We start from the raw sequence: 56,076 nt of genomic DNA on the forward strand, positions 1-56,076 counted from the left end.
GGCTGCCGTGGATGTGACCGTTGTGGGTCCGCTGTGTTCTCGGAGTGTCTGCCCTGAAGGGGTCCTTGGGGGAATCTGGTGCCGTGAAGGGGTCCTTGGGGGCATCGGCGTCGCGATGTCGCGTGTCGTGAGGGGTGGGATTGTGGCGTGAGATTGCCTGAAGGTGTCCTTGGGGGTATGGGCTGGGATTTCGCTGCTTGTGTTTCTTGCCTGTGTCCGCGTTGGTGTCCCGAAAGGGGCCTTTACGGGCGTGGCTGCCGTGGATGTGACCGTTGTGGGTCCGCTGTGTTCTCGGAGTGTCTGCCCTGAAGGGGTCCTTGGGGGAATCTGGTGCCGTGAAGGGGTCCTTGAGGGCATCAGCAGCACCATGCCGCGTGTCGTGAGGGGCGGGATTGTGGCGGCAGATTCCCCCAAAGGCCCCTTCAGGGAATGAGCACCGGAGCAGAGAAGGCTCATGAGGACCGAATCCGCGGCGCCCACGGCCCCGAAGGTCACCTTCGGGGCATGTGAGCGACCCCGTCCCGGCCGATATGTCGCTTGTGGACAGTTCGGCAGCGTACCCGGCGAATTCGGCTGGAGCCGGGCCGGATCTCCGCCATTCGTCGGCAGGGGAAGGCTCCCGGCATCACGCGGCCACCGGGCAATCTGTCCATTGTGGTCACTTGCTCGGCGCGCGCGAACGAGTCGTGCCGGGACCTGTTGATCCACTGTGGATGATCCGTCCGGCGGGGCGAACCGGATCCTCACCGCGCTTCCTGGCGGCTCTGGAGTTCGGCATGGCCGATCCCCGTTCCGGTGAACATCCGACCACCCCAGCGGCGAGATGGCGCGCGGAGTCCGACCGGTGCCGGAGGCCTGACACCGATGTGAAGGCCGACACGCGGGTGACCGTCTGCCAGGGGTGCGGCCCCCGAACCGGACGACACGCTCCAGCAGGCACGGGGTACGTGCCCGGCATGTGCCAGTCTTGACCCGTGAAGCGACAACCGCTGCGCCTGGCGATCATGGAGGCGACCAGGATTCTCGACGACGCAGGCGTGTCCTCCCCGCGCACCGACGCGGAGCTCATCGCCGCGCACGTCCTCGGGGTCGAACGCGGGCGCCTGCCGCTCGTGCCGCTGGTGGACTCGCCCGTCGTCGACGCGATCGGCCAGCTCGTCGCGCAGCGCGCCAAGCGGGTGCCGCTGCAGCACCTCACCGGATGGGCGGCGATGGGCGGCATCACGCTCGACGTCGGCCCCGGCGTCTTCGTGCCGCGCCCGGAGACGGAACTGCTCCTCGAATGGGGCCTCAAGCTGCTGCGCGGTCGCGAGTACCCGGTCGTCGTCGACCTGTGCACCGGTTCGGGCGCCCTCGCGCTCGCGGTGGCGCACGCGAAGGCGGACGCCGTGGTGTACGCCGTGGACATCGACAGCCAGGCGCTCGCCTGGGCGCGGCACAACGCCGACGCCCGCGTCGCGGCGGGGGACACCCCGATCCGGCTCTACTCCGGCGACATCGGCGATCCCACGATCTTCGCCGAGCTGGACGGCCTGGTCGACCTGGTGCTGTGCAACCCGCCGTACGTCCCGCCCGGCACCGCGGTGCCGCCGGAGGTGTCCCAGCACGACCCCGCGCACGCGGTCTTCGCCCAGGAAGGCGGGCTCGCGGTGATCCGGCACGCGATCGCGCTGTCCGCGCGGCTGCTGCGGCCGGGCGGCGGGCTCGCGATCGAGCACGACGACACGCACGGCACCGCGGTGCCGACGCTGCTGTCCGCTCGCCGGGTGCTTTCCTCGGTGGAGGCGCACCAGGACCTCGCCGGCCGTCCCCGATTCGTCACCGCCCGCAGGGGCTGACGGCGCGCGGGACTAGAGTTCCGCGCTATGAGTGCGGTGTACGACTGCGGACGACACGACAGCAGGGCGGACGGGCTCGCGGCGGCGGCGGGCGCGGTCCGGTCGAGCAGGCTGGTGGTGCTGCCGACCGACACCGTCTACGGCATCGGCGCGGACGCCTTCGACGCGGGCGCGGTGCAGTCGCTCCTGCGCGCCAAGAACCGCGGCCCCGACCTCCCGGTCGGCGTGCTGGTCGGCTCGTGGTCCACAGTGGACGGTCTGGTGCTCGGCGTGCCGCCGCAGGCGCGCGCGCTCGTCGAGGCGTTCTGGCCCGGTGACCTCTCCATCGTGGTGCCGCACGCGCCGAGCCTGAACTGGGACCTCGGCAGCACGCGCGGCACGGTGATGCTGCGGATGCCGCTGCACCCGGTGGCGCTCGAACTGCTGCGCGACGTCGGCCCGATGGCCGTCTCCAGCGCGAACGTCTCCGGCCGCCCGCCGGCGTCGAACGTCGAGGAAGCGCGCGAGCAGCTCGGCGACTCCGTCGCGGTGTACCTCGACGGCGGCCCGTCTGGCGAGCCCGTCCCGTCCTCGATCGTCGACCTCACCGGCACCGAACCGCTGCTGCTGCGCGAGGGCGCGGTGTCACGCGAACAAGTGTCCGAAGTGCTCGGTGTGCCGATCGCGGACCCGGCGTGAGGTACCACCGAAACCTCACGACGGGCGCGGTAGCGTGACGCCGCCCGTGCAACGGAACCCGGAGGACTGACGCGGCCGTGCCCACCCTGAACGCCGGTCTCCCGATCCGGGAGTACGTCCTCGTCGCCCTCATCTCGGCGACACTGACCTTCCTGCTGACCGGACTGGTCCGCCGCTTCGCCACCAGGGTCGGCGCGATCGCCAACCCGCGTGCGCGCGACGTGCACGTCATCCCGATCCCCCGCATGGGCGGGCTCGCGATGTACTTCGGCGTGTGCGGCGGCATGGCGCTCGCGCACCAGCTCCCGGTGCTGCGCCGCGCCTTCGAGTACTCGCTCGACCCCGTCGGCGTGCTGCTCGGCGGCGGCGTCATCGTGCTCATCGGCGCGCTCGACGACCGGTTCGAGCTCGACGCCTGGACCAAGCTCGCGGGCCAGGTGATGTGCGCCGGCATCCTGGTCATCTTCGGCGTGCAGTGGAACAGCTTCTGGGTCCCGTGGGGCGGCGACGGCGACATCCTCGGCTCGGTGCTCGTGCTCGACCGCAACCAGGGCGGGCTGCTCGCCGTGCTGCTGGTGGTCGTGATGGTCAACGCGATGAACTTCGTCGACGGCCTCGACGGGCTCGCGAGCGGGCTCGGCTTCATCGCGGCGGCCGCCACCTGCGCGTTCTCGCTCGGCATCCTGGCCTCGTCCGGCGGCGACGTCGGCAGCTACCCGCCGGCGCTGATCGCGTCGACGCTCGCGGGGGCCTGTCTCGGGTTCCTGCCGCACAACTTCCAGCCCGCGAAGATCTTCATGGGCGACTCCGGCTCGATGATGATCGGGCTGATGCTCGCCGCGGCCAGCACCTCGGCGTCCGGCAAGATCAACTACACCCAGTTCGGGCCGTCGGACACCCTGGCGCTGCTCTCGCCGCTGTTCGTGGTGGCCGCGGTGCTCTTCCTGCCCCTGCTCGACCTGCTGATGGCGGTCGTCCGGCGCACCCGGCGCGGGGAGAGCCCGTTCGCCGCGGACAAGATGCACCTGCACCACCGGCTGCTCGAGATCGCGCACTCCCAGCGCCGTGCCGTGCTGCTGGCTTACCTGTTCGCGGCGCTGCTGGCCTTCGGCGCCGTGTCGGTGACCCTGTTCGACACCGCGCTGGTGTTCTGGCTCGTGATCGCCGGGCTGCTGCTGGCCGTGCTGGTGACCGTCATCCCGCGCATGAGGTCGCGGAACAGGGCACCGTAGGGGACGGCCGAAGCCGAGGTCTAGACTGGGGCCTTCGCGACCAGGGAGCAGTGCAGTGAGTGACGCCCAGACCGAGCAGGCTCAGACCGGCGAGCCGGAGAACCCGCACGCCGCGTCCGTGCTGAAGCTGCAGGCCGCGATGAAGAAGGCGACCCTGATCGCGCTGCCGATCGTGACCGTCGTCGCGGTGGTGATCGCGACGATCGTGAAGGGCACCAACGGCCTGGTCGGCGCCGTGCTCGGCGGGGTGCTGGCACTCGGGTCGTCGCTGCTGACGCTGACCATCATGCGGTACAGCGCGAACCAGTCGCCCCAGTTCGCGATGGCGGCCGTCATGGGCGGCTACGCGCTCAAGCTGATCGTCCTCTTCGGTCTGATGTTCGCGCTCAAGGGCGTCACGGTGATCGACCGCTACAGCCTCGGGCTGACCTTCGCCGCCTGCGTCGTGGTGGCCGCGACGGTGGAGGGCAGGGCGTTCATGACCACGAAGACCCCCACCGTCATCCCCAACAGCTCGCTTTAGGAGTACGCCTGTACGGCGTCCTCCGCCCGGCTGATATGGTCCGTTTCGCGGGGGCGGCCATGGTCGCACTCCCAGTTGACGAACTCCGGGTAGCAGCGTGGCGATCAGCCATATCGTCGTTCCCGCTTCCGGGCCACGTTACTGGAGGGGCAGCCGCCTCCGAGTACCCGAAACGTATCGGGTACGTTAAGTCCAGATCGTGACGATTCCCCCGGCGGAGTGAACGCCGGCCGGGAGAACCGGAAGGAGCCCCGTTGGGCGCGCTGGTATCAGCCTCGGGCGGCGAGTTCATCCCCCCAGGCCCCCAGGACCTCGACCTGCCAGAGATCTTCGGCCCGGTGACCAAGCCGATGCTGCTGGTCGTCCTGGCGATGATCATCATTGCGGCTTACTTCCTGCTGGCTTCGCGGAACCTCAAGGTCGTGCCGTCGAAGTCGCAGTTCCTGGCCGAGTCGGCATACGACTTCGGGCGCAACAGCATCGCGCGCCAGCAGATCGGCTCCGAGAACTTCCGGCCGTACATTCCGCTGATCCTGACCATCTTCACCTTCGTGCTGGTGAACAACCTGTTCGGGATGATCCCGTTCATCCAGTACCCCACGATGGCGCACATCGGCTTCCCGATCGCCCTCTCGGTGCTCGTGGTCTACCCGGTCTACCACATCGCGGGTATTCGCAGGCACGGTTTCTTCGGCTACATCAAGCACCAGCTCGTGCTGCCGAACATCCCGACCTGGGTACTGCCGCTGCTGATCATCATCGAGTTCTTCCAGAAGTTCGTGCTGAACCCGCTGACGCTGGCCATCCGAGTGTTCGCCGCGATGCTGGCCGGTCACCTGATCATCGCGGTCTTCACCATCGGCGGCCACTTCCTGCTGGAGCAGGCCAACTGGGGCCTGAAGGGCACCTCGGTCCTCGCGTTCGTGATCGCGATCGCGATGTCGCTGCTGGAAGTGTTCATCCAGATTCTGCAGGCCTACATCTTCGCCCTCCTCGCCGCCGGATTCATCGGCGCCGCGGTGGCGAGCGAGCACTAACCGAAAATAGCGGCAGGACCTCTCCCGCCGGGAGACACGGATAAACCAAAGCCCCCGATCCGCGTAGTTGCGGACCGAGTTGGAAGGAAACGCAAGTGAGCAGCATTGTTTTGGCCCAGGAAGCCGCGAAGACCGTCAGCGACAGCGGTCTCGCCGCCATCGGCTACGGCCTCGCCGCGATCGGCCCCGGTATCGGTGTGGGTCTCGTCTTCGCCGCCGTCATCAACGGCACCGCCCGCCAGCCCGAGGCGCAGGGCAAGCTGACCAACCTCGGCTTCTCGACCTTCATCTTCACCGAGGTGCTCGCGCTGCTGGGCTTCGTGCTCTACTTCATCGCGTCCTGAGCTGACGCCTCACCTAGGGAGACGTCATGGTGAACGCCTCAGTGAACCTGGCCGCGGAAGCGAAGAACCCGGTCCTTCCGGATGTCCCGGAACTCATCATCGGGCTCATCTCGTTCCTCGTGCTGCTGTTCATCATCTGGAAGTTCGTGGCACCGCGCTTCGAGAAGATGTACGCGGAGCGGGCCGAGAAGATCGAAGGCGGCATCGAGCGGGCCGAGAAGGCTCAGGCCGAGGCCGAAGAAGCGCTCGAGAAGTACAAGGCGCAACTGGCCGAAGCCCGGTCCGAGGCCGCCAAGATCCGTGACGACGCCCGGCTCGAAGCCGAGCAGATCAAGGAAGAGCTGCGCGCCGAGGCTCAGGAAGAGTCGAAGCGCATCGTGGCGCAGGGCGAGGCCCAGCTGCAGGCTCAGCGGGCGCAGATCGTCGCCGAGCTGAGGTCGGAGATCGGCCGCAACTCGGTGGAGCTGGCCAGCCGCATCGTCGGCGAGTCGCTCCAGGACGAAGCCCGCAAGCGCGGCACGGTCGACCGGTTCCTCGCCGAGCTCGGTTCCAACGGGTCGGGTAAGTAAGGCCGCCGGAGATGATCACGCGTTCGACGACCGCGGGTTGGAGATAGGACTGAAATGACGCTGCATGCTGCGAGCCGTGAAGCGCTCGGCCTCGCCGAGAACACGCTCGGCGAGGTTCTCGGCGACGCGGGCACCGACCCGGCGACCGTCGGCGAGGAGCTGCTGTCGGTCGTCGACCTGCTGACCGGCGAGATCGGCTTCCGCCGCGCGGTCGCCGACCCCTCGTCGGCGCCGGAATCGCGGAAGAACCTGGTCAGGGCGCTGCTGGAGAGCAAGCTCTCCGCGCCGTCGCTGAAGGTGCTCGAAACCGCGGTGTCCAGCCGGTGGTCCAGCCCCCGCGAACTGCTCGACGGGATCGAGTCGCTCGGCCGCTCCGCGCTGCTGACCAGTGCGGAGAAGACCGGCAACCTCGACACCGTCGAGGACGAGCTGTTCCGGGTCGCCAGGATCGTGGCCGGCGAGCCCGCGCTCGAACGGGCGCTGTCCGAGCAGACGGCACCCGCCGAAGCCAAGCGCGCGCTGGTGCGGAACCTGTTCTCCGACAAGGTGGACGTGGTCACCGAGAAGCTCGCCGAACAGGCGATCCTCCGCAACCGCGGGCGCAGCGTCGCGAACGGCCTCGACCAGCTCGTGCAGCTGGCGGCCCAGCGGCGGGAGCGCGCGGTCGCGTATGTGACCACGGCCAGCGAGCTGTCCGGCGAGCAGCAGGCGCAGCTCGCCGAGAAGCTGGCCGCGATCTACGGCAAGCAGATCTCGTTGCGCATCGAGGTCGACCCCAAGCTCGGCGGTGGGCTCATCGTCAGGGTCGGCGACGAGGTCATGGACGGCAGCGCGGCAGGCCGGATCGAAGCGCTGCGCAGGCAACTGGCCTGAACACCCCGAAACTTTTGACACTGGCAAGAACGAAGCGAGAGCGGGAACGAAATGGCGGAGCTGACGATCTCCTCGGATGAGATCCGGAGCGCGATCGAGAACTACGTCTCCAGTTATGCCCCGGACGTGAGCCGGGAAGAGGTCGGCACGGTGGTGGACACCAGTGACGGCGTCGCCCACGTCGAGGGCCTGCCCTCGACCATGGCGAACGAGCTGCTGGAGTTCCCCGGCGGGGTGCTGGGCGTGGCCCAGAACCTGGAGCCCCGCCAGATGGGTGTGGTCATCCTCGGTAACTTCGAGAAGATCGCGGAGGGTCAGGAGGTCAAGCGGACCGGCCAGATCCTTTCGATCCCGGTCGGCGAGAACTTCCTCGGCCGCACCATCGACCCGCTCGGCAAGGCGATCGACGGACTCGGCGACATCGAGTCCACCGAGCGCCGCGCGCTCGAGCTGCAGGCGGCCTCGGTCGTCCAGCGCCAGCCGGTGTCGGAGCCGCTGCAGACCGGCATCACCTCGATCGACGCGCAGACCCCGATCGGCCGCGGCCAGCGCCAGCTGATCATCGGCGACCGCAAGACCGGTAAGACCACGGTCTGCGTCGACACGATCATCAACCAGAAGCGCAACTGGGAGACCGGCGACCCGAAGCAGCAGGTGCGCTGCATCTACGTCGCGATCGGCCAGAAGGGCTCGACGATCGCGAACGTCCGCAAGACCCTCGAGGACGCGGGCGCGCTGGAGTACACCACCATCGTCGCGGCCCCCGCCTCGGACTCCGCGGGCTTCAAGTGGCTGGCGCCGTTCACCGGTGCCGCGCTCGGCCAGCACTGGATGTACGAGGGCAAGCACGTCCTCATCGTGTTCGACGACCTCACCAAGCAGGCCGAGGCCTACCGCGCGATCTCGCTGCTGCTGCGCCGCCCGCCGGGCCGCGAGGCGTTCCCCGGCGACGTCTTCTACTTGCACTCGCGCCTCCTCGAGCGGTGCGCCAAGCTGAACGACGAGCTGGGCGCGGGCTCGATGACCGGGCTGCCGATCATCGAGACGAAGGCCAACGACATCTCGGCCTACATCCCGACGAACGTCATCTCGATCACCGACGGCCAGTGCTTCTTCCAGTCGGACCTGTTCAACTCGGGTCAGCGCCCCGCGGTCGACGTCACCACCTCGGTCTCCCGAGTCGGCGGTGACGCGCAGATCAAGGCGATGAAGACGGTTTCCGGTTCGCTGCGGATCGACCTGTCGCAGTACGAGGAGCTCAAGTCGTTCGCGGCGTTCGCGTCCGACCTCGACGCGGCCTCGAAGGCGCAGCTCGACCGCGGTGCCCGCCTGTACGAGCTGCTCAAGCAGCCGCAGAACTCGCCGATCCCGGTCGAGCAGCAGGTCGTCACCGTGTTCCTCGGGACGAAGGGCCACTTCGACGACGTGCCGATCGAGGACGTCGCCCGGTTCAACCACGAGCTGATCGACAACATCCGGCACAAGCACGACGAGATCCTCGCCAAGATCCGCGACGAGAAGAAGTGGACCGACGAGCTCGCCGAGCAGGCCGTGGCCGCCACCACCGAGTTCAAGAAGGGCTTCACCACCTCCGAGGGCAAGACCCTCGGCGGCGTGGACGCCGACGCGATGGACGCCGACAAGGTCGGGCAGGAGACCGTGAAGGTCAACAAGCCCGCACCGAAGAAGTAACCGGGTACCAGGGATGGCACAACTTCGAGAGCTACGCGAACGGGTCAGGGCGACCAAGTCGATCGGCAAGATCACCAAGGCCTATGAGCTCATCGCGACCTCGCGCATCGGCAAGGCGCAGGCCCGCATGGAGGCTTCGAGGCCGTACGCCGAAGAGATCACCAAGGTGCTCTCGGCGTTGGCCGACGCGGCGTCCAGCCTCGATCACCCGCTGCTCACCGAGCGGGAGAACCCGAAGCGCGCCGCGGTGCTGGTCGTGACGAGCGACAAGGGCCTCTGCGGTGGCTACAACGCGAACGTGCTGCGTGCCACCGAGGAGCTGCTTTCGCTGCTGCGCGAGCAGGGCAAGGAGCCGCTGGTCTACGTGATCGGCGACAAGGGCGTGAACTACTACCAGTTCCGCGGCCGTGACACCGCGGACCGCTGGACCGGGTTCTCCCAGGGCCCGCGCTACGACGACGCGGCGAAGGTGGGCGAGACGCTGGTCGGCTCGTTCCTCTCCGGCGTGGACGACGAGGACGGCAACGGCCCCGGCGCCGACGGCGTGCTCGGGGTGGACGAACTGCACATCGTCTACACCGAGTTCAAGTCGATGCTGACGCAGGTCCCGATCGCGAAGCGGATCGCTCCGCTCGAGGTCGAGTACGCGGAAGAGGGCGACGACAAGCCCGCCGGTATCGCGCCGTCGTACGAGTTCGAGCCGAGCGCGGACCGCCTGCTGGCCGCGTTGCTGCCGAAGTACATCAACACGCGGATCTTCGCGGCGTTGCTGGAATCGGCGGCGTCCGAGCTGGCCGCGCGCCGTACGGCCATGAAGGCGGCTTCGGACAACGCGAACGATCTGGTCAACGAGTTGACCAGGCTCGCGAACCAGGCGCGTCAGGCGCAGGTGACCCAGGAGATCAGCGAAATCGTCGGTGGGGCGGATGCGCTCGCCGCTGCGGGTGGAAACGACTAGGTCGTTTTCAAATACAGGAGAGATGACTGAGCGATGACTGCCACACAAGAAACCCCCACCGCCCTCAAGGGCCGGATCGTCTCGGTGACCGGTCCGGTCGTCGACGTCGAGTTCCCCCGTGGCGCCGTCCCCCCGCTGTTCAACGCGCTCAAGGTCGAGATCGACTTCGCGGAGCTGCGCAAGACGGTGACCCTCGAGGTCGCCCAGCACCTCGGTGACAACCTGGTCAGGACCGTTTCGCTGGCCCCGCAGGACGGTCTCGTCCGCGGCGCCGAGGTCACCGACACCGGCGGCCCGATCTCGGTCCCGGTCGGCGACAAGGTCAAGGGCCACGTCTACAACGCGCTCGGCGACTGCCTCGACGAGCCGGGCTACGGCGCGGACCTCGAGCGCTGGGGCATCCACCGCAAGCCCCCGGCGTTCGACCAGCTCGAAGGCCGCACCACGATGCTGGAGACCGGCCTCAAGGTGATCGACCTGCTCACCCCGTACGTGCAGGGTGGCAAGATCGGCCTGTTCGGCGGTGCCGGTGTCGGCAAGACGGTGCTCATCAAGGAGATGATCACCCGTGTCGCCAAGAACTTCGGTGGCACCTCGGTGTTCGCCGGCGTCGGCGAGCGCACCCGTGAGGGCACCGACCTGTTCCTGGAGATGAGCGAGGACGGCGTCATCAACGACACCGCGCTCGTCTTCGGTCAGATGGACGAGCCGCCCGGCACCCGTATGCGGGTCGCGCTGTCCGCGCTGACTATGGCGGAGTACTTCCGCGACGTCCAGAACCAGGACGTGCTGCTGTTCATCGACAACATCTTCCGGTTCACCCAGGCCGGTTCCGAGGTGTCGACCCTGCTGGGCCGCATGCCTTCGGCCGTGGGCTACCAGCCGACGCTGGCCGACGAGATGGGTGAGCTGCAGGAGCGGATCACCTCGACCAAGGGCCGTTCGATCACCTCGATGCAGGCGATCTACGTGCCGGCGGACGACTACACCGACCCGGCGCCCGCGACCACGTTCGCGCACCTGGACGCCACCACCGAGCTTTCCCGGTCGGTGTTCCAGAAGGGCATCTTCCCGGCGGTGGACCCGCTGGCCTCCACCTCGACGATCCTCGACCCCGCGATCGTCGGCGAGGACCACTACCGGGTCGCCTCCGAGGTCATCCGGATCCTGCAGAAGTACAAGGAGCTGCAGGACATCATCGCGATCCTCGGTATGGACGAGCTCTCGGAAGAGGACAAGCTCACCGTGCAGCGTGCGCGCCGCATCGAGCGCTTCCTCTCCCAGAACATGCTGGTCGCGGAGACGTTCACCCAGATCCCCGGCTCGACCGTGCCGATGGCCGAGACCATCGAGTCGTTCGACCGGATCACCAAGGGCGACTTCGACCACTACCCCGAGCAGGCGTTCCTCGGTATCGGTGGCCTCGAAGACCTCGAGAAGAAGTACAAGGACATCACCGGCAAGTGACCGGGGTTTCGGCAGCGGGATCAGTGTCCACTGTGGATTCTGATCCCGCTGTCGTAACCGGGGGCCGATGGCCGGATCTGTCGGTCTCCCCCTACTTGAACGATTAGCTATTACACTCGGGATGAGCGACCCGAGGTGAAGGAGAGCTACGTGGCTGAGATGTCGGTGGAGCTTGTCGCCGTCGAGCGGCGCCTCTGGTCGGGCAAGGCCACGTTCGTGGTGGCCCAGACCACTGAGGGCGAGATCGGGATCATGGCCGGTCACGAACCGGTGCTCGGTCAGCTTGTCGAGGGTGGCGTGGTCAAGGTGGACACCACGGACGGTGACACGTTCACGGCCGCCGTGCACGGTGGCTTCCTGTCCGTCACCGGTACCGGCGTGAGCATCCTCGCCGAGTCGGCGGAGCTGGCCGACGAGATCGACGTCGAGCAGGCTCGTTCCGAGCTTTCCGCGGCCGGCGACGAGGCCGATCGGGCCAGAGCAAGCGCACGCCTCCGCGCCGCCGGGCAGTCGGCCTAGTACGGCGACGAGCGGGAGCCGGCCGTGGAGATCACCGTGGTTGTCCTGGGGCTCCTGGTCGTGCTCGTCGTCGTGGCGGTGTGGTACTCGCTGCGCTGGGTGCGGATGCGGAAGAACGGCGGCGTCAGCGTCGCGTTGCGCTGGCGCCCCGACAGCGCCCGCGCCGGCTGGCACCTCGGGATCGGCCGCTACGAGGGTGACGCGTTCGCCTGGTACCGCGTGTGGAGCCTGCGCTCCGGCCCGGACCGGGTCTTCGAACGCCACGCACTGGAAATCGCGGACCGCCGGGACCCCATCGGCACCGAGTCCTACGCCGTCCCGTCCGGCTCGACCGTGCTGCGCTGCGAGTCGGACAGTCAGGAAGCCATCGAGATCGCCATGGGTCCCGGTGCGCTCACCGGCTTCCTGTCCTGGCTCGAATCCGCCCCGCCGGGCCGCCGTCTTCCGCGCGCGAGCTGATTCTCGCTCTTCGCGGCGCGTGGCATGGTGCTGCGCTGCCCCGGCACATGCCCGCAAGGGCGCCTTCGCGGCATCAGATTCCCCGAAGGTGACCTTCGGGGATTAAGCCAGCCGGACGGCTGGCGGTCAGCGGAGAGTTCTCCGGCGCGACGCGGGGTCGGCGAGTGAGGGCGGCAATGGTGAGCCCGCGTCGAGCCGGTTGAACGTGGTGCCGGGCGGCACGATCTCGTCGATGCGGTCGAGCACCTCGGCGCTGAGGTCGAGATCCGCGGCGGCCAGCAGGGTGTCCAGGTGCGAGGCCGTGCGTGGGCCGATGATCGCGGTGCTGACCGCGGGATGTGCCAGCACGAATCCGATCGCGAGCTGTACCGGGGAGATCCCCGTTTCGGCGGCGAGTGCGAGGAGGGACTCGACGGCGTCCAGTTTGCGCGCGTTCGCCGCGATGGCGGGGTCGAACCGGTGCGGGTAGCGGTTCGGGCGGCCCGCGGTCAGGTCGATCGGCCGGTCGCGGCGGTAGCGGCCGGTGAGCAGCCCGCCGGCCAGCGGTCCCCACGTGAGCACGCCCATCCCGTACCGCGCACAGGTCGGCAGCACGGATTCCTCGACGCCTCGTGCCAGCAGCGAGTACGCGGGCTGCTCCGACCGGAACCGCTCCCGCCCGCGAGCCTCGGCCACCCACTGCGCTTCGACGATTTCCTCGGCGGCGAACGTCGAAGTACCGATCGCCCGCACCTTCCCCGCCCGCACCAGATCCGAGAGCGCGCCGAGCGTTTCGTCGATGTCGGTGGCCGGATCGGGGCGGTGCACCTGGTACAGGTCGACGTGATCGGTGCGCAGCCGCCGAAGGCTGTCTTCGATCGCGCGCGTGATCCACCGCCGCGAATTGCCGCCGCGGTTCGGGTCGTCGCCCAGCGGGAAGTGGACCTTCGTCGCGAGCACGACGTCGTCGCGCCGCCCGTGGAGGGCCTTGCCCACGATGGTCTCGGTTTCGCCCGCCGAGTAGGCGTCCGCGGTGTCGACGGTGGTGATCCCGGCGTCGAGCGCGGCGCGGATGATCGCGATCGCGTCATCGTGATCGCGATTGCCGTCCCGGCCGAACATCATCGTGCCGATGCACAGCCTGCTCACCTTGATTCCGGTGCGGCCCAACGGGTTCAGTCGCATGGCGGCGCCTTTCGATTCGTTCGGACATGGCCAGGGCGAAAGCGCAGCCCGCGATTCCGACGGCAAGGCAGGTGATCCACAGGACGGGAGCGCCGGCGAAGGCGTAGAGCCCGCCACCGAGCGTGGTGGCGGCCAGCTTCGCCATCCCGGCACCCCAGCCGAGCACGGCCTGGTAGCGGCCCTGCGCCCCGTCCGGCGCGAGATCGGCGGCGAGCGCCGCGGTGACCCCGCCGGTGCCCGCTTCGCCGAGCGTCCACACGAGCACGGTGACCGCGAACGCGGCAGGCGTGCTGGCCAGTCCGGTGAGCGCCATGCCGCCGCCGATCACCAGCATCGAGCACGCCAGTACGCGCATCGGCGGCCACCGCCGGAGCGCACGGGCGCACATCGGTTGCAGCACCACGATTCCGGCCCCGTTGACGATCGCGACGAAGGCGTAGGTCGCGGGTCCGAGCCCGGCGTCGCGGACCGCGAACGCGACGCCGACCGTGCTCTGGTTGACCACCGCGACGTAACCGAAGGTCATCGCGGTCAGCGCCAGCAGCGACCGGTCGCGCAGCGCCGCGCGATAGCCGCCGCCGCGCCGGATCGGGCGCGCGCCACCGGGTACGCCGACCGCGATGACGGCGGCGAACAGCACGCAGGTCGCGGCGTCCAGCACGAACAGGGTCCAATAGCCGGTGGAGGCCAGCAGCCCGCCCGCGGCGCCCGCGATCGGGAAGCCGAGGTTGACCGCCCAGTACACCAGGCCGAACGCGCGCAGCCGTTCCGACGGCGGGACGATCGCGACGAGCAGTGCCGCGCTTGCCGGGCGGTACAGATCGCCGACGACGCCGAGCGACGCCGCGCCCGCGATGAGCCACGGGAGTGAGGTGGCGGAACCGAGCAGCACGAGGCAGCCCGCGGTGCCCAGCATGCCGAGCACGAGCGCGGCCCTGGCGCCGAACCGGTCCGCGAGCGCGCCGCCGACCGGCTGGCTGAGCACCCCCGCCGTGCCGAACACCGCGACGACGACGGCGCCTTCGGCTGCCGAAAGTCCGCGTGCGGCAAGGTAGAACGCCAGGAACGCGACGACGACGTTGCCGATCCGGTTCACGAACTGCCCCGCGAACAGCACCCAGAACGCGCCGGGAAGTCGTGCCGCCGTCATGACGACGATCGTGTCCGGCTGATCGTCCACGGTCTATCTTCTTAGTTGTGACTAAGAGATGTTGACGCTGACCTTCACCGCCGAAGACGCGCTGCGCACGCGGCTCGCGATTTCCCCGCTGTGGGAGGTCGTCGCCGGGGTGCGGGCGATGCGGGACCCGTCGCGGCATTCGCTGCACCTGCCGTGGGTGGTGGCCGCGCGCGCCGCGGTGGCCGACGTGGACATCGGCCTGCTCACCGATCTGGTGACCCGGTCCGCCCGCACGCCGGACTTCGTCACGGTGCCGCCCGAAACGCCCGTCGCGGAGCTGGCCGACGAACTCGAGCGGCTTCGCGCGGTCGCACCGGCGCAGGTTCGCGCGGACCTCGACGCCAGTGGCGCGTGGCGCGGCCGGGCCGTGCGCGCGCTGTACGACGAGCCGGAGAAGGGGCTGGCGCACCTGGCCGCCGCCGTCGAACGGTTCTGGTCCGCCGCGCTCGCGCCGCACTGGCCACGCCTGCGCGGGCTGCTCGAAGCCGACGTGTCCTACCGCGCGCGGAAGATCACTTCCGGTGGGGCGCGTGCGCTGTTCGCCGACGTGCACGCCGACGTCCGGTGGGAAGCGGGCACCGTCCGCGTCACGCATCGGCCGTACTCGCACGTCCGCTCCGCGCGGGGCCGCGGGCTGGTGCTGGTGCCGTCGGTCTTCGCGTGGCCGGAGGTGTTCACGGTGACCGCGGAGCCGTGGCAGCCGACGCTGTTCTACCCGGCGCGCGGGGTCGGCACCCTGTGGGAGCGCGACGACGGCGCCGCGAACGCGCTCGCGGGTGTGCTCGGCACCGGGCGCGCGCGGCTTCTGGCGTTCCTGGACAGCCCGGCGACCACCACCGAGCTGGCCGCCAGGACGGGGATGACGACCGGGGGCGTTTCCCAGCACCTCGCCGCGCTGCGCGCCGCCGGGCTGGCGGTCGGCAGGCGCGAGGGCAGGCAGGTGTTCTCCGCGCGAACCGAACTCGGCGACGCGCTCGTGGCCGCCAGTGGCGAAAACCGGGCTGTCCCGGGCAGATGACAGGGGCGGGGCGGTGTGAGAAGACGCCGGAGCGCATTCCGCACGGCCTGCCCATGCTCACGACGGATGCACTTATGCCGGTGATCCGTGCCTGTGCCCCGAAGGTGGCCTTCGGGGAGTCTGACGCCGCGAACTCGCCCCTCGCTCGATTTGCGCGCGGTGCAAGCCGTGCTCCCTTGGGGTGGACCTCGCGTGGGGCTACCGAGGTTGGCAGTCCCCCGGTTCTACTCTGCGCTGCCATGGGCATGCGGGAATCCACGGCGACAAGCCGGGAACTGGGCGGCGAGCTGAGGCGGCGTCGCGAAAACGCGGGGATGACCGGGGTCGACCTGGCACGTCGGACCGGCTGGCAGCAGAGCAAGATCTCCCGGATGGAAGCGGGCCGGGGCGATTTCTCCGACCTGACGGTGAACGCCTATCTCGCGTATTGCGGGGTGCCGGTCAGCGAGGTCGCCGAGATCGTGCGTTCGGCACAGGGCACGACGGCATACCGCGCGCGGACGACGATGCTCAGCAACGTGATCTTCCACGAGCAGTCCGCTCGGTCGATCACCATGGTCGCTCCGGCTCTGATACCCGGCTTGCTGCAGACCGAGGAGTACACGCGCGCCGTGATGGCGGCTTCGCGCCGCTCGCCGAGCCCGAAATCGCGAAGCGGATCGAAATTCGACAGGAACGCCAACGGCTGCTCCGGCGGAGGAACCCACCGCGGTTCACCTTTCTGATTCGCGAACAGGCTCTCCGGACGCCGCTCGGTGGCGCGCAGGTGATGCACGAGCAGATGCTGCACCTGGTTCTTGCCGCGGACCGTCCGCACATCGAGGTGCGCGTGGTTCCGGCTGATGGAGTTCACCGACCACGATCCGGTTGTGTACGTCGAAGGCGGGCTCGCCAGCATTGTCATCGAAGACAAGGACGAGATAGCCGAAGCGAAACGGACGGCGCGTGAAGTGGCTGCCGATGCACTGGACGACGCCTTCTCACGGGAGGTCCTCGCGAACCTCGCCGGTGTCCCTCACCGCCCCGGTCCTGATCGGCGCCACCCTAGCTCGTGGCGTCGGCACCGCCGGGCTGCCACAGCACGTCGCCGTCCGGGTTCGCCAGCCGCGCGAGGATGAACAGCAGATCCGACAGGCGGTTCAGGTAGCGCACCGCGAGCACGTTCGTGTGCTCGGCGTCCGCTTCCACGAGCGCCCAGCCCGCGCGTTCCGCCCGCCGCGACACCGTGCGCGCCTGGTGCAGGAAGGCCGCGCCGGGCGTGCCGCCGGGCAGGATGAACGACTTCAGCTTCGGCAGGCGCTCGTTGAACTCGTCGCACCAGCCTTCGAGCCGCTCCACGTAGCGCTCGGTGATGCGGAGCGGGGGGTAGGGCGGGTTCTCGGCGATCGGCGCGCACAGGTCCGCGCCGACGTCGAAGAGGTCGTTCTGGATCGTGCGCAGCACGGCCGCGATCTCGTCGGTCAGCCCGCCGACCGCGATCGCGAGGCCGAGCACCGAATTCGTCTCGTCGACTTCGGCGTAGGCGCCGAGCCGCGGTGAGGTCTTCGGGACGCGGGACCCGTCGCCGAGCGCCGTGGTGCCGCTGTCGCCGACCTTCGTGTACACGCGGTTGATGCGTACGACCATGCCGTGGAGTCTACGGGTTTCCGGTCGGCGCCCGCGTTTTCTTTGACGATCAAGGTGTGGCCGTCCAGTGAGTGCCCCGGAGATCGTGCGCGCACGGCGGCAGGCATGATTGACGCCCATGAGCGAGCACTTCGACGTCCACGGCGGCGCACGGCTGGTAGGCGAAGTCGATGTAGTCGGAGCCAAGAACAGCGTGCTGAAGTTGATGGCCGCGGCACTGCTGGCCGAAGGCACCACCACGATCACGAACTGCCCGCAGATCCTGGACGTGCCCCTGATGGGCGACGTCCTGCGCAGCGTCGGGTGCGAGGTCGAAATCGACGGTGACACCGCGCGCATCACCACGCCCTCGGAGCTTTCGCACCGCGCGGATTCGGCCGCGATGGGGAAGCTGCGCGCGTCGGTGTGCGTGCTCGGGCCGCTCGTCGGTCGGCTCAAGCGCGCCGTCGTCGCGCTGCCGGGCGGGGACGCGATCGGCTCGCGGCCGCTCGACATGCACCAGAACGGCCTTCGCAAGCTCGGCGCCACCAGCACCATCGAGCACGGGTGCGTGGTGGCGCAGGCGGACGGCCTGCACGGCGCGCAGATCTGGCTCGACTTCCCCAGCGTCGGCGCCACCGAGAACATCCTCATGGCCGCCGTGCTCGCGGCGGGCACCACGGTGATCGACAACGCCGCGCGCGAGCCCGAGATCGCCGACATCTGCACGATGCTCACCGAAATGGGCGCCAAGATCGAAGGCGCCGGCACCTCCACGCTGACGGTGCACGGCGTCGACGCGCTCCAGCCGACCGAGCACCGCGTCATCGGAGACCGGATCGTCGGCGCCACCTGGGCCTTCGCCGCCGCGATGACCCGGGGCGACCTGACCGTGCGCGGGGTCAACCCGCACCACCTCGACCTGGTGCTCGACAAGCTGCGCCTCGCCGGTGCGGAGATCACCACGTTCGACGACAAGGGTTTCCGCGTCGTGCAGGACGACCGGCCCAAGTCGGTCGACTTCGTGACGCTGCCCTACCCCGGCTTCGCGACCGATCTCCAGCCGTTCGCGGTCGCGCTCTCCGCCGTCTCCGACGGCACGTCGATGATCACGGAGAACGTCTACGAGGCGCGGTTCCGGTTCATCGAGGAAATGGTGCGCCTGTCCGCCGACGCGAGGACGGACGGCCACCACGCGGTCGTACGCGGTGTCGAACAGCTTTCCAGCGCCCCCGTGTGGGCCTCGGACATCCGTGCGGGCGCGGGGCTCGTGCTCGCCGGGCTGTGCGCCGACGGCACCACCGAGGTCTGGGACGTCTTCCACATCGACCGCGGGTACCCGCACTTCGTGGAGAACCTGAACCGACTCGGCGCCACGATCGAACGCGTGGCGGGCGAACCCGACCGCGCCTGAGCGACGTTGCGGGCTGGGCTTATGCCCCGAAGGACGCCTTCGCGGCGTCAGATTCTTTCAAGGGCCCCTTCGGGGCATGCGCCCCGGAGCCGAGCAGGCCCCGCGAAGGCACATCCGCGACAGGCACGTCGCCGAAAGCCCCCTTCCCGAACGCCCCCTTTCGGGAACGCGCGGAGGACCTCGCCTTGACCTCTGCGGGAGCATCCTCCACGGCATGGATTTCGGTGCGGGTGTCAGGATTCCAGTGCCATGGCGGCGCCGAAGCCGATGAGGATCGCGCCCGTCGCGCCGTCGAGGCCGCGGCGCACCCGGCGCCGCGAGATCCAGTTCCGGACCCGGTGCACCAGGAACAACAGCGCCAGCTGCCAGGCCCCGCCCAGCACGGCGACCGTGTAGGCGAGCAGCAGCGCGTCGCCCGCGGTCGTCACCCCGGGGTGCAGGAACTGCGGCAACAAGGAGAGGTACATGACCAGCACCTTGGGGTTGGTCATGTTCGAGAGGAACCCCTCGCGCCAGCGCCGGAACGCCTTGGTCCCCGCGCGGCGCGGATCGTCGAGCTGGTCGTAGTTCCCCTTCCACGCCCCGCGCAGCGCCTGGAACCCCAGGTAGCAGAGATAGGCGACGCCGAGCCAGCGCACCGTCTGGAACACCGGCTGCGACCGCGTGATCAGCGCGCCGAGACCCAGCGCGGCGGCGGTGCCCTGCAGCACGTTGGCGCACGCGATCCCGCCCGCCGCGTGCAGCCCGCCGCGCGCGCCACCGGACAGCGCGTTCTTCAGCACGACCATGCTGTCCGGCCCCGGTGCGATCGCCAGCAACGCTACGAGCAGCACGAAACTCCAGTACAGACCCCAAGACACTGGTCCATTATCGCGCGTCAGAATTTGCGCTGCCGGGGGCGCGGCACTCGGGGGTAAGCGGGCGAGCGCCGCTCAGGGGGCAGGCGGGCGGCTTCTGGGCTCGGCTCCGGGGGCATGCCCTGAAGGGGCCCTTGAGGGAACCTGACGCCGCGAAGGCGTCCTTCAGGGCATCACCAGCACCCTGCCGCGCGCCGTGAGGGGCGAGATCGCGGCGTCAGATTCCCCGAAGGCGACCTTCAGGGACCAAGCCCGGGCGGCTCCGCGCTTCCGGCACCCATCGCACTCGAATCGACGCGCACACATCATGACCGTGACCGTCGGGGAAGCTGGGCCCGAAGAGCACAGTCAGGGACATGAGCGCCGCGAAATCGGCCCTCGCGGGCGAGGGTTACGAGGATTCCAGGGCGAGGGCGGCGCCGAAGCCGATCAGAGCGGTGCCGGTCGCGCCGTCGAGCGCGCGGCGCACGCGGCGGCGGTTCAGCCAGGCGCGCACGCGGTGCACGAAGAAGAGCAACGTGAGCAGCCAGACCCCGCCCAGCACGGCGACGGTGTAGGCGAGCGCCAGCGCGTCGAGCGTGGTGGTCGTGGCCGGGTCGAGGAACTGCGGCAGCACCGACAGGTACAGCACGAGCACCTTCGGGTTGGTGATGTTCGACAGGAAGCCTTCGCGCCAGCGCCGGAAGCCGCTCGCCTTGCCGCGCTGCTGCTCGGCGACCTCCTGGTAGGTGCCGCGCAGCGCGCCGCGGATCGCCTGCACGCCCAGGTACGCGAGGTACGCGGCGCCGACCCACTTCAGGGTGATGAACACCGGCTGCGACCTGGTCAGCAGCACGCCGAGGCCCAGCGCGGCCGCGCTGCCCTGCACGAGGTTGCCCGCGACGATGCCGAAGATGGCCAGCAGCCCGCCCCTGGCACCGCCCGCGAGCGCGTTCTTGAGCATGACCATCGTGTCCGGGCCCGGCGCGAGCACGACGAGGACCACGATGATCAGGAAACTACCGTAAAGACTCCAAGTCACGGCCCCGACCGTAACCGCGGGGACCCGCCGGAGGCTCGCGGATTTCGGTCACAGTGCCCGCGCTGACGTGGTGAGTTCCACTCGGCCAGATAAGTTACTGGCGGGTACACTCCATCGAGACGTCCACCGCGGAGGTGCCCCGTGCCCTATCCAACCGATCGCGAACGTGACCGGCCGTGGGTGATGCGCACCTACGCCGGGCACTCGTCCGCCGCCGCCTCGAACGAGCTGTACCGGCGCAACCTGGCCAAGGGGCAGACCGGTCTGTCCGTCGCGTTCGACCTGCCGACCCAGACCGGCTACGACGCCGACCACAAGCTCGCGAAGGGCGAGGTCGGCAAGGTCGGCGTGCCGGTCGCGCACATCGGCGACATGCGGCGCCTCTTCGACGGCATCCCGCTCGCCGAGGCCAACACCTCGATGACGATCAACGCGCCCGCGATGTGGCTGCTGGCGCTCTACGTCACGGTCGCGAAGGAACAGGCGCAGGCCGAGGGGCGCGACGTGGACGAGGTGCTCGCGAAGCTCACCGGCACCACGCAGAACGACATCATCAAGGAGTACCTGTCCCGCGGCACGTACATCTTCCCGCCCGGGCCGAGCCTGCGCCTGATCACCGACATGATCGCGTGGACCGTGCACCACGTGCCGAAGTGGAACCCGATCAACATCTGCAGCTACCACCTGCAGGAGGCGGGTGCCACGCCGACGCAGGAGGTCGCCTACGCGCTGTGCACCGCGATCGCCGTGCTCGACGCGGTCCGCGACTCCGGCCAGGTCGAGGAAGCCGACATGGCCAGGGTGGTCGCGCGGATCTCGTTCTTCGTCAACGCCGGCGTGCGGTTCGTCGAAGAGATGTCGAAGATGCGCGCGTTCACCGCGCTGTGGGACGAGATCACACGTGACCGGTACGGCGTCACGGACGCGAAGGCGCGCCGCCTGCGGTACGGCGTCCAGGTGAACTCGCTCGGCCTGACCGAGGCGCAGCCGGAGAACAACGTCCAGCGCATCGTGCTGGAAATGCTCGCCGTGTCCCTTTCGCGGGGCTCGCGGGCCCGTGCGATCCAGCTCCCGGCGTGGAACGAGGCGCTCGGCCTGCCGCGGCCGTGGGACCAGCAGTGGGCGCTGCGCATGCAGCAGGTGCTCGCCTACGAGACGGATTTGCTGGAGTACGAGGACATCTTCGACGGTTCGCGCGTGATCGAGTCCAAAGTGGACGAGATCAGGGCAGGCGCGCGCGAGGAGATCGACCGCGTGCTCGAAATGGGCGGCGCGGTCTCGGCCGTGGAAAGCGGCTACATGAAGTCGCAGCTGGTTTCCTCGCTCGCGGAGTACCGGCGCGGGATGGAAGGCGGCGAGCGGATCCTCGTCGGGGTCAACAAGTTCGAGACCACCGAGCCGAGCCCGCTGCAGGCCGAAGGCGCGAAGGCGATCGAGACGATCGACCCCGCCGTGGAGAAGCAGGCCGTCGCCGCGCTCGAAGAATGGCGCGAGCAGCGGGACAACGACGCGGTGACCGCCGCCTTGGACAACCTCCGCGCGGTCGCGGGAACCACCACGAACCTCTTCGAGGCGACGCTGGCGTGCGCGAGCGCGGGGGTGACCACCGGCGAGTGGTCGCACGCGCTGCGCGATGTGTTCGGCGAGTACCGGGCCCCGACCGGGGTGTCCGCGGCGTCGGCCTCCGGCGCGGGTGCGGCGGAGCTGGAACGCGTCCGCGAACGGGTGCGCCGCACCGAGGAGGAACTGGGCGAGCGGCTGCGGATCCTGGTCGGCAAACCGGGGCTCGACGGGCATTCCAACGGCGCCGAGCAGGTCGCCGTCCGTGCCAGGGACGTCGGGTTCGAGGTGGTGTACCAGGGGATCCGGCTCACCCCGGAGCAGATCGTCGCGGCGGCCGTCCAGGAGGGCGTGCACGTGGTCGGGCTGTCGGTGCTGTCCGGATCGCATCTCGAAGTGGTCCCCGAGGTGGTCGACGGCCTGCGCGCCGCCGGTGCCGAGGACATCCCGGTGATCGTCGGCGGCATCATCCCGCCCGACGACGCGGCGCTTCTGACCGAGCGCGGGATCGCCCGCGTCTTCACGCCGAAGGACTACGAGCTGACCGGCATCATGGACGGCATCGTCAGCCTGGTGCGGGAAACCAAGGGCCTGACGGACTGACACCGCTGCCTCAAACGGGGCTCCGCACGCCTGAAGGGTGCTCTATCGAGTCAAGGCGAGGCCCGTCGCGCATTCCGCCTTCAGGGGTGTGCATGTCCGCGGATGTGGCCTTCGCGGGGCTTGCTCGGTTCCGGGGCCGGATGCCCTGAAGGTGCCCTTGGGGGAATCTGATGCCGCGAAGGGCACCTTCGGGGCATCAGCGTCGCCGTGCCGCCTGCTGCGAGGGGCGAGATGGCGGCGTCAGATTCCCCGGAGGTGCCTTTCGGGGAATGTGCTGGGATTTCGCAGCTCGCGTCTCTTTCTCGTGTCCGGGCTGGTGCCCCGAAAGTGGGCCTTCAGGGGTGTGCATGCCCGCGGATGTGGCTTTCGCGGGGCTTGCTCGGTTCCGGGGTCGCATGCCCTGAAGGTGCCCTTGGGGGAATCTGATGCCGCGAAGGGCACCTTCGGGGCATCAGCGTCGCCGTGCCGCCTGCTGCGAGGGGCGAGATGGCGGCGTCAGATTCCCCGAAGGTGCCTTTCAGGGGCCAAGCCCCGGCGGCGCCACGCTTCCGCCACCTAACCCGCCGGAATCGACGCGCACACATCATCACTGCGACCTTCGCGGACCCGGATGCCCTGAAGGTGCCCTTGAGGGAATCCGACGCCGCGAAGGACACCTTCGGGGCATGAACAGGCCCGTCCCGCCCGCCCGCGAGGGCCGAGAACGCGGACTGCCCGCCCGCCGTCTTCGGGGTTAGTGTCGGGGGCATGGCCGAGTACGAACACCTTCTCGTCAAGCGTGACGGCGACACCGTCACGATCACCATGAACCGCGCTTCCCGCCGCAACTCGTTGTCCGCGGCGCATCTCGCGGAGCTGCTCGCCGCGTTCCGGGAAGCGGGCGAGACGGACGCGACGGGCATCGTGCTCGCGGGCGCGGGCCCGGTGTTCTCCGCCGGTCACGACTTCGGCGACGTTTCCGCGCGCGATCTGATGGGCGTGCGCGAGCTGTTGCGCCTGTGCACCGATCTGATGCACACCATGCAGTCGGTGCCGCAGGTCGTCGTCGCGCGCGTGCACGGCCTCGCCACGGCCGCGGGCTGCCAGCTCGTCGCCACCTGCGATCTCGCGGTGGCCGCGGCCTCGGCCGGGTTCGCGCTGCCGGGCGGGAAGGGCGGCTGGTTCTGCCACACGCCCGCGGTACCGGTCGCCAGGTCGATCGGCCGCAAGCGCCTGATGGAGCTCGCGCTCACCGGTGACGTCGTCGACGCGGAAACGGCGCTGGACTGGGGACTGGTGAACCGGGTGGTGCCGGACGAGCAGCTCGACGACGCCGTCGCGGAACTGCTGGCACGCGCGACGAAGGGGAGCAGGGCCAGCAAGGCGATGGGCAAGCAGACCCTTTACGCCCAGCTCGACCGCCCCGAAGCCGACGCGTACGCGATCGCGCTCGAGGTGATGGCTTCGGCGTCCCAGCTCCCCGGCGCGCGGGAGGGCATGGCCGCGTTCCTGGAGAAGCGCTCTCCGGTGTGGCCGGACTAGTAGCCGCGGAGGAGCAGTAACGAGTAGGCGGCGAGCGACTGCGCGTCGGTGATGTCCCCGGACAGCACCATTTTTTCGAACTCCGCCCGCGTGAACCAGGCCGCGCGCATGTCCTGCTCCTCCAGTTCGCGCTCCGGCGCGCCCTCGGTCAGGTCCGTCGCGAGGAAAACCCGGCCGCGCTGGCTCGACGTCCCCGGCGCCAGGTCCAGCACACCGAGTTCGACCATGGAGCCCGCGGTGAGGCCCGTTTCCTCCCGCAGTTCGCGGGCGGCCAGTTCGCCAGGCTCCGGCTCGGCCCGGTCCGGCGCGGTGCCCTGGGGGAACTCCCACCGCCGGATCCCGATCGGGTAGCGGAACTGCTCGACCAGGTGCAGCCGGTCGCCGTCGGACGGGATGACCAGTGCGAAGTCGGGCTTGTCCACCACGCCGTAGATGCCGGGTGAGCCGTCCGGCCTGCGGATGGCGTCTTCGCGCACGGTCATCCAGTTGTTCCGGTAGACCTCGCGGGTGTCTTCGCGTTCGATCATGGGGCCAGTATGGCGGGGGCGGCCACGTCGCTGATGACGGTGCCTTCGGCGGGGCCTGCCGAAGGTGCGCGGGGTCAGCCCGCCCTGGTCCGGGTGCACCACGATCTGCTGACGGGCGCCGTGATCAGATCGGGACGGCCGTCGAGGGTCGGGTCCTTGAGCGCGATCCTGGTGCCCGACTCGGCCCAGCCGCCGCCGAAGTCGGTGACGCCGGTGACCGGGCCGGTCAGCCCGGTGTAGCCGCCGTTGAACTGCTCGAACGCGAACAGCCGATCGCCCCACCTCGCGAGCCTTCGAGCTTGCCGTCGCCCTTCACGACGAGCAGGTCGGCGAGGCCGTCACCGGTGAAGTTGACTTCGCGCGGCCCGAGCGTGTTCGTGCCGTCGAACCGCCCCGAATGCGGGTACATCCGGATATTGCCGCCGGTGAAGTCGGCCGCGGAAATCCATGCCGAATTTCCCCAGCCGTAATTGATCGGGACGCCGTTCTTCAGCGTTTTCACGCCGTCGAACCCGCCGGAGTGCGGGAACACCACCAACGCGCCGTCCGCGGTGCGCGTGACGAGGTCTTCCTTGCCGTCCAAGGTGAAATCGCGCGCTTGCGGGGACGGTGCCGCCGCCGAGGCGACCCCGGACGCAGTGATCCCGACGAGCAGTGCGGCGGTGCACGCCAGGACTGCCCGTGCGGTTCCGTGATTTCCCGGCCTGCTGAAAAAAAGACATGAAAATCCCCCTGGAACGTATTCGCGGTGAAAGGGAGTTCGGTGGCGATGCCGTCGTGCGGTGGACACGTCCGCGGCCCCGGGGAGGTGGCCCGTCCCGGCGGCGTGACCGAACCGCGTCCGGCGCGCCACGCGGTACCGGGCGGCCACCCGTCCGGCGCCGTCGCCTACCCTCGCCGGGTGCGCCTCGTGATCGCTCGATGCCAGGTCGACTACGCCGGCCGGCTCACCGCCCATCTCCCCATGGCCACCAGGCTGCTGCTGGTGAAGGCCGACGGCTCGGTGTCCGTGCACTCCGACGACCGTGCCTACAAGCCGCTGAACTGGATGAGCCCGCCGTGCTGGCTCATCGAGGACGGTGCCGTGTGGACCGTGCAGAACAAGACCGGCGAGAAGCTGGTGATCACGATCGACGAGCTGCTGCACGACTCCGCGCACGAGCTCGGCGCCGAACCCGGCCTGGTCAAGGACGGTGTCGAGGCGCACCTGCAGGAGCTGCTCGCCGAGCACATCACCGAACTCGGCGACGGCTACACGCTCGTGCGCCGCGAGTTCCCGACCGCGATCGGGCCGGTGGACATCATGGCCCGCGACGGCGAGGGCAAGTCGGTGGCGGTCGAGATCAAGCGCCGGGGCGAGATCGACGGCGTCGAACAGCTCACCCGGTACCTGGAGTTGTTGAATCGTGACCCGCTCCTTGCCCCGGTCCAGGGCGTGTTCGCCGCTCAGCTGATAAAACCGCAGGCCAAGACCCTTGCGGAGGACCGCGGGATCCGGTGCCTGACCCTCGACTACGACGCGCTCCGCGGTATCGAATCGGACGAGTTCCGCCTCTTCTGACCTCCCTCGAAACGCGCCGCCCCGGCATCGGGCGGCGCGTTTCGCCTGTTCAGTGCTGTTGCCTTCGCTCCGATGGGTGCACTCTGTGCTTGACCGGGCGCGGGAAGCGAGGGTGCGGTTGGATTCCCGTGGCTGAATTAATGCAGTAAGGTCCGCGGGCGGCTTCGCCGTGATGTTTGTTGTTCAGTGTTGTTCGGTTGCTGACGTCTTCACCGTTGTGGACGTCCTCGGGATCTGGAGGTGGCTCGGGTGCATGTGCTGGCTGAGGCGAACCTGCGCCTCAACGCGAGCGCCATCGACTACGTGCTGCTCGCGTTCTATTTCGTACTGGTGCTCGGCATCGGGTACCTCGCGCGAAGGCAGGTGTCGTCGAGTCTCGACTTCCTCCTGTCCGGTCGCTCGTTGCCCGCCTGGGTCACCGGCCTGGCGTTCATTTCGGCGAACCTCGGTGCCGTCGAGATCATGGGCATGTCCGCCAACGGTGTGCTGTACGGCTTGCCGACGGTGCACTACTTCTGGATCGGCGCCATCCCCGCGATGCTGTTCCTCGGCATCGTGATGATGCCGTTCTACTACGGCTCGAAGGTGCGCAGCGTCCCGGAGTTCATGCGCCGCCGCTTCGGCAAACCGGCGCACCTGGTCAACGGCGTCAGCTTCGCCGCGGCCCAGATCCTGATCGCGGGCGCGAACCTGTTCCTGCTCGCGAGCGTGGTGAACCTGCTGCTGGGCTGGCCGATCTGGCTGTCGATCGTGATCGCCGCGGTCATCGTGCTCTCCTACACCGCGCTCGGCGGGCTCTCGGCCGCCATCTACAACGAGGTGCTGCAGTTCTTCGTGATCGTGGCGGCGCTGCTGCCGCTGACGATCGTCGGCCTCGTCAAGGTCGGCGGCTGGCAGGGCCTCGTCGACAAGGTCACCGGCAGCCCCGGCGGTTCCGAGCAGTTGCACTCGTGGCCCGGTGACAACCTCACCGGCTTCGGCAACAACTTCCTGTCGGTGCTCGGGCTGGTCTTCGGCCTCGGGTTCGTGCTCTCGTTCGGGTACTGGACGACGAACTTCGTCGAGGTCCAGCGCGCCATGGCGTCGAAGAGCATGTCCGCGGCGCGCCGCACGCCGATCATCGGCGCGTTCCCGAAGATGCTGGTGCCGTTCATCGTGATCATCCCCGGCATGATCGCCGCGGTCACCGTGTCCGAGTACGTGCAGGACAAGCAGGTGCTCCTCGACGGCGGCGACGCGCCGACCGGCGTCACGCCCAACAACGCGATCCTGCTGCTCATGCGCGACCTGCTGCCCAACGGCATGCTGGGCGTCGCGATCGCCGGTCTGCTCGCGTCGTTCATGGCGGGCATGGCGGCGAACCTCAGCTCCTTCAACACGGTCGTCACCTACGACATCTGGCAGACGTACGTGAAGAAGGACCGGCCGGACGGGTACTACCTCCGCCTCGGCCGCAGGGTCACCGTCGTGGGCACGGTGCTGGCGATCGGCACCGCGTTCATCGCGTCGAACTCGGGCAACATCCTGAACTACCTGCAGGACCTGTTCTCGTTCTTCAACGCGCCGCTGTTCGCCACGTTCATCCTCGGCATGTTCTGGAAGCGGATGACCCCGGCCGCGGGCTGGATCGGGCTCGTGCTCGGCACCGCGTCGGCGATCACCGTCTGGGGCCTTTCGCAGGCGGAGATCCTCGGCCTCACCGGGCAGGGCATCAGCTTCGTCGCCGCGGGCACCGCCTTCGTCGTCGACGTGGTGGTCAGCGTCGGCGTCTCGCTCGCGACGAAGCCCAAGGCGGACAAGGAACTGGTCGGGCTCGTCTACTCGCTCACGCCGAAGGAGACGCGCACGCACGACGAAACCGGCGAGAACGCGGGCTGGTACCGCAAGCCGGGCCTGCTCGCGGGCATCGTGCTGATCCTGACCATCGGCCTCAACATCATCTTCTAGGAGGGGTGAGCCATGGCGACCGAATCGAAACCGGCCACGCGCCGGGCCGGTGCCTTCGACATCCGCATGATCATCGCGCTGCTGGTCGGCGTGTACGGCGTGGTGCTGACGATCATGGGCATCGGGTTCACCACCGACGCCGACCTGGCGAAGGCCGCGGACGTCAACATCAACCTGTGGGCGGGCATCGGCATGCTGGTGTTCGCGATCCTGTTCGTGGTGTGGGCCAAGGCCCGCCCGCTGCAGGTGCCCACGGAGCAGCCGGAAAGCGGTGACGCCCCGCCCGCGGGCGAATAGCGAGGTTCTGCGCGCGCGGCGAAGCCGCTGCCGATACCGTGCAGGCGTGTTCTCCACTGTTCGCGCCCGCCGGCTTCGCCGCACCGCGCTGCTTTCCCTGACCGTCGCGGCCGCCGTCACCGTCGGCGGCTGCGGGGGTCAGGACCTCGGCAAGGCCAACTTCTCCCGCACCACCGTCTCCGCGCAGGCCGGTGGCGGGCCGGAAAAGGCGCCGGAAGGCCCGATCACCGATCCGGCCGTGGCCTCGGCGAAGCTGCGGACCGTCGACCCGTGCAAGCTGATCGCCGGGCCGACGCTGGCCGATCTGGGCACCGTCGGCGAGACGGACGACTTCGGCCTCAGCAAGTGCTCGGTCGAGATCAAGGACGCCGGCGGCAAGACGATCCGGCTGTCGATCGCGATCGGCGAATCGATCAGCACCGGTCCCGAGGACAAGACCGGCGTCGTCGAGGGCCTGCCGAGGATCGAAAGCTCCAATGGTGGCTACTGCTACGTCTCGGCGCTCACCCAGCGCGATCCCAACCTCGGTGTGCAGGTCCAGAGCAGTTACACCGGCGGGGAACCGTGTCAGCCCGCCGGGGTGGCGCTGCAGAAGGTGCTCCAGAAGCTGCACAGCAGCCCGCCGCAGTTCGACGTCGCACCGGGTTCGGCGCTCGGCACGGACCTGTGCACGGTGCCCGGCGACGCGGTGTTGAAGGAGATCGCCGGTGCCGACGCGAAGGCCACGCCGATCGGGCTGCACCGGTGCACCTGGTCGAAGACCGGCGGTGCGACGGTGACGCTGTCCTTCACGATCGCCGCGCCGAGCAGGCCGAGCGACAAGAACCCCGAGGTGGACGTCGACGGCACGAAGGCGATCCAGGAGACCTCCAAGTCGTCTTCGACGTGCAGCCTCGAATGGGCGCACCGCAAGGTGGACGACAAGACTTCCGAGCTGGTGAAGTTCGCCTACGAGAACTACTCCGCGCAGGCCTCTTCCGACGACCCGTGCGGCAAGGCGGCCAAGGGCGCCAAGGACGTGCTGAAGAAGCTGCCGAAGCCGTAGGCTCGCGGTCCCGGGCAGACCCATCGAGCAGTTGGAGGCCGTGATGAAGAAGATCATCAACGATCCCGAAACCGTGGTGGCGGAGTCCTTGCGGGGGCTCGCGCTGGCCCATCCCGACATCCTGCGCGTGCAGGAGGACCCCGCGGTCGTGGTGCGCGCCGACGCGCCGGTCGCGGGCAAGGTCGCGGTGATCTCCGGTGGCGGTTCCGGCCACGAGCCGCTGCACGGCGGGTTCGTCGGGCTGGGCATGCTCGCCGCGGCGGTACCGGGCCCGGTCTTCACCTCGCCGACCCCGGACGCCGTGCAGGCGGCCGTGCGGGCTTCGGCGAGCGACGCGGGCGCGCTGCTGATCGTCAAGAACTACACCGGTGACGTGCTGAACTTCGAGACGGCGGCCGAGCTCGCCGCCGCCGAGGGCGCGGACGTGCGCAGCGTGGTGATCGACGACGACGTCGCGGTAGCCGATTCGACGTTCACCGCGGGCAGGCGCGGCGTCGGCGGCACGGTGCTGCTGGAGAAGATCGCCGGTGCCGCCGCCGAGCGCGGCGACGGCCTGGACGCGGTGGAAGCGGTGGCGCGCAAGGTGATCGGGCAGGTCCGGTCGATCGGGGTCGCGCTGACGCCGCCGACGGTGCCGCACGCCGGCGAGCCGAGCTTCACCCTCGCCGACGACGAGATCGAGTTCGGCATCGGCATCCACGGCGAGCCGGGGCGCGAGCGGGTCAAGGCCGAACCCGCGGACGCGCTCGTGGCCAGGATGGTCGAGGCCGTCGCCGGTGATCTGCCGTTCGAACCCGGTGACGAGGTGCTGCTGTTCACGAACTCGATGGGCGGCACCCCGCCGATCGAGCTGTACCTCGCGCACGGGATCGCCGAGCGGCTGCTCGCCGAGCGTGGCATCGTGGTCAGGCGAAGGCTCGTCGGTCCGTACATCACCAGCCTCGAGATGCAGGGAATCAGTCTCACGCTGCTGAAGCTCGACGACGAGCTGACCGAACTCTGGGACGCGCCGGTGCACACCGCGGCGCTGCGACGGGGAGTGTGATGATGGCCTGCACCACCGAATCCGTGGCCGACGCGCTGCGGGCGGCCGCGTCCGTGGTCGCCGAGCACCGCACCGAGCTGATCGAGCTGGACAGGGCGATCGGCGACGCGGACCACGGCGAGAACCTCAACCGCGGGTTCACCGCGATCGTGACCGCCATCGAGACCGTGCCGGAAACGCCGGGCGCGGTGCTGAAGACGGCCGCGACGACGCTGATCTCGAAGGTCGGCGGCGCGGCTGGCCCGTTGTACGGCACGGCGTTCCTGCGCGCGGCGGCCAAGCTCGGCGATCGGTCCGAAGTGGACGCCGAGGCGGTGGTGGAGCTGCTCGCCGCCGCGCTGGAAGGCGTGCAGGCCAGGGGCAAGGCGGAAGCGGGCGACGCCACCATGGTCGACGCGCTGCTGCCCGCCGTCGAAGCCGCTCGCGGCGCCGTGGCGGACGGGGTCGCGGCCGTGCTGACCGCGGCCGCCGACGCGGCCGACCGCGGTACTGAGTCCACTGTGGACATGGTGCCGCGCAAGGGAAGGGCCTCCTACCTCGGGGAGAGGGCGGTCGGTCACGTCGATCCGGGAGCGCGGTCGACCGCGCTCGTGCTGCGCGCGCTCGCGGAGGCTGCCAAGTGAGCACGGTCGGCTTGGTTTTCGTTTCGCACAGCGCGACTCTCGCCGCCGGGGTGGCCGAACTGGCCGCGCAGATGGCGCCCGACGTCAAGCTGGTCCCCGCGGGCGGTCTGGACGGCGGTGGTATCGGCACCGACTTCGAAGCGGTCTCCCAGGCCGCTCGCGAGGCGGACTCGGGTGCCGGGGTGGTGCTCCTCTACGACCTCGGCAGCGCGCAGATGACGGCCGAACTCGCCGTCGAAACGCTCGACGGCGAGGTGGACGCCGTCGTCGTCGACGCACCCCTCGTCGAGGGCGCGGTGGCCGCCGCGGTCGAGGCGCAGGGCGGTGCCGACCGGGCCGCGGTCGCGGCGGCGGCCGCGAAGGCGGCGGCGCCCCCGGAAGCGAGCGCGAGCGCGGACACCGGTGCGGCGGACTCCGTCGAGCTGACGCTGCGCAACGACGTCGGCCTGCACGCGCGGCCCGCCGCGCTGCTGGTGCGCGCGCTGGCCGGGCTCGACGCCGAGGTCACCGTGCGGCTCGGCGAGCAGGAGGCCGACGCGCACAGCGTGCTCGCGCTGATGTCGCTCGGCGCGCGCCAGGGCGATCGCATCGAGGTGCTCGCGAAGGGCGCCGGCGCCGGCCAGGCGCTGGAGCGGGTGAAGGGCCTCGTGGAGCGCGACTTCGACGAGTAGCGTCCGGGAGGGGTCCCGCGCCGGTGCCCTTATCGTCCGCCGTGCCCGAAGGCGTGCACGGAAGGTGAACGATGATGACCGACGAACCCTTGATGAGCGGCGAAGCCGCGCCCCCGCTGCGCATGACGATGCCGGGCAGGCTCATCGCCGTGCTGGTCTTCGTGGTCGTGCAGGCCGCGTTCAACGGCTTCTTCGGGGTGCTCATCGCCTCGGAGATCTCCGATGCCGAACGCCACGGCCAGAAGCTCGTCAGCCCCGCACTGGCCTATACCGCCGAATACGTCTCGTTCGCGGCGGCGGTGTTGCTGGTCGTCTCGGCGATCTTGGTGGCCGCCGGCGTGATCTGGGGCCGGAACCTGCTCATCGTGCTGGAAGCGGTGATCATCGTGAACGGCGTGGTGATGCTGGTCAGCGGGGCGCCCGCGGCCGTCGTCGGGATCGTGCTGGCGGGCTTGACGATCAGCGTGCTGCTGCACGACACCGTCAAGGCCTGGCTCGACTTCAAGGCGTACCACCGCCGAGTCGGCTGACCACGACCTGCCGGGGATGACAACTCTCACCCGTCCGGTGCGCACTGTTTCGATTCGGACCTGCCCTTTCGGCCCCGGCATGGCATCATCGGCCCGTTGGCTACTAGCGGGTAACCTTTGGGAGGCCGAATCGTGGCACGCGAGATCACCCGGGTGGGCGTGGTGGGGCTGGGCACGATGGGGGCCGGGATCGCGGAGGTCCTCGCGCGCAGCGGGCTCAGTGTGACCGCCGTCGAGATCGACGACGAGGGTGTCGCTCGCGGGCGCGGGCACTTGGAACATTCGACGGATCGTGCGCTCGCGAAGGACAAGCTCGACGCGAAAGCGCGCGAGGAGCTTCTCGGCCGCATCACCTACACCACCTCGCTTGCCGAACTCGCCGACAGCGAACTCGTCATCGAGGCCATCCCGGAAGGTCTTGCGCAGAAGGCCGAGGTGTTCTCCCAGCTCGACAAGATCACCGGCCCCGAAACGATCTTCGCCTCCAACACGTCCTCGCTGTCGGTCACCGAGATCGGGGTGCACACCGCGCGGCCGGGCAAGGTCGTCGGGATGCACTTCTTCAACCCGGCGCCGGTGCTCAAGCTCGTCGAGATCGTGCGGACCGTGGTGACCGAGCCGGACGTGGTCACCGACGTCGTCGAATTCGCCGGGAAACTCGGGAAAACGCCCGTGGTGATCGGCGACCGCGCCGGGTTCATCGCGAACGCGCTGCTGTTCGGCTACCTCAACCACGCGGTGCGGATGTACGAACAGCGCTACGCCTCGCGGGAGGACCTCGACGCCGCGATGCGGTTCGGCTGCGGCTATCCCATGGGCCCGCTGGCACTGCTCGACCTCATCGGCCTGGACACCGCGTTCCAGATCCTGGAGACGATGTACCGCCAGTCCCGCAACCGGCTGCACGCGCCCGCGCCGCTGCTGAAGCAGATGATCACCGCGGGCCTGCTCGGCCGCAAGAGCGGGCGCGGGTTCTACACCTACGACGCGCCCGACTCGCCGACCGTCGTCGCCGACGGCCTCGAAGTGTCCACTGAGGACTCCGACGCGGTGCGGGCGGTGCGTTCGGTCGGTGTGATCGGCACCGGCACCATGGCGACCGGCATCGTCGAGGTGTTCGCGAAGCGCGGGTACCCCGTCGTGCTCAAGGCGCGCAGCGCCGAAAAGGCGGATGCGGCGCTGGCGAAGGTGCGCAAATCGCTCGACAAGGCCGTTTCGAAGGGAAAACTGTCCACTGAGGACGCTGAGTCCGCACTGAGCAGGATCACTCCCGCCGTCGACTACGCCGAACTGTCCGATGTGGACCTCGTGGTGGAGGCGGTCGCCGAGGTGCTCGAGGTCAAGCAGGAGGTGTTCGCGGCACTGGACGCGGTCGCCAAACCGGGCGCCGTACTGGCGACGACGACCTCCTCGCTACCGGTGATCGAGTGCGCGGCCGCGACCGCGCGCCCGTCGGACGTGCTCGGCCTGCACTTCTTCAACCCGGCGACGGTGATGAAGCTGGTCGAGGTGGTGCGCACCATCGCGACCGCGCCGGAGGTCGTCGCGACCGCGCACGCGGTGTGCGGCGATCTCGGGAAGCGTCCAGTCCACTGTGGAGACCGGGCGGGCTTCATCGTGAACGCGCTGCTCTTCCCGTACCTCAACGACGCGGTGAAGATGCTCGAAGCGCACTACGCCGAAGTCGCCGACATCGACACCGCGATGAAGGTCGGCTGCGGCCTGCCGATGGGCCCGTTCGAACTGCTCGACGTGGTGGGACTGGACGTTTCGCTGGCGATCGAGCGGACGCTGTTCGACGAGTTCCGCGAAGAGGGCTTCGCCCCCGCGCCGCTGCTGGAACACCTGGTGACCGCCGGGCGGCTCGGTCGCAAGACCGGCAAGGGCTTCCACGACTACACCTGAGCCGCCGTTCGCCTTTGGCAGGGGTTCCTGCGCCGCAGCGCTGCCCCTGAAGTCGCCCTTCGGGAATCTGATGCGACTTTTTCCACGCTCGCGGGCGGGCGCCCGGGCCGCTCTTGCCCTGAAGGGGCCCTTGGGGGAATCTGATGCCGCGAAGGGGTCCTTGAGGGCATGGGTGTGGCTGTGTCGTATGTCGTGAGGGGTGAGATTGTGGCGTCTGATTCCCTGAAGGCGTCTTTCGGGGCGTTAGCAGCGCTTTGTTTCGCGTTGCGAGGGGCGAGGATGCGGCGGTGGACGCTCTGAAGGTGCTTTTGAGGGCGGGTGCTGGGATTTCGCGGTTCGCGTTGCTTTTTCGTTTCCGTGCTGGTGTCCCGAAAGGGGGCTTCCTGGGTGTGGATGCCGCGGAGGTGGCCCCGTGGCCTGCTCTGCTCCGGGCCGGATTCCCTGAAGGGGCCCTTGGGGGAATCTGATGCCGCGAAGGGCGCCTTCAGGGCATCAGCATCGCCGCGCCGTAGTCCGCGAGGGCCGAGATTGGGGCGTCAGATTCCCCGAAGGCGCCTTTCGGGGAATGCGGGCACCTCGCCACTCGACCCCGATGGGGCGAGTTGACATTCGTCATGCGGGGGTCGTGACGCCTGCTCACTACCGGAGGTCCGGCGCCTGAACCAGAGTCGTTCCCGTGAACAGCAACGAGAACAGCCAAGCGCTGCGGGTGCGCGGTGCGTCGCACTCCTACGGCGCGAACCTCGCGCTCGACGGCGTCGACCTCGACGTCGCCACGGGGGAGTGCGTGGCGCTGCTCGGCCCGAACGGGGCGGGCAAGACCACACTGGTGAACCTGGCGATCGGCCTGCTGCCGCGCCAGCACGGCGAAATCCTGCTCGCGGGCGGCGATCCCCGGCGCGCCACGACCCGGCGCAGGCTCGGCGTCGTGCAGCAGACGCTCGGGTTCCCGACCACGCTCAAGGTGGGGGAGATCGTGGCGGGGGCCGCGATCAGGGCGGGGTGCTCGAAGAACGTCGCGGGCCCGGTGCTCGCCGAACTCGAGCTGACCGAGCTCGCGGGCCGTCGCGCGGCCAAGCTGTCCGGCGGGCAGCGGCAACGGGTCCAGCTCGCGATGGCACTGGTCGCCGACCCGGCGCTGCTCGTACTGGACGAGCCGACGGTCGGCCTCGACGTGCCGGCCCGCAGGCGGTTCTGGGACCTGCTCGCGCGACGGCGCGCGCGGGGCACCGGGGTACTGGTCACCACGCACCTCATCGAGGAGTCGGCCGCGGTGGCCGATCGCGTCGTCGTGCTGGACCACGGGCGGGTGCTGGCCACCGGCACGCCCGGCGCACTCGTCGGCAGGCTGCCGGACCGCACCGTCACGGCGCGGACCAGCCTCGGGCGCGAGCGGCTGGTCCTGCTGCCGGGGGTGGTCTCGGTCGACCGGGACGGTGAGCACGTGCGGCTCACCACCCGGTCGCCCGAGACCTTGCTGCGGGTCCTGCTGGCCGAGGATCCCGGGCTGTCGGAGCTGCGGGTGGAAGGCGCGGGCCTGGAAGAAGCGGTACTCGCGCTCACGAGCGGTGCGGAGGTGGCGGCATGAGCACCGTGACAAGAGACGGCCTGACCGCGCGGTTGTTCGGGGTCGAGTTCCTCGACGAGCTGAGGGCGATCGTGCGGGAGCCGACGTCGCTGCTGTTCTCGATCGTGATGCCGATCGGCATGTTCGTGCTGTTCGTTTCCTTGTTCGGCAAGGGGAACTCGGAGTTCGGCGGCCCGGTGGGGACCCAGATGGTGGCGACCTTCGGCACCTTCGGAGTGCTCGCCGTGGCGCTGCTGAACCCCGGCACGAGCGTGGCGGCCGACCGCAACCGCGGCTGGCTGCGGGCGAAACAGGTCTCCGGCGTGCCGGTCGGGGTCACGCTCGCGGCGAAGGTCGCTTCGGCGCTGCCCTACGCGCTCGGCCTGCTGATCGCGATGACGGTGGCCGCGAGGCTGACCGGGGCGCTGACCGCGCCGCCGGTGAAGCTGCTCGCGATCGCCGGGATCCTGCTCCTCGGCGCGCTGCCGTTCGCGCTGCTCGGGCTCGCCGTCGGGTTCGTCGCCAGCCCGAACGCCACGGCCGCCGTGCTGAACGCGGTCCTGCTGCCGTCGGCGGTGTTCAGCGGGCTCTGGATGCCGCTGGAGATCATGCCGGAGTTCGTCCGGGACCTCGCGCCCTTCCTGCCGACCTACCACCTGGCCCGGCTCGCGATGACCCCGCTCTACGGTGGCGAGGTCTTCGTGCACGTGCTGGTGCTGCTGGGGACGACCGCGGTGACCGCGACGCTGGCCGCGGTGGCCTATCGTCGTGGCAAACCATGACCACTCCACCGGCCGCGAAAACCGCCACGCGCTCCTCGTCGTGGCGTTTCTCGCGGTGGGTGCACCTCGTCTACCTGCTGATCCCGCTGTTCCAGCCGGTGTTCGACCCGAGCGCGGGCGCGGCGGACTGGGTGATCGCCGGGATCATCATGGCGGGCGGCGGCGCGTTGACGGTCATCGGCGGCCTGCGGCCGGAGATCGCGCGCTGGGGCTCGTGGGTGCCGCTCGCCGTGTTCATGGTGTGCACCGTGTGGCTGAACTCGGGTGCCTCGGTGCTGATCGTCTACGCGGCCGTGATCGCCGCGCGCACCGAGTCGCGCCGGGTCGCGTTCCGCCTGTTCGTCGCGTTCACGCTGCTGCTTTTCGTGACGATCCCGGTGATGCCCGTCGAATGGCCGTGGCGGCTGTGGAGCGTGCTGCCGTCGCTGCTGTTCACCTGGGTCATCGGGCTCGCGGCCGTCGAGGAGGCGGAGCGGGAGCGGACCGCGACCGAGCTGCGCCTGCGCAACGCCAGGATCGAGCACCTCGCCACGGTCACCGAACGCGAACGCATCGCGCGCGACCTGCACGACCTGCTCGGGCACTCGCTCACCGCCGTCGTCATGCGCGCGCAGCTGATCGCGGCGGATCCGGCGAGGGCCGTCGAAGAAGCGGGCGAAATCGAGAAAACCGCGCGCGACGCGCTCGCCGAGGTCCGCACCGCGCTGACCGGCTGGCGCCAGGCGAGCCTCGACCGCGAGCTGGAATCCGCGAAGGCCGCGCTCGACTCCCTCGGCGTCGAACTGGTGGTGCGGCGCGATCCCGGCCTCGTGCTCGTCGGGTCGACCGAACACGAACTGGCGCTGGCGCTGCGCGAGGCCGTCACGAACGTGGTGCGGCACGCGAAGGCGCGCACCTGCCACATCGGCATCCACCGCGAGCACGGCGAAGTGCGCCTGGTGATCGCCGACGACGGCGTCGGCGGGAAGTTCCGCGAAGGCACCGGCCTGACCGGCATGCGCGAGCGGGTCACCGCGCTCGGCGGGCGGATCGAGCGGATGACGGCGGCGGGCACCACGGTGACCATCGCGGTGCCGCTGGAGGTGGCAATGTGAGCGGGGTGATCAGGATCGTGCTCGCCGAGGACCAGTCCATGGTGCTCGGCGCCTTCGCCGCGCTGCTCGACCTGCAGGCGGACATCGAGGTCGTGGCCACCGCGACCACCGGCGACGCCGCGCTCGCCGCGGTCGCGGAGCACCGGCCCGACGTGCTGCTCACCGATATCGAAATGCCGGGGAAGACCGGCCTCGACGTCGCGGCGGAACTGCTCCGGCGCGAGGACCCCGTGCGCGTCCTGATCGTCACCACGTTCGCGCGCAGCGGCTACCTGCGTCGCGCGCTCGACGCGGGCGTCGCGGGGTACGTGCTCAAGGACGCACCGATCGGTGACCTCGCCTCGGCCCTGCGCCGGGTGCACGCGGGCGAGCGCGTCGTCGCACCCGAACTGGCCGTCGCCGCGTGGGACGGCGCGGACCCGCTGACCGACCGGGAACGCGAGCTGCTGCGGGAAGTCACCACGGGAGCGTCCAATGCGGACATCGCGAAACGCCTGCACCTCGCCGAAGGCACCGTCCGGAACTACCTCTCGGCGGCCATGGCGAAACTGGGCGCGCAGAGCAAGGCGCACGCGGCGACCATCGCGCGCGAACGGGGCTGGCTGTAACCGCTCGAAGTCCCTGAAGGGCACCTTGAGGGCATCTGGAGGGCATCCATCCGGCGGAGCCTCAGCCGCCGGACCCCAGCCGCCGGAGCCTTACCCGCAGCAGCCTCCGCCGCAGCAGCCGCCGCCCTGAGCGGGTGCGGCCGCGGCTCCGGTCAGCGCGACCGTGGTCAGCAGCTTGACGGTGTCCAAATGACCACCGGGGCAGGCGGCGGGTGCCGACGACTCGCTCATCGGCCGGTTCAGCTCGAACGTCCGAGTACAGTCGCGGCAGCGGTAGGCGTAGGTCGGCATGCGCCCATTATCGGGCTCGCGCCGATCCGAGGGGAAGTGGCAAGGTGTCGGGGTGGCTGAACCGGCGCTCCCGCACCCGCATCTCGCCCAGGTCGTCCCGTCCGCGCTCGCCGCGCTCGGCGTGCCCGATTTCTCAGGCACGCTCGGGTTTCCGGAGATTTCGCGCGGGTGCGTGCTGCTGATCGACGGGCTCGGCAGGGAACTGCTGGACACCTACGCCGCCGACGCGCCGGTGCTGGCGGAACTGGCGAAGGGCACGCTGCGCGTCGGCTACCCGTCGACGACGGCGGCGGGGCTGGCCGCGATCGGCACCGGGGTGGCCGCGGGCGAGCACGGCATGACCGGGTACAGCTTCGAACTGCCCGGTGTCGGCGTGCTGAACGCGTTGCGCTGGAGCAGCCACGAGGACGGCGGTGACCTTCGCGGTGCGGCGCCGCCGAGGGAGGTGCAACCGCTGCCGACGACGTTCGAGCGCGCCGCGGCGGCCGGGATCCACACGAGCGTGGTGTCGGCCGCGCAGTTCAAGGACACGGCGCTGACCGAGGCGGTGCAGCGCGGCGCGCGGTACGCCGGGGTGCACGCGCTGGGCGATCTCGGCGCGGGCATCCTGCGCGCGCTCGAACCGTCTCCCTCGTTCTGCTACGGCTACCACGGCGACCTCGACCTGGTCGGGCATCTGCACGGCCCGGGCTCGATGGCGTGGCGGTTCCAGCTCCGCCAGGTCGACCGGCTCGTCGAGTCCGTTGTGGACGGTCTGCCGCCCGGTTCGATGCTGGCCGTGGTCGCCGACCACGGCATGGTCACCGTGCGGGACAAGCTCGACCTCGAGGACGAGCCCGAACTCCTCGACGGGGTGCGCGCGTTCGGCGGGGAGGTGCGCGCGCGGCACCTCTACACGGAAGCGGGTGCCACCGCCGATGTGCTCGCCGCCTGGCGATCGGTGCTCGGTCGCCGGGCGTGGGTGCGGTCGAGGGAAGAGGCGGTCGAGGAGGGCTGGTTCGGCCCGGTTTCGAGCCGCGTCCTGCCCCGGATCGGGGATGTCGTGGCCGCCGCCCGCGATGAGTTCGGCATGGTGCGCGGGCTCGCCGAGGCGGTCGAGACCTCGCTCGTCGGGCAGCACGGCTCGCTGACCCCGGCGGAACAACTCGTGCCGCTGGCGATCGCGCTCGGCTGAGCCGGTTACCGTGGTTTCGTGCCCAGACGAAACCGGCCGGGGCGCGGCCGCCGCGACGAACCCGTGCTGGGTGGCGCCACCGGGTGGGCCAGCGCCGAGTCCGGCCCCGACGGCGAGTGGCTGGTGCGCAGCGTCCCCGGCGCGCAGGCGGTCAAGACCTACCGGTGCCCCGGCTGCGATCACGAGATCCGGCCCGGCGTGCCGCACGTGGTGGCCTGGCCCGCCGACGAGACCGGGTCCTCCGCCGACCGCAGGCACTGGCACCGCGCGTGCTGGCAGTCCCGCGCGACGAGGCGGCCGAGCCGGTGGTGAGGATCGGGCCCAACACGGTGCTGCCCGCGGTCCGCGAGCCGGTCGCCCTGCGCACCGCCGACGGCCTGCGGCTCGTCGGTGAGCTGGCGCTCCCGGAAGGCCGCGAGCCGGCGGCGACCGTGATCATGCTGCACCCGCTGCCGACGCACGGCGGCTCGATGGACTCCCACGTGCTGCGCAAGGCCGCCCGGCGGTTGCCAGCGCTGGCGGGGCTCGCGGTGCTGAGGTTCAACACCAGGGGCACCGAGAGCGTGGAAGGCCGGAGCGAAGGGTCGTTCGGCTCGGCCGAATCGGAACGCCACGACGTCGCCACCGCGCTGGACTTCGCCCGTGCGCGCGCGTTGCCGGAGGTGTGGCTGGCAGGCTGGTCGTTCGGCACCGACCTCGCCGTCCGGTACGGGCTCGACCCGTTGGTCCGCGGCCTCGTGCTGATCGCGCCCCCGATGCGCTGGAGCACACCGGAGCACCTCGCGCGCTGGGCGCCGTCGGGCAAACCGGTGACCGCGCTCGTCCCCGAGCACGACGACTTCCTGCGCCCCGACGGCGTGCGCGAGCGCTGCGCGGTCCTGCCCGGTGCGCGCGTGGTGGCGCTGACCGGGGCGAAGCACCTGCTGGTCGGCCACGCGGACGAGGTGCTCGACGAACTGGCCGCCGCGATCCTCCCCGGCCGCACCCCGCTGCCGAGAGAATGGCCCGTCCCGACCGGAACGGGCCGGGCCTAGTCCTCCCCGCCTTTCGGGTGCGGGCCGTGCCCGCCGGATCTCCACAACGCGTACACCGTCGACAACGCGCCGGTGATGGACACCAGCTTGGCGACATCGGCGTCCAGCGCGACCAGCGTCACGACGGTGGCCAGCACGGCGATCAGGGCGACCAGATCGGTCGGCGTCGGACCTCGGCGAGGGTGGTCGGCCATGGCAGCCCTCTCTTGTCGGGTGGTGGAGTGCAGGCCACGCTATCGGGTAGAGTTCTATCGATAAAAACTACCCAACCCAGTGATAGAAGGAGTTCGGTTTGGCTGCGGCTCCCCGGCGCGCCGGAAGGCCACGACGGGAACTGAAAGGGGTTTCCGCCGAGGCGAACCAGCTTGCGGAGCTTCTCCTCGAGCAGATCGATGCTGCGGGCCTGTCCGTCGAAGCGGTGCACGAGCGCATGCGGTCCCCGGCGTTTTCGGTGGCCACGCTGTACCGGAGGCTCAGGGGCGAGCTCCTCCACGTCGACGGGCAGCTTTACCTCGACGCGGTACTCGAGGTCTGCACTCCCGAAGAGCAGAGGGAAGCCGTACGGGAGCGGGCCGAGCCGCTGTTGGGCACCTTCGCCGGGCAACGCGACACCGCGGCGGAGGAGAACGACGAGCCGTCCGACAGCGCGGATGGCCTGGCGAGCGAGCTGGCTGCTGCCAGGGCGGAAATCAAGACGCTCCAGCAGGAGCTTCTGAGGGTGGAGCGCGAGCGCCTGCGAGACGAGCGGGAACGGCTCCTCGCTTCTGCCGCTGACACTGAGAAAACAGGGCAGGTGGTGTCGGCCCAGGCGATGCGGGCCATCGCGCAACTAGGCGAGGAAGTCCGGGAGCTGCGGCGTGCCCTCGGCTCGGCCAACACCGCGCCGGGCACGCCCGCCGCCGCGCGGGAAACCGCGCCACCCGTGCTGCACCAGATCCCGGAGAACCCTGCCGAGACCGACACCGAGCTGGAGACCGTCCACGAAGCATGGCGCCGGATGGACCCGGACGGAACTCGCACGGCTTCGGTGTTGCGCCGGACGCTCGACACCGTGCTAGACGGCGAACGCACCGGTCGCTACCAGTGGTCCCAGCTTTCGAAGGTCGAGAAGACCTACTTCGTGTCGCGTGTCGAACGCGAGCTGTCCCACGAGTTCGACCAGGTCGGCGGCCAGCTCATGCCGTTCGCCCTCGACGGCGTCGAGGTCGGCATCCGGTATTCCTCCACCGGGTCCTGGTCGATCCCGCGGGAAGCGGTGTCGAAGCCCTGCCTGCTCGTCCGGATGGACGACAGCCGTGCGCAGTGCAGTGCCGGGCTGGTCCGCGTGCGCCCGGAGTTCCTGTCGGAGAGCGCCAACCGGGACGGGAAGCGAACGCTCAACCGGGCGGGCCTCGCGGCCGTGCGCCACCTGTTCCAGCAGGAGCTGCCCTCGAACGTCCTGTCCGGCCTGTCCGAGGAAGACCGGGCCGCGATCTTTTCGCGCACGAGCGGGCAGCAGCGAGTGGAAGAACTCCTGCGCCGAGCGCAGGGAGTCGCGATCGGCCGCACCGCGTTCGTCACGGTCGCGAAGCAGGCCGAGGGGCTCAAACGCGCACGGGATGCGCGGAGATCCCTTGCCGGGCAAGGGATCATCGTCCTCGGGGCGGTGCACGACCACGCGAAGGCGCTGAAGGGGCTGGGGTTGCCGTCGTTGCGGAAGGGCGAGTTGGTCAGCCTGCGGCTGGTGCGCGGGCGACCCGGTCGCGGCGGTGCGCCGGGGATCATGCTCGGCGCGGACCGCTGGGTCCCGGCTCGGCCGGACGACCCGGTGCAGGAACTCCCGTACCCGTACGAACGGCTGATCTCACCCGGGGCGACCGGTCAGCGGCGGTAGTGCCGCGAGTAGAGGCCGTGGTGCAGGCTCTGGCTGTACCGGGTGAACCCGAGCCGTTCGGCGACCCTGATCGACGCGTGGTTGCCGATCGCCACGCTGATCACCACCGGGGTGTCCGGCATGGACCGCTCCGCCCAGTCGACGGCGGCGGTCGCGGCCTCGGTGGCGTACCCGTTGCCCCACGCGCTCGGTTTCACCCGGTAGTACAGGTTGAGCACGTCCTCGCCGCCGAAATCGCGGTACTGCACGCCGCCGGTGCCGAGGAATTCGCCCGTTTCCGCCTCGATGATCGCGAAGTACCCGAATCCGTGGTGCGCCCAGTGCGTGAGCCAGCCGGTGAACTTTTCCCTCGCCTGTTCGCGCGTGACCGATTCCGGGGTGAACCGGTTGGCGCGCGGGTCGAGCTGGATCTCCAGCGAACGCGCGCGGTCCGACTCGCGCAACGGGCGCAGCAGCAGGCGCGGCGTCCTGATCTCCTCGACCATCCCCACTTGCTCGGTCACCCCGGCACCGTAGACCCCAGGTCCGACACAATGGCGGACATGCTGGATCTTCCCCTCGTCCTCCTGCACGCGTTCCCGCTCGATTCGCGGATGTGGAACGACATCCGCGAGCCGCTTTCCCAGCGCGCGCGGCTGATCACCCCGGACCAGCGCGGCCTCGGCAGGACACCGCTGCCCGTGACGAGCCGCGAGCCGAGCCTCGACGACGCCGCCCGCGACCTGGTGGCGCTGCTGGACAAGCTGGAACTGGAGCAGGTCGTCCTCGGCGGTTGCTCGATGGGCGGTTACGTGGCCCTCGCGCTGCTTCGCCTGGCGCCCGAGCGCGTCGGCGGGCTGGTGCTGATCGACACGAAGGCGTCGGCGGACAAGCCGGAGGCCGCCGAGAACCGGCACGCGCTCGCGAAGCGCGCCGACGACGAAGGCATCGAGGGATGGCTGGCCGGTCAGCTGCTGCCCAACCTGCTCGCGGAGTCGACGCTCGGGAGCAGGCCGGACATCGCCGAGACGGTGCGCGACCTGGTCGAATCGCAGCCTGCCCCGGGGATCGCGTGGGCGGCCCGCGCGATGGCGGCGCGCCCGGACTCGGCCGGGCTGCTCCCCGGCGCCGACGTGCCCGCGCTCGTCCTCGTCGGCGAACACGACACGCTCACCCCGTACGCGGAGGCGTCCGCGATGGCCGAGGCGCTGCCCCGCGCGGAGCTGGTCACCGTGCCGGGCGCCGGGCACCTGACCCCGCTCGAACACCCCGCCGCGGTCTCCGGCGCGATCCTCGACTGGCTCGGCTGAGCGTCAACCGGGGGACGGGAAGTAGGCCGCGATCGCGTCCTCGCCGGCGGCCTCCGCCATCGAACCGGCGTCCCACGCCCGCGGGCCGCGCCAGGTGCCTTCGCCGCAGGCCAGGTTCGTGCGAGGTGAACCGCCGCAACGTGACCGGAAGACCGCGCGCCTCGTGCGGGCCCGCGTCGTCGAGAGGTGAGACGACGCGCACACCCCGCCCGGCACCCCGTTCGGCACCCCGTCCGGCGAGGTAGCGCGACAGCTCGACGTCCCGGCGCAGCCACGGGCGGGAATCGGGGCGCGCCGGCAACGTCGTCCCCAGCTTCACCAGCACGTTCGACCGCTCGCGCGGAACGACCGGATCGGCTGACGGCAACGCGAACCGGGTACCCGCATCGAGTGCCGCCGCGACCGCGGACGTGGTGACCGCGTCGGTCATGGGCGGATCTTGCCAGCCGGTGCGCGCGACGCGGAGTACCGAGGGCTACGATCCCCTTAGCGGACTGTCCGGACCTCGTTCCGGCGTTCGCGAACTCGATCCAAATTACAGTGTTGGAGGCAGGAGTGACGGCCGTAGCCCCCAAGCCGATCGCCACGCGCCCGTATCCCGCGCGCGAATCGGTCAAGGGTTCGTACCTGCTGCGGTTGTTCCGCACGACGGACCACAAGCAGATCGGCATCATGTACCTCGTGACGTCGTTCGCCTTCTTCATGGCGGGCGGCGCGATGGCGATGCTGATCCGCAGTGAGCTCGCCAGGCCGGGGCAGCAGTTCCTTTCCCAGGAGCAGTACAACCAGCTCTTCACCATGCACGGCACGGTGATGCTGCTGCTGTACGCGACCCCGATCCTGTTCGGCTTCGCGAACTTCGTCCTCCCGCTGCAGATCGGCTCGCCCGATGTCGCGTTCCCGCGGTTGAACGCGTTCTCGTACTGGCTGTACCTGTTCGGCGGCATCATCGTGATGTCCGGCTTCCTGACGCCGGGTGGCGCCGCGGACTTCGGGTGGTTCGCCTACACCCCGCTGTCCGACGCGATCCACTCGCCGGGTGTCGGCGCCGACCTCTGGATCTCCGGCCTGGTCATCTCCGGTCTCGGCACCATCCTCGGCGCGGTCAACATGATCACCACGGTGATCTGCCTCCGCGCGCCGGGCATGACGATGTACCGGATGCCGATCTTCACCTGGAACATCCTGGTCACCAGCATCCTGATCCTGCTGGCGTTCCCGATCCTGACCGCGGCGCTGATGGGCCTGCTCGCCGATCGGCACCTGGGCGCGCACGTGTTCGACCCGGCGAACGGCGGCGTCATCCTCTGGCAGCACCTGTTCTGGTTCTTCGGCCATCCAGAGGTCTACATCGTCGCGCTACCGTTCTTCGGGATCGTGTCGGAGATCTTCCCGGTGTTCAGCCGCAAGCCGATCTTCGGCTACAAGGGCCTGGTCTGGGCGACGCTGGCGATCGCCGCGCTGTCCGTCGCGGTGTGGGCGCACCACATGTACGCGACCGGTTCGGTGCTGCTGCCGTTCTTCTCCTTCATGACCTTCCTGATCGCGGTGCCGACCGGTGTCAAGTTCTTCAACTGGATCGGCACGATGTGGAAGGGGAACCTGAGCTTCGAGACGCCGATGCTGTTCTCGGTCGGCTTCATCGTCACGTTCCTCTTCGGCGGTCTCACCGGCATCCTGCTGGCCGCGCCCGCGATCGACTTCCACGTGTCCGACAGCTACTTCGTCGTCGCGCACTTCCACTACGTGCTCTACGGCACGATCGTGTTCGCCACGTTCGCCGGGATCTACTTCTGGTTCCCGAAGATCACCGGCCGCATGATGGACGAGAAGCTCGGCAAGTGGCACTTCTGGACCACGTTCATCGGGTTCCACGGCACGTTCCTGGTCCAGCACTGGCTCGGCGCCGAGGGCATGCCGCGCCGGTACGCCGACTACCTGGCGACCGACGGGTTCACCACGCTGAACACGATCTCGACGATCGGCGCGTACATCCTCGGCGCGTCCACGCTGCCGTTCATCTGGAACGTGTTCAAGAGCTACCGCTACGGCGAGCTCGTCACGGTGGACGACCCGTGGGGCTACGGCAACTCGCTCGAATGGGCGACGAGCTGCCCGCCGCCGCGGCACAACTTCACCGAGCTGCCGCGCATCCGGTCCGAGCGCCCCGCGTTCGAGCTGCACTACCCGCACATGATCGAGCGCATCCACGCCGAAGGCGAGATCACCTTCACCGGTAAGCCGAAGGCGCACGCCGGGGCGAAGGCGCCGTCGCAAGTGCTCACCGACGCCGTGATACCCGGTGACCACAGCAAGGACAACTCGGGCGAGCAGTGAGCGGTCAGGGGCAGACGCCGGTTCTGATCACGATCACCGGTCCTGACAAACCCGGTGTCACTTCGGTGCTCTTCGCCGCGCTCACCCGGCACGGCGTCGACCTGCTCGACGTGGAGCAGGTCGTCATCCGCGACCAGCTCGTGCTCGGTGTGCTGGTCGGGGTGAGCAGCGACCCGGAGGCCCTGCAGGAGGCCGTCGAGCAGGCGATGGCCACGCTCGCCATGAACGTCGAAGTGCGGATCGGGTCGGCCATCGGGGCCGACCCGTTTGCGCCGTCGCGGATCGGGTCCACGCACGTGCTGGTGGTGCTGGGCCGCCCGCTGACCGCGCGCGCGTTCACCGAGGTGGCCAGGAAGATGGCCTCGCTCGGCACGAACATCGACACCATCCGCAGCATCGCGGACTACCCGGTGACCGGGCTCGAGGTGTACGTCTCTGCGGCGAACGAAAGCGAAGAGGCGGACGCCGAGCTGCGTGCCGCGGTCGCCGACGTCGCGTCGAACGGCGGGCTGGACGTCGCCATCGAGCGGGCGGGCCTGGCTCGGCGGTCCAAGCGCCTGATCGTGTTCGACGTCGACTCGACGCTGGTCCAGGGCGAGGTCATCGAGATGCTCGGCGCGCACGCCGGGGTCGAGCCGCAGGTCAGGGAGATCACCGAGGCCGCCATGCGCGGCGAGCTGAACTTCACCGAATCGCTGGAACAGCGCGTCGCGCTGCTCGAAGGCCTGCCGGTCTCCGCGCTCGACGAGGTCGCCGATTCGCTCGAACTCACCGCGGGCGCGCGGACCACCGTGCGCACGCTCAAGCGGCTCGGGTTCCGGTGCGGGGTCGTCTCCGGCGGGTTCACCGCGATCATCGACCGGCTGGTTGACGACCTCGGCCTCGACTTCGCCTCCGCGAACGAGCTGGAAGTCGCCGACGGCAAGCTCACCGGCCGCGTCGTCGGCGAGGTCGTGGACAGGGCGGGCAAGGCGACCGCGTTGCGCCGCTTCGCCACCGAATACGGCATCCCGCTCGCGCAGTGCGTCGCGGTCGGGGACGGTGCCAACGACATCGACATGCTGGCCGCGGCCGGCATGGGCGTCGCGTTCAACGCCAAGCCGGCGCTGCGGGAGGTCGCGGACACCGCGCTTTCCCACCCCTACCTCGACGCGGTCCTGTTCACCCTCGGCATCACGCGCGCCGAGGTCGAAGCGGCGGACGCGGCCGACGGCCTGCAGCCAGAGCGGCTGTGAACCCGGTTCTCCGGCCGCTCGCCGCGCGCTACGCGGAGTGGCTGCACCTCCCCGCGGCCGAGGCCGCGGACGTTTCGGACGAGCAGCCGGATCAGGTGCGGGCGATGCCGGTGATCCTGCGCTTCGAGAAGGCCGATCCGCCTGGCCGCACGCCCCTGCTGGAGGCCGCCGCGGCGGCCGCGGTCGCGGTGTGCCTCGACGAGCGCGCCGTCGCCGAGGACGGCGAGTGGCACGAGGCCGTGAACGCCTGGATCGACGGGCGGATCCGCAAGGTTTCCCGCCGCGCCCGCGGCGCGCACTGGGAGGCCGTCCAGGAGCTGCCGGGGATCACCGTGGAGGTCGGCGGCGCGCAGGCCCGCGCGCTGGTGCCCGGCCGCGTGGTCGACAACCCGAAAGTCGTTTCCCGGCTGCAGGTTTCGGGCAGCGAGCTGGCCTCCGACGAGCCGGGCCCGGTGCCGGACGGCGTGCCGGTGCTCTACCTCAACCCGGCCGCCGGGATGACCGTCGGCAAGGCCGCCGCCCAGGTCGGCCACGGCACCATGATCCTGGCCTCGCTGCTCGGCGACGACGATCTCGGCGGCTGGGCGAAGCGGGATTTCCGCTGTGCCGTGCGCATTCCCGATGCCACCACGTGGAACGCGCTGCACCCCGGCGCCGATCCCGGCCTAGCGTGGCGGGAGCGAGGCGTGGTCGCCGTGCGGGACGCGGGGTTCACCGAGGTGGCGCCCGGGACCGTCACCGTGCTCGCGCAATGGTTCCCGGCTGGTCAAGGGAGTGTGTGATGGGGCTTGAAGTCCAGCGTGCGGGCGAACACCGGTTCGTGGGCCGCAACGAGCGCGGCGCGGAGGTGGTGCTGGGGCGCAAGGGGCAGGACGGCGCGTTCTCGCCTGCCGAACTGCTCCAGATCGCCGTCGCGGGCTGTTCCGCGGTGACCGCGGAGGAGCTGATCACGCGGCGCGTCGGCGAGGACTCGGAGTTCCGCGTGCACGTCACCGCGGACCGCCGCGAAGGCGCGTGGGAACTCGACGGCGTGCACGGCCGTTTCGAAGTCGACCTGTCGACATTGCCCGCGGCCGAGCGCGAGGCGCTGGCCACGGCGGTGGAGCGGGCGATCGACCGGCTCTGCACGGTGACCCGCACGCTGCGCAAGGGAATCCCGGTCACCGAAGAGTTCCCCACGGCCTGAGCGCGCGGATCAGCTCGCGTCGCTCGCACGCCAGACGACGTAGGCCTCGTCGGCGTCGGTGGTCATGGCCTCGATGAACTTCTCGTTGTCGAAGCCGGGCAAGGTCTGCAGGCGCTCGATGAGCGCGTCCGCGGCGGGGTCGCCGCTGGGGACCGCGGTGCCGGTGCCGTCGGCGGCCGCGAGCATCAGGAACACGTCCTCTTTCCACGGGCCCTCGGGAATCACCCTGATCACCACGGAGGACAACTCCGACCAGGCGACGGACTCCTCGCTGCCGTCGGCCAGCTGACGGCGAACCCCGGTGTCGTCGACACTGACCGAGCGCGAACGCGCGCTGGCTGAGTCCTGGGACAAGACGCTCTCCCTAGCTTCTTTGCGTTCTGTTAACGGTACTTCGACGGCACGCGGGTGCTCAGGCGGGGGCCGCGTCGTCGAGTCTTCGCAACGCCGCTCTCGCCACCTCGGGGTCGAGGGTCGGCCACAGCGGGGGGAGCGAAGCCTTGAGGAAACCGCCGTACCGCGCGGTGGCCAGCCGCGAGTCCAGCACCGCGACCACACCGCGATCGGTGGTCGAGCGATGCAGGCGGCCGGTGCCCTGCGCCAGCAGCAGCGCCGCGTGCGTCGCGGCGACGGTGAGGAACCCGTTGCCACCCCTGGCTTCCACCGCGCGCTGCCGTGCGGAGGCGACCGGGTCGTCGGGGCGGGGGAAGGGCAGCCGGTCCACCACGACGAGCTGGAGCGACGGGCCGGGCACGTCCACGCCCTGCCACAGCGAGAGCGTGCCGAACAGGCAGGTGCGCGGGTCGTCGGCGAACTTCTGCACCAGCAGCGAGGTCGAATCCTCGCCCTGGCACAGGATCGGGTGCTCGATGCGGTCGCGCAGCTCCTCGGTGGCCTGCTTCGCCGCGCGCATCGAGGAAAACAGGCCGAGCGTGCGCCCGCCCGCCGCGCCGATCAGCTCGGCCAGTTCGTCCAAGGTGGACTTCGCCAGCCCGTCCCTTCCCGGTGCGGGCAGGTGTTTCGCGACGTACAGGATGCCGTTGCGCGGGTAGTCGAACGGCGAGCCGACGTCGAGGCCGGTCCAGTTCGGCGCGTCGTCGTCGGCGGGCGGCGCCTTGTCCGTCGCCGTTCCCTCGGCCTTCTTCGCCGATTGCGACGGGGGAAGGCCCCATTGCCGTGCCAGCGTGTCGAAGGTGCCGCCCAGCGTCAGCGTCGCCGAGGTGAGCACGGTGGTGTTCACGTTGAACAGGCGTTCGCGCAACAGGCCCGAGACGGACAGCGGGGCGACCTTGAGCGCGGGCGGGCGCGGGCTGGGCGAGAACTTGTCGTTCTGGAGCCACACCACGTCCCGCTGGTGCGCGCGGTCCTCGTCGTAGGCCTCGATGAGCCGGACGGCCGTGTCGTGCACCTCGTCGAGCAGCGAGCGGGCGAGCTTGCGCGCCGTGGCCTCCTCGACCTCCTCCTTGCGATCCGAGCCCAGTGCCGAGATGCACGCGTGCGCGGCGTCGCGCACCGCGGCGATCGACCCGCCGAGCGCCTTCGGCAACTCGTCCATCCGGCCGGGCGGCGCGTCGTCGAGCATGAGGGTGAGCCCGTCGGCGGCCTCCATCAGCCGGTCCGCGATATCGGCGTCGATGAGCTTGCCGCAGCGGCGGACCGCGGCCGAGACCATCGGGCTGGTCAGCTCGCCGGTGGCCACCGAGGTCACCCTGTCCACCAGGTCGTGCGCCTCGTCGATGATCACCATGTCGTGCTCGGGGAGCACCTGGTAGCCCTGCAGCGCGTCGATCGCGAGCAGGGCGTGGTTGGTGACCACGATGTCGGCCCGCCCCGCCTCGCCGCGGGCGCGCTCGGCGAAGCAGTCGACGCCGATCGGGCAGCGCGAGACGCCGAGGCATTCCTTCGCGGTCACCGAAACCTGCCGCCACGCCTGGTCGGACACGCCGGGCACCAGCTCGTCCCGGTCACCGGTCTCGGTGTCGGACGACCATTCGTAGAGCCGCTTGACGTCCTTGCCGAGCCTGGACACCGCGAACGGGTCGAACAGCGCGGGATCTTCCGGCTCCTCCGGCGCGCCGGTGTCGAGCCGGTGCAGGCACAGGTAGTTGCGCCTGCCCTTGAGGATGGCGAAGGTGGGCTCGCGCCCCAGCGGCTTCTTCAGCGCCTTCGCGAGCCGGGGCAGGTCGCGGTCGACGAGCTGGCGCTGCAACGCGATGGTGGCCGTGGAGACCACCACGGTGGCTTCCTTCTCGACCGCGTGCCGGATCGCGGGCACCAGGTAGGCCAGCGACTTCCCGGTGCCGGTACCCGCCTGCACGGCCAGGTGCTCGCCGGTGCGGATGGACCGCCCGACCGCCTCGGCCATCCGCACCTGACCCTCGCGCTCGGCGCCCCCGACCGCTTCGACCGCGTGGGTCAGCAGTTCGGATACACCGGGGAAGTCCTTGCGGGAGGGCACGCGCAAACGGTACCGGGGGACCCCGTCAGTTCCGCCGAGGCTGCCCCGGAACGCGCGAACACCCCCGGCCGGTCACCGGGGGCGTTCGACGGGTTCGCGGGGTCAGTCCTGGTCACGGACCTTCCGCACGAGCGCCCACGCCGCGGGCAGCAGGCCCGCCGCGACGACGATCTTCAGCGCATCGCCGATGAGGAACGGCAGCATGCCCTTCTCGAACGCGCCGCTGAAGCCCAGCGAAGCCGACGCCATCAGCCACGGCACGCCGACCGCGTAGACGACGGCGTTGCCGAGCACCATCGTGCCGATCATGCGCAGTGGCGTGCGGTCACCGCCCTGCGCCGCGAGCTTGCCCACCAGTGCGGCGGCGAAGACGAAGCCGACGATGTAACCGGCCGAGGCGCCGAAGAGGCCCGACGTGCCGTTGTTGAACCACGGCACGCCTGCCGCGCCCATGGCCAGGTAGAGCAGCAGCGCGGCGGCGCCGCGCTGCCAGCCGAGCGCGGTGCCGACGAGCAGGGCCGCGAACGTCTGACCGGTCATCGGGACCGGGCTGCCCGGCACCGGCAGCACGACCTGGGCGGCGAGCCCGGTCAGCCCGGCGCCCGCGGCGACCAGTACGACGTCACGGGTCAGCGCGCCCGGCACCAGGTCCGCCAGCACGGGCCGCCTGCCGGTCAAGGACAACGAAGACACTCCGACCTCCCGATAGTTCACGCAAACGTGTCGATGGAGATTAACGCCGCACACCGTCGAGTGGCTGCCCCAGTTGTGTTCCTCACCCGTTGTCAGGGGTCGACACGTCAGGGTGGACTCCATTCGAGCAGGTCACGCGGGCCCTGGTGAGTGCCGATGGACGTAGGGGACAAGTGGTGAGTCGAAGGGAGTGGCGATGCGCAAGGGCGAGCGGGTGCTGACGGTGCTGACGGTGTGCGGGGGACTGCTGGCGGTGGCGCCGGCGGCGGAGGCGGTGCCGGTGACCGCGATGGCGGCGGGTTCGCTGGGGTCCGCCGATGTCACCGTGGGCACCCAGGCGGTGCACGCGGCCCCGATCGCGGTGTGCGAGGTAGGCGGCACGCTGCAGAACACCTCGAGCGGCGCCTCCGTCGGCACGACCACCAAGTACGGCCGCGGTGACACCACGTGCACGCGCGACGCGAACGGCACCGCGAGCGCGAAGGCCACCGGCCAGCGGTTCGAGACGTCGATCCTGAAGCAGTTCGGCGGGCCCGTGATCAAGGTCCGCAGCTACACCGCGGGTTGCACCACCACCGCGAACGGCAGCAGCGGCTACATGGAGATCGGCGGCGTCAGCGGGCTGACCGTGCCGACCGACATCCCGGCGAACTACACGGTCGCGATCCCCGGCAAGAACGCGGGCGACCCGCCGATGGCCGAGGTCGTGGTGAACGAGCTGATCGCGCCGACCCCGCCGGACGGCAGCCTCGCCACGCACGCGATGCACATCAAGCTGTTCCCCCAGGGCGGCCCGGCGAGCGGGGACATCATGGTCGGCAGCGCGAGCTGCGACCCGTACGGCGGCTGAGCGGGCTCCCCTGCGGGGCAGCGCGAGTTCTTGCGAGGGCCGAGCGTCACCCCGTGGCGGCGGTGACGAACCGGGTCGCGCGCGTGCTCAGTGCGTCGAGGCTGCCGCCGGTCAGCGCGTCCCCGAGCAGCGGCGACGCGGCCGCGACGGCGACGGCTCCCGCGCCCAGGTAGGCGTCCACGTCGGACAGTTCGACCCCGCCCGTCGGCACGAGCGGGACGTCGGGCAGCGGTGCGCGCACGGCCTTCACGAAGGCGGGGCCACCCGCTTCGCGCACCGGGAACACCTTCACCGCCGCGGCCCCGAGGTGCCACGCCTGGTCGATCTCGGTCGGCGTGAAGGCGCCCGCGAGCACCGGGACGCCCCGTTCCCGAGCCCGTTCGAGCACGGCGGGGCTGACCGTGGGCGTGACGAGGAAGCCCGCGCCCGCGTCGACGGCGGTGTCGACGTCCGACGGCAGCCGCACGCTGCCCGCGCCGACGAGGGCGTCCTCGGGCAGCGCGCCCCTGATCGCGGTGATCGAGGCGGCGGCGCCCGGCGTGGTGAGGGTGGCTTCCAGCAGGCGCACCCCCGAGGCGTACAGGACGCTGGCGACCTCGGTGAACCGGGACGTGTCCCCGGCACGCAGGATCGCGACCAGCCGGTGCCGCCGCAAGAGGTCGATCATTGCTGCCCCTTCGGGGTGCCTCGGTGGGTGACGCCCGCCTTGTCGAACTCCCGCAGCGTGTTCGCGACGCTGGGGTCGGCGATCCCGGCCGTCAGGTCGAGCGCGACGTGCACCGAGAAGCCTTCCTTCGCCGCGTCGAGCGCGGTGGCCCGCACGCAGTAGTCGAGCGCGATACCGCCCAGTTCGACCTCGGTCACGTCGCGGGCGCGTAACCAGTTCGCGAGCGTTTCGCCGTCGTCGGTGTGGCCTTCGAACCCCGAATACGCGGCGCTGTAATGGCCCTTCGAGAACACCGCGGTGATCGGCACGACGTCGAGCGCGGGGTGGAACGACGCGCCGGGTGTCCCCGCGACGCAGTGCGGCGGCCACGAGTCCACGAAATCGGGGCTGTCGCTGAAATGCGCACCGGGATCGATGTGGTAGTCCCTGGTCGCGACGATGTGGTCGTAGTCCCCGGACGCCATGCGCGCGCCCATGCCCGCGGCGACCGCGCCGCCACCGGGCACCGCGAGCGAACCGCCCTCGCAGAAGTCGTTCTGCACGTCGACGACGATCAGCGCCTTGGCCATTTTCCGTCCCCTCTAGAGGAAAACCGTCGGGATCGCGGGCTCGCCGTGCGAGAGCTTCAAGCCCTCCCACGGCAGGCTCACGAGCGCCTTGCGGAGGCGTTGCCTGCTGTCTTCGAGGGTAGGCAGCCCGTCCACCGTGACGCCGTCGCGCACGAGCGGGATCTGCAGTTCGCGGTCGTGCTCGCCCAGCTCCGGCTTCGCCGCGGTGGCGGGGTAGACGACCTCCTCCACCGCGGTGCCGGTCTCGCGGTGGCGGCGGAGCGCGAACTTCCGCCCGCCGCGGGATTCCTTGTGCGTGCTGCGCTTCGCGACCGGCCTGCCGTCGACCTCGACGAGCTTGTAGACCATGCCCGCGGTCGGCGCGCCGGATCCGGTGACCACCGACGTGCCGACCCCGTAGGCGTCCACCGGCTCGGCGCGCAGCGCGGCGATCGCGTGCTCGTCGAGATCGCCGGAGACCACGATCCTGGTGTCCTTCGCGCCGAGCGAGTCGAGCTGCTCGCGTGCCTTGCGCGCGAGCACGCCGACGTCACCGGAATCGATCCGGATCGCGCCCAGCTCCGATCCCGCGACGCGCACCGCGGTTTCGACGCCCGCGGTGATGTCGTAGGTGTCGACGAGGAGTGTGGTGTCCGCGCCCATCTTCGCGACCTGCGCGCGGAACGCCTCTTCTTCGCTGTCGTGCAGGAGCATGAACGCGTGCGCGACCGTGCCGCGCGTCGGGATCCCGTAGCGGCGGCCCGCTTCGAGGTTCGAGGTGGTGGCGAACCCGGCGAGGTAGGAGGCGCGCGCGGCGGCGACGGCCGCGTACTCGTGCGTGCGGCGCCCGCCCATCTCGATGATCGGCCTGCCGTGCGCGGCACCGGACATCCGCGCGGCAGCCGACGCGATCGCGCTGTCGTGGTTGAAAATCGACAGCAGCACGGTTTCCAGCACGACCGCCTCGGCGAACGTGCCGCGCACGGTCAGCAGCGGTGAGCCGGGGAAGTACAGCTCGCCCTCGGGATAACCGTCGATGTCACCGGAAAACGTGTAGTCCGCGAGCCAGGCCAGCGTCGCGTCGTCGACCACCGCGGTCGATTCCAGTTGTGCCAGCTCGGCGTCGGTGAACCGGAAGTCGGCGATCGCGTCGAGCGCGCGTGCGGTACCGGCCACCACGCCGTACCGCCGCCCGTCGGGGAGCCTGCGGGCGAACACCTCGAACACGCACGGGCGAGCGGCCGTGCCGTCGGCGAGCGCGCTGCCCAGCATGGTCAGCTCGTAGTGGTCGGTCAGCAAGGCGGTCGTCGCCGAGAAGCCGGGAGCCGCGAAGTCGGGTGAGCCCATGGCCAAAGCCTATGTGGCGAAGACCCTAGTCACCCGTTTGGAGCTACCTAGTCGCCCACCGGGGAACGCCTTCGTGACACCATGGAGCGCATGACCACGCCTGTCCATGCCGAACAGACGCAGGTTGAGCCACTCGGGTCCGATGTGGCCGCCGAGGACAAGCCGTGGCAGACGGTCGTCTGGAACGATCCCGTGAACCTGATGTCCTACGTGACCTACGTTTTCCAGAAACTCTTCGGCTACAGCCGTGACCATGCCACGAAGCTCATGCTCGACGTGCACCACAAGGGCAAGGCGATCGTGTCCTCGGGCACCAAGGACAAGTGCGAAGGCGATGTCGCCCGCCTGCACGCGGCGGGGTTGTGGGCGACCATGGAACAGACCACGTGAGGTGAAGGGCTTCGATGAACGGCTGGCGGCGTAAGGGCGCACGGGTGCTCGGCGGGTTCGACTCGCAGGAGGCCGCGGTGTTGCGCGGGTTCGTCAACCAGGTCGAGGACATGCTCAAGGCGCGCGCCGAAGAGGCACCGCAGGACGAGCTGTCCGAGCTCACCGGCATCCGCACCGGGCCGTCGGAGGGGCCGAACGACCCGGTGCTTTCGCGGCTGCTGCCGGACTTCCACAAGCTGGACCCGGACAACCCCACGAAGGAGGACATGGATTCGGCGGCGGCGCTGCGCTCGCTGCACGAGCCGGAGCTGCTGGACTCCAAGGTCGGCGTCGCCGCGGTCATCATGGAGACGCTGCCGAGGGACGGCGG

Annotated in this window: 59 protein-coding genes and 1 pseudogene (1 of these 60 only partly in view); 44 read left to right on the forward strand and 16 right to left on the reverse strand. The window is 70.0% G+C overall.

The genetic code is table 11. From position 1 onward, the window contains the following. Nucleotides 1-974 precede the first annotated feature (974 nt). From prmC to ABD256_RS26685, 13 genes are all read left to right on the forward strand, one after another. The gene (prmC, locus tag ABD256_RS26625) at nucleotides 975-1,838 is read left to right on the forward strand and encodes a peptide chain release factor N(5)-glutamine methyltransferase (RefSeq protein WP_344424493.1); all 864 of its coding nucleotides are present in this window, start codon (nucleotides 975-977) and stop codon (nucleotides 1,836-1,838) included. A 27-nt stretch (nucleotides 1,839-1,865) separates the two neighbouring features. Further along, nucleotides 1,866-2,516, forward strand: coding sequence for an L-threonylcarbamoyladenylate synthase (locus ABD256_RS26630; protein WP_344424496.1), 651 nt, complete (start codon nucleotides 1,866-1,868; stop codon nucleotides 2,514-2,516). 77 nt (nucleotides 2,517-2,593) lie between these two features. Next, nucleotides 2,594-3,748, forward strand: a complete 1,155-nt coding sequence (locus tag ABD256_RS26635) for a glycosyltransferase family 4 protein (protein WP_344424499.1) — start codon at nucleotides 2,594-2,596, stop codon at nucleotides 3,746-3,748. 55 nt (nucleotides 3,749-3,803) lie between these two features. After that, nucleotides 3,804-4,271, forward strand: a complete 468-nt coding sequence (locus ABD256_RS26640; protein WP_344424502.1) for a Cg1360 family ATP-synthase-associated protein — start codon at nucleotides 3,804-3,806, stop codon at nucleotides 4,269-4,271. Nucleotides 4,272-4,525: 254 nt separating this feature from the next. After that, nucleotides 4,526-5,308, forward strand: coding sequence for a F0F1 ATP synthase subunit A (gene atpB, locus ABD256_RS26645; protein WP_344424505.1), 783 nt, complete (start codon nucleotides 4,526-4,528; stop codon nucleotides 5,306-5,308). A gap of 95 nt (nucleotides 5,309-5,403) precedes the next feature. Beyond that, nucleotides 5,404-5,652 (forward strand): ATP synthase subunit c family protein, encoded by a 249-nt coding sequence (locus ABD256_RS26650; protein WP_344424508.1) that lies wholly within the window; start codon nucleotides 5,404-5,406, stop codon nucleotides 5,650-5,652. Nucleotides 5,653-5,678: 26 nt separating this feature from the next. Further along, nucleotides 5,679-6,221 (forward strand): F0F1 ATP synthase subunit B, encoded by a 543-nt coding sequence (locus ABD256_RS26655; RefSeq protein ID WP_344424511.1) that lies wholly within the window; start codon nucleotides 5,679-5,681, stop codon nucleotides 6,219-6,221. 54 nt (nucleotides 6,222-6,275) lie between these two features. After that, on the forward strand, nucleotides 6,276-7,094 hold the full coding sequence (locus ABD256_RS26660) for a F0F1 ATP synthase subunit delta (RefSeq protein WP_344424514.1): 819 nt from the start codon (nucleotides 6,276-6,278) through the stop codon (nucleotides 7,092-7,094). A 51-nt stretch (nucleotides 7,095-7,145) separates the two neighbouring features. Continuing rightward, nucleotides 7,146-8,786: a F0F1 ATP synthase subunit alpha gene (gene atpA, locus ABD256_RS26665; RefSeq protein WP_344424517.1), complete on the forward strand. Its 1,641-nt coding sequence runs from the start codon at nucleotides 7,146-7,148 to the stop codon at nucleotides 8,784-8,786. A 13-nt stretch (nucleotides 8,787-8,799) separates the two neighbouring features. Beyond that, nucleotides 8,800-9,744 (forward strand): F0F1 ATP synthase subunit gamma, encoded by a 945-nt coding sequence (locus ABD256_RS26670; protein ID WP_344424520.1) that lies wholly within the window; start codon nucleotides 8,800-8,802, stop codon nucleotides 9,742-9,744. Between the two features lie 33 nt (nucleotides 9,745-9,777). After that, the gene (gene atpD / locus ABD256_RS26675; protein ID WP_344424523.1) at nucleotides 9,778-11,211 is read left to right on the forward strand and encodes a F0F1 ATP synthase subunit beta; all 1,434 of its coding nucleotides are present in this window, start codon (nucleotides 9,778-9,780) and stop codon (nucleotides 11,209-11,211) included. Nucleotides 11,212-11,370: 159 nt separating this feature from the next. Then, on the forward strand, nucleotides 11,371-11,730 hold the full coding sequence (locus ABD256_RS26680) for a F0F1 ATP synthase subunit epsilon (RefSeq protein WP_344424865.1): 360 nt from the start codon (nucleotides 11,371-11,373) through the stop codon (nucleotides 11,728-11,730). A 24-nt stretch (nucleotides 11,731-11,754) separates the two neighbouring features. After that, nucleotides 11,755-12,189 (forward strand): DUF2550 domain-containing protein, encoded by a 435-nt coding sequence (locus ABD256_RS26685; protein WP_344424526.1) that lies wholly within the window; start codon nucleotides 11,755-11,757, stop codon nucleotides 12,187-12,189. Nucleotides 12,190-12,315: 126 nt separating this feature from the next. On the opposite strand, the gene ABD256_RS26690 is transcribed toward ABD256_RS26685, so the two are convergent. After that, nucleotides 12,316-13,353 (reverse strand): aldo/keto reductase, encoded by a 1,038-nt coding sequence (locus tag ABD256_RS26690; RefSeq protein WP_344424529.1) that lies wholly within the window; start codon nucleotides 13,351-13,353, stop codon nucleotides 12,316-12,318. Next, complete coding sequence (locus ABD256_RS26695) at nucleotides 13,256-14,533, reverse strand: MFS transporter (RefSeq protein ID WP_344424532.1); 1,278 nt, start codon at nucleotides 14,531-14,533, stop codon at nucleotides 13,256-13,258. The genes ABD256_RS26690 and ABD256_RS26695 overlap by 98 nt, the downstream gene beginning before the upstream one ends. 28 nt (nucleotides 14,534-14,561) lie before the next feature. Here ABD256_RS26695 and ABD256_RS26700 point away from each other — a divergent pair, with 28 nt between their 5' ends. Together ABD256_RS26700 and ABD256_RS44490 are read left to right on the forward strand one after the other, a co-directional pair. Then, on the forward strand, nucleotides 14,562-15,551 hold the full coding sequence (locus ABD256_RS26700) for a DUF5937 family protein (RefSeq protein ID WP_344424535.1): 990 nt from the start codon (nucleotides 14,562-14,564) through the stop codon (nucleotides 15,549-15,551). Between the two features lie 245 nt (nucleotides 15,552-15,796). Continuing rightward, nucleotides 15,797-16,669: pseudogene (locus ABD256_RS44490) on the forward strand (helix-turn-helix domain-containing protein). Here ABD256_RS44490 and ABD256_RS26710 read toward each other — a convergent pair. Further along, complete coding sequence (locus ABD256_RS26710) at nucleotides 16,596-17,177, reverse strand: cob(I)yrinic acid a,c-diamide adenosyltransferase (RefSeq protein WP_344424540.1); 582 nt, start codon at nucleotides 17,175-17,177, stop codon at nucleotides 16,596-16,598. The pseudogene ABD256_RS44490 and the gene ABD256_RS26710 sit on opposite strands and share 74 nt — an antisense overlap. 118 nt (nucleotides 17,178-17,295) lie before the next feature. On the opposite strand from ABD256_RS26710, the gene murA reads away from it, so the two are divergent. Continuing rightward, nucleotides 17,296-18,570 (forward strand): UDP-N-acetylglucosamine 1-carboxyvinyltransferase, encoded by a 1,275-nt coding sequence (gene murA / locus ABD256_RS26715; protein ID WP_344424543.1) that lies wholly within the window; start codon nucleotides 17,296-17,298, stop codon nucleotides 18,568-18,570. Nucleotides 18,571-18,803: 233 nt separating this feature from the next. Here the strand turns inward: murA and ABD256_RS26720 are convergent, their stop codons facing one another. After that, a complete protein-coding gene (locus ABD256_RS26720; protein WP_344424545.1) occupies nucleotides 18,804-19,430 on the reverse strand; it encodes a LysE family translocator in 627 nt (208 codons plus the stop codon). A 388-nt stretch (nucleotides 19,431-19,818) separates the two neighbouring features. Continuing rightward, nucleotides 19,819-20,448, reverse strand: a complete 630-nt coding sequence (locus tag ABD256_RS26725; protein WP_344424548.1) for a LysE family translocator — start codon at nucleotides 20,446-20,448, stop codon at nucleotides 19,819-19,821. 141 nt (nucleotides 20,449-20,589) lie between these two features. Here ABD256_RS26725 and ABD256_RS26730 point away from each other — a divergent pair, with 141 nt between their 5' ends. Beyond that, nucleotides 20,590-22,611 (forward strand): protein meaA, encoded by a 2,022-nt coding sequence (locus ABD256_RS26730; RefSeq protein WP_344424551.1) that lies wholly within the window; start codon nucleotides 20,590-20,592, stop codon nucleotides 22,609-22,611. 747 nt (nucleotides 22,612-23,358) lie between these two features. After that, nucleotides 23,359-24,132, forward strand: coding sequence for an enoyl-CoA hydratase-related protein (locus ABD256_RS26735; protein ID WP_344424553.1), 774 nt, complete (start codon nucleotides 23,359-23,361; stop codon nucleotides 24,130-24,132). On the opposite strand, the gene ABD256_RS26740 is transcribed toward ABD256_RS26735, so the two are convergent. Continuing rightward, on the reverse strand, nucleotides 24,129-24,659 hold the full coding sequence (locus tag ABD256_RS26740) for an NUDIX domain-containing protein (protein ID WP_344424556.1): 531 nt from the start codon (nucleotides 24,657-24,659) through the stop codon (nucleotides 24,129-24,131). The two genes, ABD256_RS26735 and ABD256_RS26740, sit on opposite strands and share 4 nt — an antisense overlap. A 9-nt stretch (nucleotides 24,660-24,668) precedes the next feature. Between ABD256_RS26740 and ABD256_RS26745 the strand changes: the two genes are divergently transcribed. Beyond that, on the forward strand, nucleotides 24,669-24,899 hold the full coding sequence (locus ABD256_RS26745) for a hypothetical protein (protein ID WP_344424559.1): 231 nt from the start codon (nucleotides 24,669-24,671) through the stop codon (nucleotides 24,897-24,899). Here the strand turns inward: ABD256_RS26745 and ABD256_RS26750 are convergent. Beyond that, complete coding sequence (locus ABD256_RS26750; protein WP_344424562.1) at nucleotides 24,886-25,242, reverse strand: hypothetical protein; 357 nt, start codon at nucleotides 25,240-25,242, stop codon at nucleotides 24,886-24,888. The two genes, ABD256_RS26745 and ABD256_RS26750, sit on opposite strands and share 14 nt — an antisense overlap. A 318-nt stretch (nucleotides 25,243-25,560) precedes the next feature. Between ABD256_RS26750 and nucS the strand changes: the two genes are divergently transcribed. The 13 genes from nucS (at nucleotide 25,561) to ABD256_RS26815 (ending at nucleotide 38,334) form a co-directional block, all read left to right on the forward strand. After that, complete coding sequence (nucS, locus tag ABD256_RS26755; protein WP_344424867.1) at nucleotides 25,561-26,220, forward strand: endonuclease NucS; 660 nt, start codon at nucleotides 25,561-25,563, stop codon at nucleotides 26,218-26,220. Between the two features lie 249 nt (nucleotides 26,221-26,469). After that, nucleotides 26,470-28,167 (forward strand): sodium:solute symporter family protein, encoded by a 1,698-nt coding sequence (locus ABD256_RS26760; protein WP_344424565.1) that lies wholly within the window; start codon nucleotides 26,470-26,472, stop codon nucleotides 28,165-28,167. Between the two features lie 12 nt (nucleotides 28,168-28,179). Beyond that, nucleotides 28,180-28,464 (forward strand): hypothetical protein, encoded by a 285-nt coding sequence (locus ABD256_RS26765; RefSeq protein WP_344424568.1) that lies wholly within the window; start codon nucleotides 28,180-28,182, stop codon nucleotides 28,462-28,464. Between the two features lie 46 nt (nucleotides 28,465-28,510). Then, on the forward strand, nucleotides 28,511-29,509 hold the full coding sequence (locus tag ABD256_RS26770; protein WP_344424572.1) for a hypothetical protein: 999 nt from the start codon (nucleotides 28,511-28,513) through the stop codon (nucleotides 29,507-29,509). Nucleotides 29,510-29,552: 43 nt separating this feature from the next. Further along, nucleotides 29,553-30,554, forward strand: a complete 1,002-nt coding sequence (dhaK, locus tag ABD256_RS26775) for a dihydroxyacetone kinase subunit DhaK (protein ID WP_344424575.1) — start codon at nucleotides 29,553-29,555, stop codon at nucleotides 30,552-30,554. A 2-nt stretch (nucleotides 30,555-30,556) separates the two neighbouring features. Beyond that, complete coding sequence (dhaL, locus tag ABD256_RS26780) at nucleotides 30,557-31,177, forward strand: dihydroxyacetone kinase subunit DhaL (protein ID WP_344424577.1); 621 nt, start codon at nucleotides 30,557-30,559, stop codon at nucleotides 31,175-31,177. After that, nucleotides 31,174-31,848, forward strand: coding sequence for a dihydroxyacetone kinase phosphoryl donor subunit DhaM (gene dhaM / locus ABD256_RS26785; protein ID WP_344424580.1), 675 nt, complete (start codon nucleotides 31,174-31,176; stop codon nucleotides 31,846-31,848). Before dhaL ends, dhaM begins: the two co-directional genes overlap by 4 nt. Before the next feature lie 74 nt (nucleotides 31,849-31,922). Next, on the forward strand, nucleotides 31,923-32,378 hold the full coding sequence (locus ABD256_RS26790) for a hypothetical protein (RefSeq protein ID WP_344424583.1): 456 nt from the start codon (nucleotides 31,923-31,925) through the stop codon (nucleotides 32,376-32,378). Between the two features lie 132 nt (nucleotides 32,379-32,510). Then, nucleotides 32,511-34,283: a 3-hydroxyacyl-CoA dehydrogenase family protein gene (locus ABD256_RS26795; RefSeq protein WP_344424586.1), complete on the forward strand. Its 1,773-nt coding sequence runs from the start codon at nucleotides 32,511-32,513 to the stop codon at nucleotides 34,281-34,283. A gap of 676 nt (nucleotides 34,284-34,959) precedes the next feature. Beyond that, the gene (locus tag ABD256_RS26800; RefSeq protein ID WP_344424589.1) at nucleotides 34,960-35,871 is read left to right on the forward strand and encodes an ABC transporter ATP-binding protein; all 912 of its coding nucleotides are present in this window, start codon (nucleotides 34,960-34,962) and stop codon (nucleotides 35,869-35,871) included. Next, a complete protein-coding gene (locus tag ABD256_RS26805; RefSeq protein ID WP_344424592.1) occupies nucleotides 35,868-36,632 on the forward strand; it encodes an ABC transporter permease in 765 nt (254 codons plus the stop codon). Before ABD256_RS26800 ends, ABD256_RS26805 begins: the two co-directional genes overlap by 4 nt. Continuing rightward, entirely contained in the window at nucleotides 36,629-37,726 is a 1,098-nt protein-coding gene (locus ABD256_RS26810) for a sensor histidine kinase (protein WP_344424595.1), read from the forward strand. The genes ABD256_RS26805 and ABD256_RS26810 overlap by 4 nt, the downstream gene beginning before the upstream one ends. 5 nt (nucleotides 37,727-37,731) lie before the next feature. Continuing rightward, nucleotides 37,732-38,334: a response regulator transcription factor gene (locus ABD256_RS26815; protein WP_344424869.1), complete on the forward strand. Its 603-nt coding sequence runs from the start codon at nucleotides 37,732-37,734 to the stop codon at nucleotides 38,332-38,334. A 90-nt stretch (nucleotides 38,335-38,424) separates the two neighbouring features. Here the strand turns inward: ABD256_RS26815 and ABD256_RS26820 are convergent, their stop codons facing one another. Then, nucleotides 38,425-38,625, reverse strand: coding sequence for an FmdB family zinc ribbon protein (locus ABD256_RS26820; protein WP_344424598.1), 201 nt, complete (start codon nucleotides 38,623-38,625; stop codon nucleotides 38,425-38,427). 52 nt (nucleotides 38,626-38,677) lie between these two features. On the opposite strand from ABD256_RS26820, the gene ABD256_RS26825 reads away from it, so the two are divergent. From ABD256_RS26825 to ABD256_RS26835, 3 genes are read left to right on the forward strand one after another with little or no spacing between them, the layout of a single operon-like run. Then, nucleotides 38,678-39,799, forward strand: coding sequence for an alkaline phosphatase family protein (locus ABD256_RS26825; RefSeq protein ID WP_344424600.1), 1,122 nt, complete (start codon nucleotides 38,678-38,680; stop codon nucleotides 39,797-39,799). A gap of 18 nt (nucleotides 39,800-39,817) precedes the next feature. After that, nucleotides 39,818-40,111: a hypothetical protein gene (locus ABD256_RS26830; RefSeq protein WP_344424602.1), complete on the forward strand. Its 294-nt coding sequence runs from the start codon at nucleotides 39,818-39,820 to the stop codon at nucleotides 40,109-40,111. After that, a complete protein-coding gene (locus ABD256_RS26835; RefSeq protein ID WP_344424605.1) occupies nucleotides 40,069-40,833 on the forward strand; it encodes an alpha/beta hydrolase in 765 nt (254 codons plus the stop codon). Before ABD256_RS26830 ends, ABD256_RS26835 begins: the two co-directional genes overlap by 43 nt. On the opposite strand, the gene ABD256_RS26840 is transcribed toward ABD256_RS26835, so the two are convergent. Continuing rightward, nucleotides 40,830-41,027, reverse strand: a complete 198-nt coding sequence (locus tag ABD256_RS26840; protein WP_344424608.1) for a hypothetical protein — start codon at nucleotides 41,025-41,027, stop codon at nucleotides 40,830-40,832. The two genes, ABD256_RS26835 and ABD256_RS26840, sit on opposite strands and share 4 nt — an antisense overlap. Before the next feature lie 98 nt (nucleotides 41,028-41,125). Here ABD256_RS26840 and ABD256_RS26845 point away from each other — a divergent pair, with 98 nt between their 5' ends. Continuing rightward, nucleotides 41,126-42,706, forward strand: coding sequence for a NaeI family type II restriction endonuclease (locus tag ABD256_RS26845; protein WP_344424611.1), 1,581 nt, complete (start codon nucleotides 41,126-41,128; stop codon nucleotides 42,704-42,706). Here ABD256_RS26845 and ABD256_RS26850 read toward each other — a convergent pair. Next, nucleotides 42,694-43,209 carry a GNAT family N-acetyltransferase gene (locus ABD256_RS26850; RefSeq protein ID WP_344424614.1) on the reverse strand — a complete coding sequence of 172 codons (516 nt, stop codon included), beginning with the start codon at nucleotides 43,207-43,209 and terminating at the stop codon, nucleotides 42,694-42,696. The genes ABD256_RS26845 and ABD256_RS26850 overlap by 13 nt on opposite strands. A 39-nt stretch (nucleotides 43,210-43,248) precedes the next feature. Between ABD256_RS26850 and ABD256_RS26855 the strand changes: the two genes are divergently transcribed. The 5 genes from ABD256_RS26855 to ABD256_RS26875 all read left to right on the forward strand — a co-directional run bounded on the left by ABD256_RS26855 (nucleotide 43,249) and on the right by ABD256_RS26875 (nucleotide 48,753). Next, on the forward strand, nucleotides 43,249-43,995 hold the full coding sequence (locus tag ABD256_RS26855) for an alpha/beta fold hydrolase (protein WP_344424617.1): 747 nt from the start codon (nucleotides 43,249-43,251) through the stop codon (nucleotides 43,993-43,995). 555 nt (nucleotides 43,996-44,550) lie between these two features. Then, nucleotides 44,551-46,332 (forward strand): aa3-type cytochrome oxidase subunit I, encoded by a 1,782-nt coding sequence (gene ctaD / locus ABD256_RS26860; RefSeq protein WP_344424620.1) that lies wholly within the window; start codon nucleotides 44,551-44,553, stop codon nucleotides 46,330-46,332. Continuing rightward, complete coding sequence (gene serB, locus ABD256_RS26865; protein WP_344424623.1) at nucleotides 46,329-47,567, forward strand: phosphoserine phosphatase SerB; 1,239 nt, start codon at nucleotides 46,329-46,331, stop codon at nucleotides 47,565-47,567. The genes ctaD and serB overlap by 4 nt, the downstream gene beginning before the upstream one ends. Then, nucleotides 47,564-48,349, forward strand: a complete 786-nt coding sequence (locus ABD256_RS26870; protein WP_344424626.1) for a peptidyl-tRNA hydrolase — start codon at nucleotides 47,564-47,566, stop codon at nucleotides 48,347-48,349. Before serB ends, ABD256_RS26870 begins: the two co-directional genes overlap by 4 nt. Continuing rightward, the gene (locus ABD256_RS26875) at nucleotides 48,349-48,753 is read left to right on the forward strand and encodes an OsmC family protein (RefSeq protein ID WP_344424628.1); all 405 of its coding nucleotides are present in this window, start codon (nucleotides 48,349-48,351) and stop codon (nucleotides 48,751-48,753) included. Before ABD256_RS26870 ends, ABD256_RS26875 begins: the two co-directional genes overlap by 1 nt. Before the next feature lie 9 nt (nucleotides 48,754-48,762). Here the strand turns inward: ABD256_RS26875 and ABD256_RS26880 are convergent, their stop codons facing one another. The 3 genes from ABD256_RS26880 to ABD256_RS26890 form a co-directional block, all read right to left on the reverse strand. Then, nucleotides 48,763-49,107, reverse strand: a complete 345-nt coding sequence (locus tag ABD256_RS26880) for a hypothetical protein (RefSeq protein ID WP_344424630.1) — start codon at nucleotides 49,105-49,107, stop codon at nucleotides 48,763-48,765. 58 nt (nucleotides 49,108-49,165) lie between these two features. Continuing rightward, the gene (locus tag ABD256_RS26885) at nucleotides 49,166-51,211 is read right to left on the reverse strand and encodes an ATP-dependent DNA helicase (protein ID WP_344424632.1); all 2,046 of its coding nucleotides are present in this window, start codon (nucleotides 51,209-51,211) and stop codon (nucleotides 49,166-49,168) included. 102 nt (nucleotides 51,212-51,313) lie between these two features. After that, entirely contained in the window at nucleotides 51,314-51,904 is a 591-nt protein-coding gene (locus ABD256_RS26890; RefSeq protein ID WP_344424634.1) for a biotin transporter BioY, read from the reverse strand. A 196-nt stretch (nucleotides 51,905-52,100) separates the two neighbouring features. On the opposite strand from ABD256_RS26890, the gene ABD256_RS26895 reads away from it, so the two are divergent. Next, nucleotides 52,101-52,754, forward strand: coding sequence for a hypothetical protein (locus ABD256_RS26895; protein ID WP_344424637.1), 654 nt, complete (start codon nucleotides 52,101-52,103; stop codon nucleotides 52,752-52,754). A 46-nt stretch (nucleotides 52,755-52,800) separates the two neighbouring features. Here ABD256_RS26895 and ABD256_RS26900 read toward each other — a convergent pair whose 3' ends face one another. From ABD256_RS26900 to ABD256_RS26910, 3 genes are read right to left on the reverse strand one after another with little or no spacing between them, the layout of a single operon-like run. Further along, nucleotides 52,801-53,421, reverse strand: coding sequence for a bifunctional 4-hydroxy-2-oxoglutarate aldolase/2-dehydro-3-deoxy-phosphogluconate aldolase (locus tag ABD256_RS26900; RefSeq protein WP_344424640.1), 621 nt, complete (start codon nucleotides 53,419-53,421; stop codon nucleotides 52,801-52,803). Then, entirely contained in the window at nucleotides 53,418-53,990 is a 573-nt protein-coding gene (locus ABD256_RS26905; protein ID WP_344424644.1) for an isochorismatase family protein, read from the reverse strand. Before ABD256_RS26905 ends, ABD256_RS26900 begins: the two co-directional genes overlap by 4 nt. Nucleotides 53,991-54,002: 12 nt before the next feature. After that, nucleotides 54,003-55,316 carry a nicotinate phosphoribosyltransferase gene (locus ABD256_RS26910; RefSeq protein ID WP_344424647.1) on the reverse strand — a complete coding sequence of 438 codons (1,314 nt, stop codon included), beginning with the start codon at nucleotides 55,314-55,316 and terminating at the stop codon, nucleotides 54,003-54,005. Nucleotides 55,317-55,406: 90 nt separating this feature from the next. Between ABD256_RS26910 and clpS the strand changes: the two genes are divergently transcribed. Next, entirely contained in the window at nucleotides 55,407-55,706 is a 300-nt protein-coding gene (clpS, locus tag ABD256_RS26915; RefSeq protein ID WP_344424650.1) for an ATP-dependent Clp protease adapter ClpS, read from the forward strand. A 14-nt stretch (nucleotides 55,707-55,720) separates the two neighbouring features. Continuing rightward, nucleotides 55,721-56,076, forward strand: partial view of a DUF2017 domain-containing protein gene (locus ABD256_RS26920; RefSeq protein ID WP_344424653.1) — the 5' portion only. Its footprint extends 202 nt past the window's final position; only the first 356 of its 558 coding nucleotides appear in the window; it begins with the start codon at nucleotides 55,721-55,723; its stop codon lies off the right edge, out of view.

This window comes from Amycolatopsis minnesotensis, assembly GCF_039529815.1.
GTDB lineage: Bacteria > Actinomycetota > Actinomycetes > Mycobacteriales > Pseudonocardiaceae > Amycolatopsis > Amycolatopsis minnesotensis.

Coding starts and splice junctions, on each gene's coding strand:
- ABD256_RS26840 (WP_344424608.1), bottom strand. CDS start 41,027: ATGGCCGACCACCCTCGCCGAGGTCCGACGCCGACCGATCTGGTCGCC.
- ABD256_RS26710 (WP_344424540.1), bottom strand. CDS start 17,177: ATGGTCGTACGCATCAACCGCGTGTACACGAAGGTCGGCGACAGCGGC.
- ABD256_RS26660 (WP_344424514.1), top strand. CDS start 6,276: ATGACGCTGCATGCTGCGAGCCGTGAAGCGCTCGGCCTCGCCGAGAAC.
- ABD256_RS26655 (WP_344424511.1), top strand. CDS start 5,679: ATGGTGAACGCCTCAGTGAACCTGGCCGCGGAAGCGAAGAACCCGGTC.
- ABD256_RS26805 (WP_344424592.1), top strand. CDS start 35,868: ATGAGCACCGTGACAAGAGACGGCCTGACCGCGCGGTTGTTCGGGGTC.
- ABD256_RS26680 (WP_344424865.1), top strand. CDS start 11,371: ATGTCGGTGGAGCTTGTCGCCGTCGAGCGGCGCCTCTGGTCGGGCAAG.
- ABD256_RS26700 (WP_344424535.1), top strand. CDS start 14,562: ATGTTGACGCTGACCTTCACCGCCGAAGACGCGCTGCGCACGCGGCTC.
- atpA (WP_344424517.1), top strand. CDS start 7,146: ATGGCGGAGCTGACGATCTCCTCGGATGAGATCCGGAGCGCGATCGAG.
- ABD256_RS26875 (WP_344424628.1), top strand. CDS start 48,349: ATGGGGCTTGAAGTCCAGCGTGCGGGCGAACACCGGTTCGTGGGCCGC.
- ABD256_RS26855 (WP_344424617.1), top strand. CDS start 43,249: ATGCTGGATCTTCCCCTCGTCCTCCTGCACGCGTTCCCGCTCGATTCG.
- ABD256_RS26790 (WP_344424583.1), top strand. CDS start 31,923: ATGACCGACGAACCCTTGATGAGCGGCGAAGCCGCGCCCCCGCTGCGC.
- ABD256_RS26810 (WP_344424595.1), top strand. CDS start 36,629: ATGACCACTCCACCGGCCGCGAAAACCGCCACGCGCTCCTCGTCGTGG.
- atpD (WP_344424523.1), top strand. CDS start 9,778: ATGACTGCCACACAAGAAACCCCCACCGCCCTCAAGGGCCGGATCGTC.
- clpS (WP_344424650.1), top strand. CDS start 55,407: ATGACCACGCCTGTCCATGCCGAACAGACGCAGGTTGAGCCACTCGGG.
- dhaK (WP_344424575.1), top strand. CDS start 29,553: ATGAAGAAGATCATCAACGATCCCGAAACCGTGGTGGCGGAGTCCTTG.
- ABD256_RS26740 (WP_344424556.1), bottom strand. CDS start 24,659: ATGATCGAACGCGAAGACACCCGCGAGGTCTACCGGAACAACTGGATG.
- ABD256_RS26745 (WP_344424559.1), top strand. CDS start 24,669: ATGGCGGGGGCGGCCACGTCGCTGATGACGGTGCCTTCGGCGGGGCCT.
- ABD256_RS26630 (WP_344424496.1), top strand. CDS start 1,866: ATGAGTGCGGTGTACGACTGCGGACGACACGACAGCAGGGCGGACGGG.
- ABD256_RS26895 (WP_344424637.1), top strand. CDS start 52,101: ATGCGCAAGGGCGAGCGGGTGCTGACGGTGCTGACGGTGTGCGGGGGA.
- ABD256_RS26905 (WP_344424644.1), bottom strand. CDS start 53,990: ATGGCCAAGGCGCTGATCGTCGTCGACGTGCAGAACGACTTCTGCGAG.
- ABD256_RS26900 (WP_344424640.1), bottom strand. CDS start 53,421: ATGATCGACCTCTTGCGGCGGCACCGGCTGGTCGCGATCCTGCGTGCC.
- dhaL (WP_344424577.1), top strand. CDS start 30,557: ATGGCCTGCACCACCGAATCCGTGGCCGACGCGCTGCGGGCGGCCGCG.
- ABD256_RS26735 (WP_344424553.1), top strand. CDS start 23,359: ATGGCCGAGTACGAACACCTTCTCGTCAAGCGTGACGGCGACACCGTC.
- ABD256_RS26910 (WP_344424647.1), bottom strand. CDS start 55,316: ATGGGCTCACCCGACTTCGCGGCTCCCGGCTTCTCGGCGACGACCGCC.
- murA (WP_344424543.1), top strand. CDS start 17,296: ATGAGCGAGCACTTCGACGTCCACGGCGGCGCACGGCTGGTAGGCGAA.
- ABD256_RS26820 (WP_344424598.1), bottom strand. CDS start 38,625: ATGCCGACCTACGCCTACCGCTGCCGCGACTGTACTCGGACGTTCGAG.
- ABD256_RS26690 (WP_344424529.1), bottom strand. CDS start 13,353: ATGCGACTGAACCCGTTGGGCCGCACCGGAATCAAGGTGAGCAGGCTG.
- ABD256_RS26670 (WP_344424520.1), top strand. CDS start 8,800: ATGGCACAACTTCGAGAGCTACGCGAACGGGTCAGGGCGACCAAGTCG.
- ABD256_RS26765 (WP_344424568.1), top strand. CDS start 28,180: ATGGCGACCGAATCGAAACCGGCCACGCGCCGGGCCGGTGCCTTCGAC.